A 55,876-nucleotide genomic window follows, 5' to 3' on the forward strand; every position below is an offset into this window, starting at 1 on the left:
CCGTCCCCACGGCCCTGATCCAGGCCGCGCGCCGGGCCGCCGTCCGCGAGACCGCGGAGGAGACCGGGCTGTTGATCGACGAGGCGACCCTCGTCCCGACGTCGTGCTGGGTGCCGCCGCGGCAGCAGGCCCGGCGCATGCGGGCCTGGTACTTCCTCGCGCCGCTCCGGGGCGCAGCGAGCGACGCCGTCGTGCTGAGCCCGGACGAGCACGCCGACTCGGTGTGGATCACGCCGCAGGAGGCGCTCGACCGTCATGAGGCCGGCACGATGGTGCTGGTCCCGCCGCTCTGGCTGACGCTGCACCTGCTCCGGGAGTACGCGACGGTGGACGGCGCGGTCGCCGGGCTGGCCGCCGATCCGCCCGTGCAGTACCGCAGCCAGATGGTCCAGGAGGGCGGCCGGAAGTACGTGGTGTGGGAAGGCGACGCGGCGTGGATCGACGAGCATCCCGCCGAACCCGACGCCGAGGCGGACGCGGCGGCCGGCATGGATCTGGAACTCGTGGAGCCGAATCGCCGCTTCCGGCTCGACGTGACGGAGCCGCCCTGGACGCTCGACCAGCACTGATCTGAGATCGCCCCGGCGTCGGACCGCCCGCCCGCTGGCGCTAACGTCACCGTCCTGAACTAGGATGCACTCGGTGCTCTATTCGTTGGAGGTAGTCCCGCGAGGTGGGGCGCGAATAGCAGTGATTCAGGGGGTACTGGCATGTCCGGTCGGACCGTCGCGATCGTCGGAGGGCTCACGCTGCTGTTCATGCTCCTGGCCTCGGCTCTCTCGGTGTACAACACCCAGCAGGAAGCGATCACGCTGGAGGGCAACAAGCTCTACTCGACAGCGAGCATCCGCGTCACCGGAGACCCCCGAGAGATCGTCCGGAAGGCGCGCACGCTGGGCCCCGAGACGCGAATCTACGTCCAGCTGCCCGGCGAGGCAAGGGTGCGGAATCTGCTGGTCGACGACCCGACCGGGTTGAATCTGCCTCTTCATGAGGGGCGGCCCTTCCGGGCGGGCGAGGAGAAGGCGGCGATCGTCGGGGCGGCAATTCCTGTCGTCGACCGGGACGGACGGGAGTACTTCGAGTACGACGGCGAGATCTACGAAGTCATCGGGCGTCTCGGAGCGGGCCCCGACAGTCTGCTGGCAGCAGATGTACTCCTGAGTGACCCGGCGCGGGCATTCGACGGATCCGGTCCGATCGTCGTCGACCGCGTCGACGCCTACGCGCGGTATGTCGAGAACTTCGGGAGTCAGGGCGTCGCCCGGATGAACGAGGACACGAACCGGCGCACCAACATCGACTTCGTCTCGCCGCTGTTGCTCGGACTGGGGACCGCCATCGTGACCGCCGGGGCAGTGTTCACGGGGATGCTCGCTGCGTCCTTGCTCCAGCGTCGACACCATGTCCTCCACCTGCTCGGCCATCGGCGCCTTCCAGTTCAGGCGCGGTCCGTTGGGCAGCTCGGGTTGGTCGCGGTCATGGCGGGCCTCCCCGCGTTCGCTGCGGCCGTTCTCGCCGGAGACCCGATGGTCTCCGGCGCCAGCGTCCTCGGCGTCGAGGCGCTGGTGGCCTCCGCAGTTGTCGTCAGTTTCCTGACGGCCGCCCACCTCCGGAGGCCGGTGGCGCCGTGGAGCTAGTGTTCGACCTGCGCCGGAACTGGCTCATTCTGACCTGCAAGGCGCTGGCCTGGGCCCTGCTGGCGGTGACGGTCTTCAATATCGCCTCCTTCGCGCAGTCGACCGACACCGCGATCAACCGAAGCTTCTCGGCCGAAGCCGAAACCAACATGTACCAGCTCGTCGATCGACTGGCCGACCCTGAGGACTTCTACGAATTCAGGCAGTCCCGGACCAATCTGGAACAGCTGGGAGCCTTCTACGACGAGCTCAACGAGGCCGACGAGTTCGACCTCCTGTCCGTCTTCGACCAGCCGGTTCCTGTCCGAGATTTTCGGGGGAACGAGACTTTCGACGCCGGATACGGAACAGAAGGGAGCGTCGGCGGGCCCTATACGGACGAGGTCGGGCGCCGGGTGCAGGATGTCAAGGCGGTCCAGCTGAATCAGAAGGCCTTTGACTTCTACAGGCTCGCCGTCTCCGAAGGGACTCCGCCGGACTGGGGCGATGTGGACTACTCCGACGGCGCCGTGCCCGTCCTGCTGGGGAGCAGCTACGCCGGAGTGTACGAGGTGGGCGACGTCATCGACGGCAACTTCTACACGCTGCCGATGCGGATGCAGGTGACCGGAATCCTCGAGGAGGAAGCGTCCCTCTATTACCAGGGGGAGATGAACTTCTATCTCGACCACCATCTGCTGATCCCGTATCCCCCGTCTGCAGAGCAGTTCGCTGCGCAGGACCAGGTCTTCTACGGCATTCTCTATTTCGCCATGGTCAATGCCGACATCGCCGTGCCGCGAGGCCTCAGCACCGACCAGGTGCTGGGGGAACTGGCAGAGGCGTCGGACCACAGTGGCTTCGAGCATTACGCGGTGGCCAACCTCCCCGACTACCTACTCCAGTTCTCCCTGGTGAAATCCATCATCCAGGACAACCTGGCCCTCGTGCAGGGGATCGGAGTCCTCCTGTGCCTCGGCGTGCTGGTGGCCAGCGGCTTCGCGAACGCCCAGCTGCTCCGGCGTCGGCAGGCAAAGGCCCTCGCTTTCTGGCGGCTCGGCTACAGCCGCGGTGCAATCCGGAGGATGCTGCTGCTCACGGCCCTCGTCCAGTACGCAGCGGCTGCGGCGGGCACAGCGGTCGGACTCAGCCTTCTGCCACAGGCCAGTCCGGCCGGCCTCTGGTCCGCGGCCGGCGTGCTGGTTCTCCTGGTTTCTGTCGATGCCGCCCACGAGAGCCACCTCCTTCGACGACTCATCGACCACACCTCCGGAAGGATGGGCACCTGATGCTCCAGCTCGACTCTCTCTCCAAGACCGTCCGCGAACCGAACGGCCAGCAGCGGCGACTCTTCGATGCGCTCCACATGACGATGGCGGATGATGATCGCTCGATCGCCATCCTGGGGCGCAGCGGCTCCGGCAAGAGCACGCTGCTGCGAATCCTGGCCGGGCTGGACGGCGCCTATACGGGGTCCTATTTCCACGCTGGCGAGCTGGTGCCCCAGCGTGAGCAGGCATCGGCGGACTTCAGAATGAGACACATCGGCTACGTGACCCAGAGCTACGATCTGCTCGAGGATCGAAACGTGCTGCACAACGTCCGGCTCGGGGTCGGCCCGGGAGAGGACGCGGAGGAACGCGCCTCGGAGTGCCTGGCGGCCGTGCAGCTGGAAGGCTTCGAGCGAAAGCCGGTCCGGCATCTCTCGGGCGGCGAGGCCCAGCGCGTGGCCATCGCTAGAGCCCTCGCGAAACGTCCCGACGTCGTGCTCGCCGACGAACCGACCGGCGCACTCGACGAGCGCACCGAACGCAGCATTCTGGACCTCTTCGCCGAGCTGCAGCGCCAAGGGAGGCGGTTCATCATCGCGACTCACAGCGAGACGGTCGCCCGCGCCTGCGATCGTCGTCTGGTGCTGGCCGACGGGCGACTGGTGGAGCGCGGCTGACCCGCTCCGGCTAGTGGCTGTGCCCCGGCTCTGAGCCCAGGGTCGGGTGGGGCGGCACCGTCGATGCTCGCCACCCGGAACTGGACGTCGTGCACGTGGAAGTTGTGCGGGAAGGGATTGGTGCTGCGCACCTCCCACACCTCCGTGGAGCTGACCTGGACCACCTTGTCCACGCGCATTGTCCATCTTCCGTCCGTTGATGCGCCGGTCGGTGAGCGTGAAGAACCGCTGCTCGACGGCGTCGTCCTCGCGTGGAGCCATGCGGGCGCGGGTGGTACCAGAGGATGCGAGCGCGCGAGGTCCTCCAGTGCGTCGGCCTCGGCGAGTCGAACGACGAGGTCGGGCGGGCACTGCACAGCTCACTGGAGACCGCGCGGACCTATGTCGGCCCGCTCCTCGCCAAGCTCGGCGCGCGCGACAGGTCGCAGCTCGCGGTGATCGCCTACGAATCGGGGCTGGTGGAGCCTGGGTCCCGCTGATCGCGCAAGCCCTGGATGCGCTGACGCCGTGCGGTTCCCGCCGTGCCGATCCTGGCTAGGCTGATGAACCTGACAGCCACGTCCACGGACAAGGAGGAGCGGTCACGGTGCGCGCAGCTGCCACCGGGCCTCGAATGCCGATGGCGAAATCCCTGACGATCCGCGACCTCGTCGCGAGCCCTGTCCTCGGCACGCGCACGCACAGCGGCGCGGCCGGGCTGGACCGCCCGGTCCTCTGGGCGCACTCGTGCGAGCTGAAGGACCCGGCCCGGTGGCTCCAGCCGCACGAGCTCCTCATGACCGTCGGCATGTGCGTCCCTGCGGGAAGCGACGCCCAGCGCGCGTTCATCGCGGACCTCGACGACGCCGGCCTGGCCGGGATCGCGATCGGCGACCACGGGTTCGCCCCGCCGCTCACCCCGGCGCTCGCCGACGAGTCCAACGCGCGGGGCTTCCCGGTGCTCCTCACGGAGCAGCAGACCGGTCGCCGCTAGAACGCGGGTCGCCGGGCCGCCGCGGGTGGCCCGGCGACTCCGCGCGTTCCCGCGCGGTTCGGCCCGGACCGTGCGGACCGACGGATCAGCCGTCCGCCTGGCGCGCGTCCGCCGTGACCGCCGCGCGCTGGTCCAGCCAGGCCTGCACGTCCGCCGGGCGGATCCGGCGGTGGCTGCCGCGGTAGTGGACCGGGATGGCGCCGGAGTCCGTCAGCTTGCGCATATACGTGTTGGACACGCCCGCGAGCTGTGCGGCCTGGCCGGTGTTCAGCCACTCCTCCGTGGTGCTGACGGTGACGGACTCGCCGGCCGCCAACCGCTGCAGGACATCGACGACGGCGTCCGCCGCCACCGGGGGCAGACGCACCGCGGTGCCGTCCACGAAGACCGTGACGTCGGCCGACTCGGCCAGCGCGTCGGCCAGCCTCCCGGCCTCCGCGGGGTCGAGTGCGGAGTGCGAGGTGGCCTTGATCAGGGCCGTGGTTGGTTCAGCCATAGAACCATGATGGCGCGCGAATCGTCGGGGCGGTAGGGTTCAGCGGCAGAGACGCAGCTCACAAGGCTGGGTGTCACCCGTCACCATCGGAGGCGTGATAGTAGACGCGCGTACGCGCGAAGCTAGTCAGCTAGCCTGAGCGATGACTGCCCGCCGGCGCCATAGCGCCTCCGTGGGCGAGGAAACGAGCTGACTGAAACGTAAGGCAATACTGCATATGACGAATTCCGCCCGCCCGTCCGCCGACTCGAGCGGGGCTCCACCCGCCGGATCCGCGTCACCGCCCTCCAGAGCGGAGCAGCCCCGAGTCAACAAGCCCGTCCTGATCGGATCCTCCGTCGGCATCCTCGCCGTGGCGCTGTGGGCCATCCTCGACCGCGAGAGCGCGGACGCGGTCATCTTCGCCGTCGTCGGCTGGGTCGGCGGCACGTTCGGCTGGTACTACACCCTCCTCGTCGTCGCGGTCCTGGCGTTCGTGGTCTATGTGGCGGTGACCAAGGTGGGCAAGACGCGGCTGGGGCCCGACCACTCGCGGCCGGCCTTCAACCTGTTCACGTGGACGGCCATGCTGTTCGCCGCCGGCATCGGCGTCGATCTGATGTTCTTCTCCGTTGCGGAGCCCATCACCCAGTACATGCAGCCCCCGCGCGGCGAGGGCGAGACCATCGAGGCCGCCCGGCAGGCGATGGTCTGGACGCTGTTCCACTACGGCATCCTCGGCTGGGGGCTCTACGCGCTCATGGGGATGGCCCTGGCCTACTTCGCCTATCGGCACAATCTGCCGCTGAGCATCCGTTCGGCGCTCTACCCGATCATCGGGAAGCGGATCCACGGCGCGGCCGGCCACGCGGTGGACATCGCGGCGATGCTCGGCACGATCTTCGGCATCGCCACCTCGCTGGGCATCGGCGTCGCCCAGCTGAACTACGGCCTCTTCTTCATGTTCGGGCTGCCCGAGGGCACGGCGATGCAGATCGCCCTCATCGCGGTCGCCGTCGTCATGGCCACGGCGTCCGTCGTCTCCGGCGTGGACAAGGGCATCCGCCGTCTCGCCGAGCTCAACGTGCTCCTGGCCGTGGCGCTGATGCTGTTCGTCTTCTTCGCGGGCAAGACCCGGTTCCTCGCCGACGGGATCGTCGGCAACATCGGCGACATGATCGCCCGGTTCCCCGGCATGGCGCTGGACACCTTCGCCTACGACCGGCCGGACGACTGGCTCAACGCGTGGACGCTCTTCTTCTGGGCCTGGTGGATCGCCTGGGCGCCGTTCGTCGGCCTCTTCCTCGCGCGCATCTCGCGCGGGCGCACCATCCGCCAGTTCGTCACCGGCGTCCTGGTGGTCCCGTTCGCCTTCATCGCCCTGTGGATCTCCATCTTCGGCAACAGCGCCCTCGACCTGGTGATGAACGGCAACACCGCCTTCGGCGAGATGGCGATCAGCACTCCGGAGCGGGCGTTCTACGGGCTCCTCGAGCAGTACCCGATGGTCCCGCTCAGCGCCGCCATCGCCACGTTCACGGGACTGCTGTTCTATGTCACGAGCGCCGACTCGGGCGCGCTGGTCATGGCCAACTTCACGTCCAAGCTGCCGGACTCCGAGGCCGACGGGCCGAACTGGCTGCGCGTGTTCTGGGCCGTCGTGACCGGCGTCCTGACCCTGGCGATGCTCCTGGTCGGTGGTGTCCCCACCCTCCAGGCCGCGACCGTCATCATGGGGCTGCCCTTCTCCGTGGTGCTGGTCTTCATCATGATGGGCCTCTTCAAGGCGCTCCGCGTGGAGACCGCCCTGGCGGCGTCCTACCGCAACGGCCTCCCGGGCGCGCTGTCCTCCCGGGCCAACGCGGCCGGCGAGCAGCGGCGCGGCTGGAAGCAGCGCCTGGCGCGCTCCATGGCGTACCCCGGCCCCAAGCAGGCGCAGCGCTTCATGCTGGAGACCGCCTGCCCGGCCCTCGGCGAGGTGAAGGCCGAGCTGGAGAGCCAGGGCGTCGAGGCGTCCCTCAACATCGAGCCGCTCAACGGCTCCGGCATCGACACCGTGGACCTGTTCGTGGACTTCGGTCCCGAGCGCGCCTTCAAGTACCAGGTGTACCCCGTGCGCAAGAACCTCCCCTCCTACGCGCGGGCCAGCTCGGCGACCGACAAGTACTACCGCATGGAGGTGTTCTCCCTCGAGGGCAGCTACGGCTACGACCTCTACGGCTACAGCCAGGAGCAGCTCATCGCCGACGTGCTGGACCACTACGAGATGCACCTCGAGTTCCTGCACCAGACCCGCGAGGCGCTGCACACCACCTCGGTGGCCGAGCACCACAACGTCACCACCGGGTGGGACGATGACTACCAAACGACCGAGAAGAAGGAAGGCTGAATCTTGAGCACCACTGCAACCCTGTTCATCGGCGGGGAATGGGAGGCCGCCGCCTCCGGCGCCACCCGGACCATCGTCTGCCCCGCGGACGGCGCCGAGGTCGCGGTCGTCTCCGAGGCCGGGCGCGAGGACACCGAGCGTGCCATCGCGGCGGCTCGCAAGGCGTTCGACGACCGCGTCTGGGCCGATGTGCCCGCTCCCGAGCGCGGCGCCTTCCTGCTCCGAGTGGCCCAGCGCCTGCGCGAGCGCAAGGACGAGTTCGCCCGCGCCGAGTCGCAGGACACGGGCAAACGCCTGGTGGAGTCCGAGATCGACATGGACGACATCACGGCCTGCTTCGAGTACTTCGGCCGCCTCGCCGGCCAGGACGCCGGCCGGATCGTGGACGCCGGCGACAACGACGTCGTCAGCCGCGTGGTCTACGAGCCCGTCGGCGTCGCCGGGATGATCACGCCGTGGAACTACCCGCTGCTGCAGGCGGCCTGGAAGCTGGCCCCGGCCCTGGCCGCGGGCTGCAGCTTCATCCTCAAGCCGGCCGAGCTGACGCCGTCGACGGCCATCCTCATGATGGACGTGCTCGACGAGCTCGGCCTGCCGGCCGGCGTGGCGAACCTCGTCACGGGCCGCGGCGTCGAGGCGGGCGCCCCGCTGTCCGAGCACCCCGATGTGGACATGGTCTCCTTCACCGGCGGCCTCGCCACGGGCAAGATCATCGCCGCCTCCGCGGCGGCGACGGTGAAGAAGGCCGCCCTCGAGCTCGGCGGCAAGAACCCCAACGTCGTCTTCGCGGACGCGGACTTCGACGCCGCCGTCGACAACGCCCTGAACGCCGCCTTCGTGCACTCCGGCCAGGTCTGCTCCGCCGGAGCGCGGCTGGTGGTCCAGGAGGACATCGCCGAGGAGTTCGTGGACGCGCTGGTCCGCCGCGCCGAGCACATCCGGCTGGGCGGCCCGTACGACGAGAAGGCCGAGACCGGCCCGCTCATCTCCGAGGAGCACCGCGAGAAGGTCCACGCGTACGTCCAGGCCGGCATCGCCGAGGGCGCCCGCGTGCGCACCGGCGGCCGTTACGCCACCGACGAGGACGGCGAGGGCCTCGGCTCGGGCATCTACTACCTGCCCACCGTCATCGACCACGTGAAGCGCGGCATGTCCGTCGTCGTCGAGGAGGCCTTCGGCCCGGTGGTCACCGTGGAGACGTTCAAGGACGAGGAGGAGGCCGTGGCGATCGCCAACGACACCCACTACGGCCTCGCGGGCGCGGTCTGGACCCAGGACGCGGGGCGCGCCCAGCGCGTCGCCGGCCGCCTGCGCCACGGCACCATCTGGATCAACGACTTTCACCCGTACCTGCCGCAGGCCGAGTGGGGCGGCTTCGGCCAGTCCGGTTTCGGCCGCGAGCTCGGTCCCACCGGGCTGGCGGAGTACCAGGAGGCCAAGCACATCTACCAGAACACGGCGCCGGCGGTCACCGGCTGGTTCGCCGACCGCACCGGGAAGTAAGGGAGCAGGAGCAAGCATGAGCGATATCAAGCAGAACGAGTTCGACTACATCGTCATCGGCGGCGGCTCCGCCGGTGCGGCCGTCGCGGCCCGGCTGAGCGAGGACCCCTCCGTGGAGGTCGCCCTCGTCGAGGCCGGCCCCGACGACCGCGACCTGCCGGAGATCCTCCAGCTGGACCGGTGGATGGAGCTCCTCGAGTCCGGCTACGACTGGGACTACCCGATCGAGCCGCAGGAGAACGGGAACTCGTTCATGCGTCACGCCCGGGCGCGCGTGATGGGCGGCTGCTCCAGCCACAACTCGTGCATCGCCTTCTGGGCGCCGCGCGAGGACCTGGACGAGTGGGAGTCGAAGTACGGCGCTTCCGGCTGGAACGCGGAGAACCTCTACCCGCTGTACAAGCGCCTCGAGACCAACGAGGACGCCGGGCCCGACGCCCCGCACCACGGCGACTCCGGCCCCGTGCACCTGATGAACGTCCCGCCGAACGATCCGTCGGGCGTGGCGCTGCTGGACGCCGCCGAGCAGGCCGGCATCCCGCGGGCGAAGTTCAACAACGACGAGACCGTGGTCAACGGCGCCAACTTCTTCCAGATCAACCGGCGGGCCGACGGCACCCGCTCCTCCAGCTCCGTCTCCTACATCCATCCGATCCTGGACCGTCCGAACTTCCACCTCCTGACCGGCCTGCGCGGCAAGGAGCTGCTGTTCGACGGCGAGACCTGCGTCGGGGTCGCCGTCGTCGACAACGCGTTCGCCCGCACGCACGAGCTCAAGGCCCGTCGCGAGGTCGTGGTCTCGGCCGGCGCGATCGACTCGCCGAAGCTGCTCATGCTCTCCGGTATAGGCCCCGCCGAGCACCTGCGCGAGCACGGCATCGAGGTCCGCGTCGACTCGCCCGGCGTCGGCGAGAACCTGCAGGACCACCCCGAGGGCGTGATCCAGTGGGAGGCCAAGAAGCCCATGGTGGAGAAGTCCACCCAGTGGTGGGAGATCGGCGTCTTCACCCCTACCCAGGAGGGCCTCGACCGTCCGGACCTGATGATGCACTACGGGTCCGTGCCGTTCGACATGCACACCCTGCGTCAGGGCTACCCGACCACGGAGAACGGCTTCTGCCTGACCCCGAACGTCACTCACGCGAAGTCGCGCGGCACGGTTCGCCTGCGCTCGCGCGACTTCCGCGACAAGCCCATGGTGGACCCGCGCTACTTCACCGATCCCGAGGGCCACGACATGCGCGTCATGGTCGCCGGCATCCGCAAGGCGCGCGAGATCGTCTCCCAGCCGGCCATGGCCGAGTGGGCGGGGGAGGAGCTGTACCCGGGCCAGGACGCCCAGACGGATGAGCAGCTGCAGGACTACATCCGCCGCACCCACAACACCGTGTACCACCCCGCGGGCACGGTGCGCATGGGCGCCGAGGACGACGCGATGTCGCCGCTGGACCCCGAGCTGCGGGTCAAGGGCGTGAAGGGACTGCGCGTGGCCGACGCCTCGGTCATGCCGGAGCTCGTCACGGTCAACCCGAACATCACCACCATGATGATCGGCGAGCGCTGCGCGGACCTCATCCGCGGCTGACGCACCGACCGCACCGCGCCGGAGGGCGCCGGTCCACCCAGCACCGGGTGAGCCGGCGCCCTCCGTCGTCCCGGCACGTCTCGAAGCTCACAACCCTTCTAATTGAACTGACCGGTCAGTTTGAATAAGCTGGAGGTGTGCTTCTCGCCGACTCCCTCTCCATCGACGGCCACCACGGGCCGCTGCTCCGTCCGACCTCGCTCGCCGCTCCGGCGGCCGAGCTCACGGTCGTCTCCGCGCCCACCCAGGAGGCGCGGACCGCGCTGGCCCTCGGCCTGAGCGCGCGCATGAAATCCGACGGCGGATCCGTCGCCTGGGACTCCGACGCCGGACCTCACGCCGTCCGCCGCGTCTCAGCCCTCGTGGACTCCCCGGAGATCAACGAGCCCGAGCGGCACCTCCGGGTCAAGGACCTGGTCGCCGAGGACCTCGCCCTCCAGCCCGGGCCCTTCTGGGCCACCGTCTCGGCGTCGCGCTGGCTCGAGTCCCACCGGCTCGAACACCTGGCCAAGGACTGGGTGGACGCCATCCCGGCCGAGGACCGATTGCACCTGCTGGCCGCCCTCAGCCTCCAGGACTCGAACGTCAAGGTCCTCGTCTTCGACTCCCCGGACCGCCACGGCCTGCCCGACGCTGACTGGCTGCGGATCCTGGCCGACGTCGCCGGCGGGCGGCGGCACCCGGCCGTGATCGCCGTCGTGCAGCGCATCCCCGACGCGTGGGACGGCCGCACCGCCGTCGCCGAGACGGACAACCTGCCCCACGGCCTCACCGGCCCGGACGAGGCCGACGAGAGCCACGCCGACGAGGAGGACTCAGGCGAGCAGCACGACGGCGAGAACCGGGACGAGAACCGCAGCGGGTCCGAGGCCCGGCCCGCGACGACCGCGCACAGCACCGCGAACCGCGAGAGCGAGGCGACCGCATGACCACGTTCCAACTGGCGCGCTCCGAGCTCAAGCGCATGACCAACGGGCGGCTCGCGAAGATCGCGATCGTCGCCCTCACCCTGGTGCCGCTGCTCTACGGGGCGCTCTACCTCTACGCCAACTGGGACCCGTACGGCCATCTGGACAACGTGAAGGCCGCGCTCGTGAACCTCGACGACGGTGCGGACAAGGGCGACGAGCGCCTCCAGGTCGGCGACGAGGTCACCGACTCGCTCCTCGAGGACGGGACGTTCGGATGGGTGCTCGTCGATTCCCGGGAGGCCGCCGCCGAGGGGGTCGCCGCCGGCGACTACGCGTTCGCGCTGACCATCCCGGAGGACTTCTCCGCCTCCCTGGCGTCCCCGGAGGATTTCGACGCCGCCGAGCAGGCCATCCTGGAGCTGACCACCAACGACGCGAATAATGCGATGGTCGGGACCATCGCCGACAAGCTGGCGGGCGAGGTCCACAACTCCGTGGCCGCGGAGGTCGGCGAGGAGACGGCCAACCAGTTCCTCACCGGATTCGGCCGCATCCACGCCCAGCTCAGCCAGGCCGCCGACGGCGCCGGCGAGCTGCACGGCGGCACCACCCAGGTGGCCGACGGCGCCGACCAGCTCTCCACCGGGGCAGGGAAGCTGGACGACGGCGCGGGTGAGCTGGCCTCCGGCGCCCACACGCTGAAGAGCGGCACCGGGGACCTCGTGGCCGGCCAGGAGAAGCTCGTCGATGGCGCGGACCAGCTCTCCGCGGGGGCCGGGAAGCTCTCCACCGGTGCCGGCGAACTCACCACGGGCCTCGACACGCTGGAGGACAAGACCGCAGAGCTCCCGGCCAAGACCGAGCAGCTGGCCGACGGCGCGGAGCAGGTCGCGGACGGCAACGAGCAGCTCAACGCCAAGGTCCAGGCCGCCGTCGACGCCGTCGAACAGGTGGAGGAGGACAGCAAGGCGCGCGTCGATGCGGCCGCCCAGGACCTGGTGGACCGCGGGGTCATCACCGAGGAGCAGCGGGAGGAGTTCGCCGCTGCGCTCGAAGAACAGGCCGCGGACTCGCCGGCCGTGCAGCGGATCGAGCAGACGCGGGCGCAGTTGCAGGAGGCGGAGGCCAACATCGCGAAGCTCGCGGAGGGCTCCCGACAGGTCGCCGACGGCAGCCGCCAACTGGCCGACTCCATGCCCGCCCTCGCACAGGGCATCGCCTCGGCCGCAGACGGCGGCGCTCAGCTCCAGGACGGGGCCGACCAGCTCGCCACCGGAGCCTCCACCCTGGCCGACGGGCAGCGAACCGCGCTCGACGGCGCGCGGCAGCTGGACGACGGCGCGGCGCAGCTCGCCGCCGGGGCCGACACGCTCTCCGGCGGCACGGGCGACCTCGTCGACGGCGCCGGCACGCTCGCGGACGGTGCGCACCAGACGGACGACGGCGCGGCCGAGCTGGCGCAGAAACTCGGCGAGGGCGCGGGGGAGGTGCCCAATCCGGACGACACCGAGAAGAAGCGCGTCTCCACCGTCATCGGCGACCCCGTCTCCATCAACACCACCAGCCAGACGGAGGCGACCAACTACGGCCACCAGCTGGCCCCGTTCTTCCTGGCCCTGGCCGTCTGGATCGGCGCGTTCATGCTGGTCCAGCTGATGCGCCCCATCACCCGCAGGGCGCTCGCCTCCAACGCGGCGAACTGGAAGATCGCGATCGGGGGCTGGCTGCCGTTCCTGCTCATCTCGCTGCTGCAGGCCACGGTGCTCTACGCGGTGGTGGTCTTCGGGCTCGGGCTGCAGGCCGCTCACCCGTGGATGACGTGGGCGCTGCTGCTCGGCTCGTCGTTCGCCTTCACGGCCCTGATCCAGGGGATCGTGGCCTTCATGGGCACGCCCGGCAAGATGGTGGTCCTCATCCTCCTGGTGCTCCAGCTCGTCTCCGCGGGCGGCACGTTCCCCTGGGAGACCACGCCGGCACCACTCCACGCGGCCCACCAGGTGCTGCCCCTGGGGTTCATCGTGACCGGCATGCGGCACCTGCTCTACGGCGCGGACCTGAGCGTGATGGGGCCGGTCGTGACCGCGCTCGTCGCCTACACGGTGCTGGGCCTCGTGCTGAGCACGCTGGCCGTGCGCCGGCACAAGTTCTGGACGCTCAAGACCTTCCAGCCGGAGCTGTCGGCATGAGCCCGGCGCGGAAGGAGGAGTCCATGGCCCAGGGCGGCGCGCTCGGGGGCGGTGCTCGTAGGGAAGCGGAGCACGACGGCGGTTCGGCGCCCACCCGCGAGGTCGTCCGCCGGCCGGGGCGCACCAACGCCACGCGGCTGAAGATCTTCGAGGCGTCGCTGTCGCTCATCGGGGAACGGGGCCACCACGCGGTCACGGTCGACGAGATCGCGGCGGCGGCCGGCGTCTCCAAGGGCAGCGTCTACTACAACTTCGGATCCAAGTCGGACCTGATCGGGCAGCTGCTGCGCTTCGGCACGGACATCCTGCTTGACCGCCTGCAGTCGGCCGGGACGCCGTCGTCGGACCCCGGTTCCGCCGCGACGCTCTCTGAAGTGTCGCCGACTGAAGCCGAGCCGGCGGGTCCGCCGTCCGGGACCCCGGACGTGGCGCGTGACCGGCTGGCGCACATGGTGCGGGCCGCGTTGCGGTTCGTGGACGAGTACCCGGCGTTCGCGCAGCTGTGGATCAGCGAGATGTGGCACGCCCCCAGCGACTGGCGCGACGTCCTGGTGGAGCTGCGCGGCGAGGTCCTCGGCGTCGTGCGCTCCGCCGTCGGCGACGTCTTCCGCGAGCGCGGTCACGCGGACGGCGACCTGCCCGCCGGGACGGTGGACGTCACGGCCTCGGCGGTCTTCGGCGCGACGCTCATCCTCGCCCAGGACCGGCAGGTCTTCGCGGTCGAGCACGGTGTGGACGTCTGCGTCCGGACGGTGCTCGGCTGCCTCGACGCCGTCCCGCCGGCCGGCTGATGCGCGTGCCGCGACCTTCTCTAGAGTGAGTCCATGAGACGGGATGATCGGACCGTGCCCCAGGATGATCGACTGCTGTTCGAGCCCGTCGCTGCCGAGCACGTGGACGACCTCTTCGAACTGCACTCGGACCCGGCACTCTGGGAGCACTATCCGGAAGGACGCCACGACGACGTCCAGCAGACGGGCGCCCTGGTCGAAGCGGGGATGGCCGACTGGCAGCGGGACGGCCTCGGCTACTGGGTGGTCCGCTCGGCATCGACGCGCGAGGTCCTCGGCATCGGCGGTGTCGCCAAGAAGCTCCCCGGGTTCTGGAACCTCTACTACCGGTTCGGGTCCGCTCATCAGGGGCGCGGCTACGCGACCGAGACGGCTCGTCTCGCCGTAGCGGCAGCCGAAGAGGCCGACGCCGGAGCTCCCGTGGTCGCCTCCCTTCTCCACCACAACGAGGCCTCCCGGCGCGTGGTCGAGAAGCTCGGATTCCACCTGATCCAGACCGGCCCCGACCGTGCGGACCCCTCCGCCACGCGGTGCCGGTACGCGGACCGCAGGCTGGACGTTCCCACGCTCGATCGGCTCCTCGCGGGCGGCCGATAGGGCAGAGCCAGAGCCGGCGGCCACGGTTGTGGGGAGCCCAGTCCGGACCTAGAGTCCGGGGTATGCCGCTGCAACTCGTACAGGTCAACGTCAAGGCGCGGGACGACGACGCCCTGGGCCGCTTCTGGGCGGAGGCGCTCGGCTGGGGCATCTCCAGCGAGGCGCCCGGCGTCACCAACCTCGAGCCGCTGGGCTTCACCTGGCCCGACCCGTCGGCCCTGTGCATCGACCTCGTCAGCGTCCCGGACCCGCGGACGGTGGCGTACCGCGCGCACCTGGACCTCGCGACCCACTCCGACGAGCACCACCGCGACCTCGTCGCGCGCTTGAAGGCGCTGGGCGCCACGCCCGCCGACATCGGACAGGGCCACGTGCCGTGGACCGTGCTCGCCGACCCGGAGGGCAACGTCTTCTGCGTACTGGAGCCCCGGCCGATCTACCGGGACACCGGCCCCCTCGCAGCGGTGGTGGTCGGCTGCGCCGAGCCGCGCACCCTGGCCGGCTTCTGGGCGGAGGCCGCCGGGTGGAGGATCGTGGACGACGACGAGCGGCTCGTGAGGCTCCGCTCGAGCGAGGGCGTGGGGCCGTACCTGGAATTCGTGCACGATCCCGCGCCGGAGGCGCTGCGGCACCGGATCCACCTGGACCTCCTCCCGTACCCCGGCGACGACCAAGCCGCCGAGGCCGCTCGTCTGCGGGGGCTGGGCGCCACCGACGCCGACGTCGGGCAGGGCGACGTGTCCTGGAAATGCCTCGCGGACCCGGAGGGCAACGACTTCTGCATCCTCAGCCAGGGCTGACCCCGGGCCCGCGTTAATGTGAAGCCGTTCACGCTGGAACTCGGCTACCGTTCCCGCGTACGGTGGAAGGGCACGGTCTAAAGAAAGTACTGACCACTGCGACACTGACGTCGCCGATGACCTCGAGACGCAGCGCAGACTCGCCGGCGCGCCCGCGGCATTCGACCGCCCACAGCGCCGATCAGACCTTTCTCGCCAGCTCAGAGGAGCATCCCCGTGTCCATCTCCACTGCCCCCACGTCCGCGGCAACGTCGCCGATCACCCAGGCCGAGATCTTCGATTCCCACCTCGGCGGCAAGCTCAACATCGAGACCACCATGCCGCTCGACTCGAAGCGCGCGCTCTCCATCGCCTACACGCCCGGCGTCGCCCAGGTCTCCCGCGCCATCGCGGAGGACCCGTCCAAGCACGCGACCCACACGTGGGCGTCGCGGCTGGTCGCCGTCGTCTCCGACGGCACCGCCGTCCTCGGCCTCGGTGACATCGGCGCCGCCGCCTCCCTGCCCGTCATGGAGGGCAAGTCCGCGCTCTTCCGCGAGTTCGGCGGCCTGAACTCCATCCCGCTCGTCCTCGACACCACCGACGTGGACGAGATCGTCGAGACCCTCGTCCGCCTGCGGCCCAGCTTCGGGGCCGTCAACCTCGAGGACATCGCGGCGCCGCGCTGCTTCGAGCTCGAGCAGCGCCTCATCGAGGCGCTCGACTGCCCCGTGATGCACGACGACCAGCACGGCACCGCCGTCGTCGTCCTCGCCGCGCTCACCAACGCGGCCAAGGTGACCGGCAAGGCCTTCGGCGACCTGCGGGTCGTGGTCGCCGGCGCCGGAGCGGCCGGCATCGCGATTACCGAGATCCTGCTGGCGCGCGGCATCGGCGACGTGATCCTGACCGACTCGCGGGGCACCATCCACCGCGACCGCGACGACCTCAACCAGATCAAGGCGCACTACGCCGCCCGCACCAACGGTGAGAACGTCATCGGCGGGATGCGCGAGGCGCTCGAGGGCGCCGACGCGGTCATCGGCGTCTCCTCGGCGAAGATCGCGGAGGAGGATCTGGCCCGGATGAACGACGACGCGATCGTCTTCGCGCTGTCCAACCCGGACCCGGAAGTCATGCCGGACGTGGCGGCGCAGTACGCGGCCGTCGTCGCGACCGGACGCTCCGACTTCCCGAACCAGATCAACAATGTGCTGGCCTTCCCGGGGATCTTCCGCGGTGCGCTCGACTCCGGGGCCCGCCGCATCACGCCCGCCATGAAGATCGCGGCGGCCGAGGCGATCGCCGCGCTGGTGGAGGACAAGCTGAGCGCCGGGTTCATCGTCCCGTCGCCGCTGGACCCCCGCGTCGCGGAAGCGGTGGCCTGCGCCGTCGCGGAGGTCGCCGCCAACGACCCCGACGCGTAGGCCGCCGGGGACGGGCCCGGCACCGGCGGCCGATCCGGGGAGGGGCGCGACGACGTCGCGGCGTCGTCGTGCCCCTCTCTCGGTCCGGTGAACGGGCATGTCCGGGCCTCGTCCGGCGGACGCCAGTGCGACGAATGACGAATATGAGCGCAAATGGAGGATGCCGCGCCTCGCCCGATAGGCTGGGTGGCATGTCCCTCCGCAATCGTCGCGCGGCAGCGTTGCCGGCCAAACTGTCCCGTTCGTGGCTTCTCGTCAATGCCGCCAAGCCGGAGCTCTTCGCCCCCGCGCTGGCCTCGGAGGCCGACTCGGTCATCTTCGACATGGAGGCCGCGGTCCCCGACTCCGGCAAGGAGCAGGCGCGCAACAACGTGGTCGAGGCCCTCAACTCCGGCATGACCGCCTGGGTCCGCGTGAACGGGATCGACACGGACCACTGGGCCGAGGACCTCTCCCAGCTGTCCAAGACCAAGGGCCTGCGCGGCGTGATGCTGGCCATGGCCGAGCAGCCCGAGCAGGTGGCCCACACGGCCATGCGCCTGCAGGCCGGCACGCCGGTCCTCGCCCTCATCGAGACCGCGCTGGGCCTCGAGAACGCCACCGAGATCGCCTCCGCGCCGGGCACGTTCCGCCTGGCCTTCGGCACCAATGACTTCCGCAAGGACACCGGCATCTCCGACGAGCCGATGGCGCTCGCGTACGCGCGCAGCCGGCTGGTCATCGCCTCCCGCGTGGGCAAGCTGCCCGGCCCCATCGACGGGCCCTCCCTGGCCACGGCCGGCGAGGAGGAGGTGCACGCGGACTGCCGCGTCACCGCCTCGATGGGCATGACGGGCAAGCTCGCCCTCAATGTCGACCAGGTGGAGGACGTCAACAAGGGCCTCTCGCCGGCCGAGGACGAGCTGGCCTGGGCCAAGGAGCTCCTGGAGGCGCACGCCGCCGGCGGGGCGATCGGCGACGGCTCCTACCTGCCGCGCTTGGCCCGTGCGCAGAAGATCGCGGATCTGGCCGACTCCTACGGACTCTGGAACGCGTAGCGAGCGGGCACGGCAACGGTACGGCAGGCAACGGCGAGGGGACGTCACGAATGAGCAGCTCGGAGACCATCGGCAGCTATCTGGCGCGCCTCGCCGCCGGTAGGCCCACGCCCGGCGGCGGCGCGACCGGCGCGCTGCAGGCCGCCCAGGGCGCGGCACTGCTCGGCATGGCCGCGCGCTTCACCACGGGCGAGGGCTACGAGGACCGGGCCGAGCGGATGGAACGGATCGCCGCCCGCGCCGACGAGATCGTCCAGGCAGCGCTCCAGGTCTCCGACGACGACCAGGCGGCCTTCGGCGCCGTGGCCGACGCCTATGCGTTGCCGGCCGGGAGCGACGAGGAGCAGGCCGAGCGCTCCGAGGCCATCCAGCGCGCGCTGCGCGGCGCCGTCGTACCACCCCGGGAGCTGGCCCGGATCGCCGCCGAGGTGATCGGGCTCTGCTCCGACGTCGTCGACGCCGTGAACCCCAACGTGCTCAGCGACGTCGCGGCCGCCGCCGAAGCGGCCCGCGCCGCCGCGGCCACCGCGCTCGTGACCCTGGAGATCAACCTCCGCTCGGTCGAGGACGAGGACGTCCGCGAGGGTCTCCGGTCCGACATCCACGACGCCGAGACCGCCGTGGAGACGGCCGCCGGCGTCACGCGCCGCGTCCGCGACGCGCTGGGCGGATAGCGCCCGGATGCAGGACCTCCACTTCACCGCGGTCGACGTCGAGACCGCCAACAGCAGCTACGCCTCCATCTGCCAGGTCGCCGCCGTGCAGGTGCGCGCCGGGCGCGTGGTGGACCAGCGGACCTGGTACGTCCGGCCGCACGCGAGCGTCGCCGACTTCAGCCCCCGCAACGTCCAGATCCACGGCATCACCGCCGACATGGTCCACGGCGCGCCGGACTGGCACGCCTCGGTGGGCACCCTGACCGGGCTGGCCGGGGAGCATCCGCTCGTCGCCTTCAACACCGCCTTCGACAAGAGCGCCATCCGGCAGGCGTGCGAGGTCTCGGGCCTGCCGGCGCCGGTCAACGACTTCCACTGCGCGCTGGCGTTGTCGCGGCGCCTGCTCCAGCTGCAGCGGCACCGGCTGCCCGACGTCGCACAGCACCTGGGGCTCGGCGCGTTCCAGCACCACGACGCCGGTGAGGACGCACGCATCGCCGCAGAGATCGTGCTGGAGCTGGCCCGCCGCGAGGGCGCCTCGCACGTGGACCACCTCTGGCCGGCCCGCCCGGCCGCAGCGTCCGGCGGCTCGGCAGCCTCCAAGTACTTCAGCCGCGCCTACACGGCCTCCACGCAGGAGCTGCCCAAGCCCAGTACGACGGCGGATCCCGGGCATCCGTTCCACGGGAAACACGTGGTGCTCACCGGGGATCTGGAGTCGATGGGCCGCTGGGAGGCCATGGAGGCCATCGCCGCGCAGGGCGGGACCAACGGCAAGGGCGTCACCAAGAAGACCGGTGTCCTGGTCATCGGCGACGGCCGCCAGAGCGTGGCCGCGGCCGACCTCGCGACCGGCAGCAGCAAGGAGCGCAAGGCCTACGCCTACATGGCCGCCGGGCAGGAGATCCTGCTGATCACCGAGCCGGAGTTCCTCCGTCTCACGCGCAGGTTCTGAGCCGCGCCCTGACCCCGAGGGCCATTCGCCGGCGACGGGGACCGGAGACCGGGCGGAGGGGGCCGGGGACTCGGGCCGGTGGGGGACCCTGGCCCGAGCGCTCAGTCAGCGCTGGTACAGCCAGTCGGCGATCCGGCTGTTCAGCCGGGTGAAGGCGGTGCGGTCGGCGTCGTAGTGAGCGAGAGCGGCGGCGGCGCCCAACGGGTTGTTCGCCCCGGCGAGGACCTGCTGGCCCGCGAGGTCGACGAGGAGCCGGGCGGCGGCGGATCGTCGGGCGTCCTCGACGATCACCGTGTCGCCCTCGAAGTCGTCGCCGTTCCACCAGGCCTGCGCCCCGTCGACGTCGACCGCGACGACGGCCCGGGCCGGCGCCTGGTCGGCGATGGACTCGAATTCTGCCTCACGCTCCGTGGAGCCAACCATCACGATCTCCTTCGATTGCAGGTGGCGCGGTTGTCCTTCCCTCCAGTGGCTCCAGTGTGCTCCTGTCGCCGTACGACGGGCGCGGTGACACGCGATTCCTGTGGAAAACCTTGAGGGACCGCCGCACCCGCCCGTGGCGTGACGGCCGGGGCGCCGGCCGGCGTCGGTGTGGCCGCCGTTGTGGCCGTCGTCGAGCGCGACGATACTGGGCGCGGGAGGGAGCCATGGGACTCTACGGAGAGCACGTCCTGCCGCGCCTGATGGCGCGCGCGATGGACCTGGAGGAGATCGCGCCGCTGCGGCGCCGGCTCTGCTCGGGCCTGTCCGGCCGCGTGATCGAGCTCGGCTTCGGTTCCGGCGCCAACGTCCCCTACTATCCGGCCGGGGTCACCGACGTCTGCGCCGTCGAGCCCTCCGACACCGCGTGGCGACTCGCGGGCGCGAAGCTCGACGCCGCCGCGGTCCCCATCCGGCGCGGCGGCCTGGACGGGCAGCGGCTCGACGCCGAGGACGCGTCGTTCGACCACGCCGTGTCCAGCCTGACGCTCTGCACCATCCCGGACGCCGCGGCCGCACTCGCCGAACTCCGGCGGGTCCTCGAGCCCGGCGGCCGACTGCACTTCCTGGAGCACGGGCTCGCCCCGGACGATCGCGTGCGCCGGTGGCAGCGCCGGTTGGAACCGCTCCAGCGCACCCTGGCGGGCGGCTGCCATCTGACCCGCGAGGTCCGCCCCCTGCTCGAGTCGGCCGGCTTCCGCCTCCTGTCCGCGGACAGCTTCTACCAGCCGCGCTTCCCCAAGGCCTCCGGCTATCTCACACTCGGTGTCGCCGCGGCGTGAGCCAGCCGGCCCGGGGTCGGATCAGCCGGCCATGACCTCCGCGATGGGAGTCTCGCCGTCGCGGTAGTTGATGGTGCGTCCGATGCTGCCGGCGCTCTCCAGCGCCTCGACGATCGTCAGCGCCACGTTGGCGCGCGACGTGTCGGTGCCCTGCTCCGGGTCGGGATCCGGGTGGATCCGGCCGGTCGGCTCGTCGAGGGTGAGCTTGCCCGGGCCCAGGACCGTCCAGTCCAGGCGGGAGGCCCGCAGGTGGTCGTCGGCCGCGATCTTCGACGCCATGTAGGGGTAGAACGAGTCGTCCTCCGGCACCAGGTACTTCTCGTCGGCCGTCGCGAAGGACACCATCACGTAGCGCTTCGCCCCGGCCTGCTCGGCGGCGTCCATCGACCGGATGGCCGCGTCCCGGTCCACCGCGTAGGTGCGCTCCGGCGAACCGCCGCCGGCGCCGGCGGACCACACCACGGCGTCGTGCCCGCGGAGCGCCTCCGCAATCTCCGCGGTCTCGGCGTGCTCCACGTCCAGCACGACGGCGTCGGCGCCGGTCGCGCGGACGTCCTCCGTGTGCTCGGGGTTGCGGAAGAAGGAGGTCACCTGGTGCCCGCGCTCCACGAGCTCCGGCGCGGCGAGGAGGGCGACCTTGCCGTGGCCTCCGATGAGGGCGATCTTCACGATGTTCTCCTGTCGGTCGATCGGGCGCCGGCAGTCCCGGCGTCCCACTGGGGGCAACGGCGGAGCGGGCCGCGTTGTTCCTGACCCGGTCCGGGCCCTCGGCCGGACTCGCTCACGCGCCGTCCCGCGACCCCGCCTGCACGGCGGCGCCGCGGGCGTCCTCCTGGGCCACCGCCGTCGTCACCCAGGTGGCGACGCCCGCGGTGATCGACCCGAGCAGGGCGATGCCCACCAGCATGAGGCCCACCGCGATGAACCGGCCGGCCGCGGTCACCGGGTAGAAGTCGCCGTAGCCGACCGTCGCGCTGGTGACGATCGCCCACCAGACGGCGTCGCCGAAGTTCGTGATGTTGGCGCCGGCGGCGTCCTGCTCCACGTCGAGGATCGCGATGGCGCCCAGGAGCACGCAGGCGACCGCCGTCGTCGTGACGTACACGCTGACCCGTCCGACGAGGTGCCGGGTGAAGACGCGGTTGAGCAGGCGCGCGGCGGACAGCACGCGGAGGATCCGCAGCGGCCGGAGCATCGGCAGGGCGATCAGGACGGCGTCATACCAGTGCCGCAGCGCGTAGCGACCGCGCTGCTCCGCCAGGACCAGCCGGACGGCGAAGTCGAGGGCGAAGGCGCCCCAGATGGTCCAGGAGACCGTCTCGAGGAACCGCTCCAGCGTGCGCGGGATGGACTCGTCGAGGACGGGCCAGGCATAGGCCGCGAGGAACGCGAGCGCCAGCAGGATCAGGGGGATCTCCGCCCGGCGCTCCCACCGTTCGACCCGCGTGAGGTTCTCAGTCATCGTGCACCACGGTACTGCCCCAAGAAGGGGGTGGCGGCCAGGGCCGGGACGGACGCGGGAGGGCGCGCCCGCCCCGGCCCACTGCTCAGCTGCGGCGGCGCAGCGACAGGGCCGCCAGGGCGACGCCGAGGACACCGACGATCAGGCCGCCGGTCCCGAGGAGCCGCGCCTGGTCGTCCCGGTGCTCCAGGGCCCCCACCTTGCCGGCTCCGTCCGCGTGCTCGGCGTCCTCGTCCGACGCGCCGGCGCCGGTGTGGCCGGCGTGTTCGCCGCCGCCGGTGGCGGCCGTGAGCGTCAGCTGCGGCATCGGGTACTCCGGTTCCGCCCCGTCCTGGGGCGCCTGGTCCCAGACGTTCTGCCCGTCGGTGCAGGTCTGCGTGACCGGGAAGGACAGGACGTCGCCGGCCTGCCCGTCGAGCGGCAGGAGCGCTGCGACCGTCACGGTGTCCCGCAGCTCGTCCGGCAGTGGCTCCTCGGTGGTGTAGGTGACGGAGCGGACGCCGCCGGACTCCGCCGTCTCGACCGCCCAGCCGGCCTTGGCGGTCGGCTTGACGCTGCCGATCGCCTCCGGGAAGTCGATCCGGACGGACTCGGTGGGCGAGCCCTCGCAGCCGTGCCCGATCGCGAAGGTCAGCGTCGCGTACTCGCCGGCGGCCGTGGTCGAGGGCTCCACGCTCACGTGGGCGTTGGCGGCGGCGGGGAACGCCAGGGCGAGGGCGGCCCCGAGGACGACGGCGGCCGTCGTCGTGGTCTTGCGGGTGGAGCGGGGGTGGGTGTTGCGCATGGGGATGTCTCCTGTGAAGTGTGCTGCGGGCGCGCCGCAGGGGACCGGCGGCGGGACCGGCGGACGACGGCGGGGCGCGCGGGCAGTACTCGTGCGCCGGGGGCCGGCCGGCGGGTTCAGGCGGCGGGTCCAGACAAGGAATCAGGCGGGGTGCGGGAGGGGCGCGGGCGGGCCGCGGAGGACGCGCACCGGCGCCAGATACAGGGAGACGAGGTGCCGCACGGTCCGGCCGGCGGAGCCCCGGGGGTCGGGACCGGTGGCGGGGGACCCGTCCGCGAGGGCCAGCTGTGCCGCCCGGGCCGCGGTCAGCGGCGCGAGAGCGCGAGCGCACCAGCCGGCCAGCCGGGTGGCGGTGCGGTGCCGGTGCAGCCAGTGCCGGACGGCCGCGAGGCGCTGGGCCGTCGCGAGCAGGACGGCGTCGGCGAGGCGGCGCTGCGCCTCCGTGCCGGCCGTCAGTGCCGCCAGCGCGGCGAGCCCGGCGAGGAGGTGCATGACGAGCATCGGCCCGCCGCCGGCGGCGACGTCGCCCGTCCCGGCGGGCTCCACTGGACCTACGGCGAGCGCGCCGCGCACGGATTCCTGGAGCGCCGCCGCACTCGCGTGGTGCGCGTGGCCGGCACGGCCGGCGGCCCCGGCGAGGACCGAGTGGTCCAGCGAGGGCGCGACGATCGAGAAGGCGCCGTGCAGAAGGATCTGCGTGGCAGCGACAGAGGCGGCGAGCGAGGCCGCGGTGACGCGGCGCCCGCCGACGAGGAAGCAGAACGGGACGGCCATCAGGAAGACGAGGGTCAGCAGGACCGGGTGCGGGAAGTGCCCGCCGCCCAGATCGTGCGCGGCGGCCGTCGCCAGCGTGGTGACGGAGGCGGACAGCACGGCGCGCAGCATCCGCTCGCGTCGGTTCTGCATGCGCTCCTCGCTCTCCGGCCGTTCCTCGCCCAGAATTCTACGCCTAGTAGAAGAGTGCGCCGTCGCCGGCCGCCCCGTCGTCGTCCGCGGCGCCGCCGCCCTCGGCCACCGGTGCGATGAGCTCGGGGCCGTCGTTGCGGACGTTGCCGACGGCGGGACCCACCCGGTGCGGGAGCAGACTCGGGTCAGGGATGGCGTCGATCAGCTGCTGGATCCGGGACCGGTCCGTCAGGCCCGGGTCCAGCCAGCCGTCGCGGAGCCCGGGCGGCACGATCACCGGCGTCCGGTCGTGGATGTGCCCCAGGGCGTCGGTCGCCGGCCGGGTCAGCACCGTCGTCGTCATCAGCCAGGCGTCCGGCTCGCCCTCGGGGACCTCCGGGTCGCGCCAGAACTCGTACAGGCCCGCGAAGGCCAGGGGTTCCCCGTCCTGCCCGTGCAGGTACGTGGGGATCTTGGCGCCCTTCTCGCCCGACCACTCGTAGTAGCCGTCCGCGGGGACGAGTGCCCGGCGCTTCACCGCGGCCGAGCGGAAGGTCGGCTTCTCCAGCACGGTCTCCGAGCGCGCGTTGATGGCCCGCACGCCGACGCTGCGCGACTTCGCCCAGACGGGCACGAGCCCCCAGCGGGCAGTCTCCAGACCGCGGCCGGGGCCGGCGCCCTCGGGCCCGCGGCCCGTCACGATCCGCACCTTCTGCGTCGGGGCGATGTTCCAGCTCGGCGGCACGTCCTCGCCGGCGACCCGGTCGACGCCGAGCGCGGCGACGAGGTCGCCGGTGCTCCTGGCCATCACGTATCTGCCGCACATCTCGGACCCTCCCGGTCGCCTGCCCTGCTGCTGGTAGTGCTCAGTTGGCGGTGCTCAGTTGCTCTTCTCGGCCGCCGTCTGGTCCTCGTCCGTGCTGCCGTGCCCGTCCGGGCCGGCGCCGGTGAGTTCGGCGTGCAGCTCGGCCACCGACGGGAACGTCAGGTCCGGGCGGAACGGGTACGCGCCCACGTCCTTCCGGCTCGTGATGCCGGTATGGACCAGCAGCGTCAGCAGGCCCGCCTCCATGCCCGCGATGATGTCCGTGTCCATACGGTCGCCGATCATCGCCGTCGTCTCCGAGTGCGCGTCGATCCGGTTCAGGGCCGAGCGGAACATCATCGGGTTCGGCTTGCCCACCACGTACGGCTTCCGGTTGGTCGCCGCGGTGATGAGGGCGGCCACCGCGCCGGTCGCCGGCAGGACGCCCTCGGTGGAGGGGCCCGTGGCGTCCGGGTTCGTCGCGATGAAGCGCGCGCCGTTGTTGATCAGCCGGATGGCGCGGGTGATCGCCTCGAAGGAGTAGGTGCGGGTCTCGCCGAGCACCACGTACTCGGGGTCCCGGTCCGTCATGATCAGGCCGGCGTCGTGCAGCGCCGTCGTCAGTCCGGCCTCGCCGATGACGAAGGCGCGCCCGCCCGGGCGCTGCCGGCGTAGGAATTCGGCGGTCGCCAGGGCCGAGGTCCAGATGCTCTCCTCCGGGATCTCGAGGCCCGAGGCCAGCAGCCGCGCGCGCAGGTCGCGCGGGGTGTAGATGGAGTTGTTCGTCAGGACCAGGAAGCGCTGCCCCTGCTGGGTCCAGTGCTTGAGCAGGTCGGCGGCGCCGGGGATGGCCTGGTTCTCGTGCACCAGCACGCCGTCCATGTCCGTCAGCCAGCATTCGACGTCGGTGAGCTTGCGTTCCGTCCACGATGTTGCGGTCATGTCCGATCCTCTCGACGTTCCGCGGCCCGGCCGGGCCCGTCTACCGCCAGACTAGTCGCGCGGCTCGCCCGCGACGAAGCGCGTGCGCTGGACGCCCAGGCCCTCGATCCCCGTCTCCACCACGTCGCCGGGCCGCAGCCAGGGCCGCTGCCCGGTCTCCGGGTCCTTCCGGCCCAGTGCGACGCCGGCCGGGGTGCCCGTGAGGATCAGGTCGCCGGGGCGCAGGGTCACCAGGGTGGAGCAGTAGGCGACCAGGGCCTCGGGCGAGAAGATCAGGTCGTCGGTGGAGTCCTCCTGGGCCACCGCGCCGTTCACGCGGGTGGTGAGGCGCGCCCCGCGCACGAACTCGTCGGCGGTCACCAGGAAGGGTCCCACCGGGGTGGACGCCTCCCAGCACTTGCCCTGCAGCCACTCCGAGGTGCGGCCCTGCCAGCCGCGCATCGAGACGTCGTTCGCCACGGCGTATCCGGCGATGGCGGCGGCGGCCCCGCTCTCCGGGACCCGGCGGCCGCCGGCGCCGATGACGATCGCCAGCTCGCCTTCCCAGTCGATCCGGTGCTCCTCCGGCGGGATCTCCACGTCGTCGTTCGCCCCGCAGAGCGAGTCGGCGAACTTGGTGAAGAGCGTGGGATGTTCCGGCAGCTCGATGCCGGTCTCCTCCGCGTGGTTGCGGTAGTTCAGGCCCACGCAGAAGACCTTGGACGGGGCGACGACCAGCGGGGCGAAGTCCGCCTCGGCCAGCGGGTAGGCCTCCGCCGAGCCCGCGGCTGCCGCGGTCTGCTCCGCGAGGTCCGACGTCGTGCGGACGGTCGCCTCCCGCTCGGCCTCCGGCGCGGCGAGGAACGCGCCGACGTCGGGATAGGTCCGGCCGTCGGCGGAGCGCAGCTCGAGGGCCTGGGTATCGACCACCAGGGCGGCGAACGTGTCGGCGGGGTTGCCGGGGCGGCGCAGGGTTGCAAGCTTCATGGCCCCATCCCAGCACATCGAGCCGGTGGCCGGAATCACGCCGGGTTGCACTTGTGCAAGTTTGCACCCGTGCAATAAATTGTTAGTTGTGGAAAGCAATCAAATTGACGAGTGCTCCCGGCGGGAGCGCCACCGCCGCGACACGTGGAAGGCCATCCACGACGAGGCCTACGCCATCGCCGCGGAGGCCGGCCCCGCCGCCGTGACGATCGACGTGGTCGCCGAGCGGGCCGGAATCTCCCGCCGCACCTTCTTCAACTACTTCGCGACCAAGGAGGACGCCATCCTGGGCGTCCGCCCGCCCGCGATCGACCCCGGGGACCTCGAGGCGTTCCGGACCGGGGGAGAGGACCTGCTCACCCGAGCGGTCCGTCTCCTGGCCGGGACGCTGGCCCTCGCCTCCCTGGACGGCTCGTTCGTGCGCCGCCGCGAGCTGGTGCGCAAGCACCCAGAGCTGCGCGACCGGTCCGTCCGCCTCGTCGCGGACATCGAGCGCCAGGTCGCCGAGGCGGTCCGCGCCGACGGCGAGTACGACGGCGACGCCGGCCGGGCGCTGCTCGTCCTCGCTGGCGCCATCACTCGGTTCGCGATCTCCCGCTACCAGCACGAGGGGCCGGAGAACCTCGACGGCTACCTGACCGACGCCGTCGCGCTCTTCCGGAGCATCGCCGTCGCGGGCACCGCCGCACCGACCGACCAGACCCCCGAGGAGACCGCATGACCCGGACAGCGACCACCACCGAACGGCCCCGGCCCGAGCGCAGCCGCCAGCAGCACCTCGGCATGATCTTCGGGGCCCTGATCGTCTCGATGCTGCTGTCCTCGCTGAACCAGACGGTCCTCTCGACGGCGCTGCCCACGATGGTGGGCGAGCTCGACGGCGTCGAGCACATGGCGTGGGTCATCACCGCGTTCATCCTGGCCTCGACCGTCATGATGCCGGTCTACGGCAAGCTCGGCGACATGTTCGGGCGCAAGAACCTGCTGCTGGGGGCGATCGCGCTCTTCGTCGGCGGTTCCGTGGTCGGCGCGCTCGCCGGCGACATGGACCTCCTCATCGCGGCCCGCGCCATCCAGGGTGTCGGCGGCGGCGGGCTGATGATCCTGTCCCAGGCGATCATCGCCGACGTGGTCCCCGCCCGCGAGCGCGGCAAGTACATGGGCATCATGGGCGGCGTCTTCGCGCTCTCCTCCGTGGCCGGCCCGCTCCTGGGCGGCTGGCTCACCGAGGGCCCCGGCTGGCGCTGGGCCTTCTGGATGAACGTCCCGCTCGGGATCCTCGCGATCATCGCCGCCGCGCTCCTGATCCACCTGCCCAAGCCGGAGCCCGAGGGCCGCGGCCGGATCGACTACTTCGGCATGGCGCTCCTCGCGGCCGCGACCAGCGCGATCGTCCTCGTGGCCACCTGGGGCGGCGGGACGTACGCGTGGACCGATCCGGTGATCCTCGGCCTGATCGTCGGAGCGGTCGTCGCCGTCGTCCTGTTCGTGTGGGTGGAGACGCGCGTCGCCGAGCCCGTCATGCCCCTCTCGCTCTTCCGGAACCGCAACTTCAACCTCACCACCATCGCCGGCCTCGCCGTCGGGATCATGATGTTCGGCGCCCTCGGCTACATGCCGACCTACCTGCAGATGGTCACCGGGTTCGGCCCCACCGAGGCCGGCCTGCTGATGATCCCGATGATGGGCTGCATGCTCACCACGTCCATCCTCATGGGCCGCCGGGTCTCCACCACCGGGCGCTACAAGACCATCATGGTGATCGGCACGTTGATCATCGGGCTCGGCCTGGCCGGGCTGGCCACCATCCATGCCGACACACCGGTCTACGTGATCTGCATCTTCCTCGGCGTGATGGGCGTCGGGCTCGGCTCCACCATGCAGAACCTCACGCTGGTGGCGCAGAACTCCTTCCCGCTGCGGTTCGTCGGCACGGCCACGGCGTCGTCGAACTACTTCCGGCAGGTCGGCGCCACGCTCGGCTCCGCCGTGGTCGGCTCGCTGTTCGCCACGCGCCTGACCAACGAGCTCGCCACGACGCTGCCGGCCGATGCGCTCTCCGCCGGGGCCTCCGGCAACTCGCTGACGCCGGCGCTCGTGGCCTCGCTGCCGGAGCCGGTGCACACGATGATCATCGAGGCGTACAACCACGCGTTGATCCCGCTCTACCTGTGGATCGCGCCGCTGGCGATCGTGGCCTTCGTGCTGCTGATGTTCGTCCAGGAGAAGGAGCTGGCCACCAAGCTCGAGCGGTAGGACCCGAGCGGTAGGATCGAAGCGGACCGCCGAGGGAGGCCGCATGCGACACAGCCCGCGCCGGCAGCGCCCGCTGCCCGCACTCCTCCTCGTCGCGGTCCTCTCCTCCTTCCTCGTCGCGTGCCTCGGGCACGCCCTTACCGCCGACGGCGGCCCGCGGCACGCGCCGCAGGCCGCCGTCGGCGTGCACGGCCCGCTGTCCTCCGCAGCAGCAGTCGTCGCCGACGTCGACGCGCACCCCGGGTGCGGGCCGGACTGCGCCTCCGGGGCCTCGGCCGCGGCGCTCCTCTGCACGATGGCTGCGGTCGCCGTCGCCGCGGCCGCTGCGCTCGCCCGGCCGCGCCGGCTCTCGCCCGGTCTGGCGCTCCCCGCACCGCCGCGCGCCTGGAGCGCCGTGCCGCGGGTCCCGCGGCCGCCGTCGTTGACCGCGCTCGGGATCAGCAGGACGTAGTCCGGCACCGGGCCGCCCGGCTAGGGGCGGCGCAGACCCACGCCGAGACGACCGCAAGGACCACCATGAAGACCTCACCCACCCCTGCCCGCGCGCTGGCTCCCACCGCCGCGCTCATCGCCCTCCTGCTGACGGCCTGCACACCGGCCGCCGACCCCGCCGACACCCGTGACCCTGCCGGCACCACCGCGCCCGCCGGCTCCGCCGCAGCCTCCGCCCGCCCGGAGGAGGCCCCTGGGCAAGCCGGCCCCGGCGACCCGCAGAGCGAGGGCGGACAGCACGGCGCGGCCGATCTGGGGCACATCCACGGCCTCCACCCGGACGGCGAGGACCTGCTGACCGCCAGCCACCACGGGCTGTTCGTCGGCGGGCTCGACGGCGTCGGAGCCGACGGGCTCATGCCCGACGGCAGCGGTCCGGAGCCGCGCGGACCGCTCATCGACCTCATGGGCTTCACCGCCGGAGCGGACGTGCTCTACGCGTCCGGACACCCCGGGGCCGGGACCGCTCTGCCGAACCCCGTCGGGCTCCTCCGCTCGGACGACGGCGGCGCCACCTGGGAGCCGCTCTCCCGCACCGGGCAGTCCGACTTCCACGCCCTGACCGCCGCCTCCGGCGCGGTCATCGGCTTCGACGGCTCGCTCGTGCGCACCGAGGACGGCCAGAGCTGGACGGAGGTCGAGGGGCCGGACGCCTTCGCGCTCGCCGGGCACCCCGGCGGACCGGCCGTCCTCGCCACCACGCAGACCGGCGTCTGGCGCTCCGACGATGCCGGGCTGACCTGGTCCGAGCCCGCGGGTGGACCCGTCCTGCAGTACGTCGCGTTCGCCGCCCCGGACACGGCGGTCGGGATCGCGCCCGACGGCGTGGTGCACGTCAGCCGGGACGCCGGGCGCACCTGGGAGAAGGCCGGCGACGCGGGCGAGCAGCCGGGTGCCCTGGCCGCCGAGGTCCGCGACGGGGAGCTGCACGTGTGGGCGGCGGTCGGGAACGCCGTCGTGCACTCCGACGACGGCGGGGCGACCTTCACGTCCTGATGTCCCGGCCGCACGGGCCGAAGAGCGTAGGCGGCGACGTGCGTCCGGGTGAGAGTCGCCGGCGCAGGTCGCGATGCCAGGACGGCTCTCAGGGTCCGGACGCCTCGGCGGCCAGGACCGGTCCTCAGTCCTCGGGTGTCGGCAGCGTCTCGCGGGAGAGGTCGACGACGGCGGCGAGCGCGGCGTCCGTGCTGTCCCGGCGCCAGATCATCCGCACCTCCACCGGGTCCGGCTCCGGGGTGAGCGGCCGGAAGACCACGCCCGGCGCCGGCGTGTGCTCCCGGACGCTGGAGAGCGTCAGCGAGACGCCCATGCGCGCGCCGACCAGGACCATGATCGTCCACGAGTCCGGCGCGGTCTGGACCTTCCGCGGCACGAATCCGGCGTTGAGCGCGAGCGTGTGCATCCGGTTGGTCAGCGTGCCCCGCGCTCCGCCCGGCAGGACGATCCACGCCTCCTCGGCCAGGTCGGCGGGCCGGACGGCGTCGTGCTCGGCGAGCCGGTGCCCCTCCGGCAGCGCCACCAGGAGCCGCTCGGTGGCGACCAGCCGGGAGTCGACGGCGGGCGGCAGGTGGTCCCAGCGCCCGAGCACCAGGTCCAGGTCGCCGGAGAGGACCCGCTCGAGCCCGACGTGGGAGAACTGCGCGCTGTGCAGCTCCAGATCGATGCCGGGCCGCCGGGCCCGCACGTCGCGGGCGAGGTCGCCGACCAGATCGTTGACCGAGCCGCCCGCGAACCCCAGGGCGACGCGGCCCGTGGAGCCGTCCAGGCTCTCCCGGACGATCCCGGCCATGGACTCCGAGAGCCGCACCAGCTCCCGGGCCGGTTCGAGCAGCGCCGTCCCCTGCGGGGTGAGCGCGACGTGACGCGTGCTGCGCTCGAACAGGTCGGCCCCCAGCTGCGCCTCGAGCCGGCGGACGAGCCGGCTCAGTGGCGGCTGGGCCATGTGGAGGGAGAGGGCGGCCCGCCCGAAGTGCAGGTGCTCGGCGACCGCCAGGAACGCCCTGGCCTGCTGGACTTCCATGGTGCCGGCCGCCCCTACCGGGTGCCGGGCCGGAAGGCGTTGTGCCCGGTCAGGTACTGGCCCAGGATGAGCGTGTGGATCTCGTCCGTGCCCTCGTAGGTCCGGACCGACTCCAGGTTGTTCGCGTGGCGCAGGGGCGAGTAGTCCAGCGTGACCCCGTTGCCGCCGAGGATCGTGCGGGCCTCGCGGCACACCTCGATCGCGGTCCGGCAGTTGTTGAGCTTGCCCGAGGAGATGAGGGGCGTCGGGAGGGCGCCCGCGTCCTTGAGCCGGCCCAGGTGCACGGCCAGCAGCTGCGCCTTCTGCACCTCCAGGGCCAGGTCCACGAGCTTGCGCTGCGTCAGCTGGTAGGACGCGAGCGGTTGGCCGAACGGGCTGCGCTCCTGCGCGTAGTCGGCCGCCTGCGTCAGGGCGTCGCGGGCCGCGCCGACCGCACCCCAGACGATCCCGTAGCGGGCCTCGTCCAGGCACGCCAGCGGTCCGGCCAGCCCAGCGTTCTCCGGCAGCAGCGCGTCGAGGGGCAGGCGCACGTCCGTCAGTTCGACGTCGCACTGGACCGACGCCCGCATCGACAGCTTCGGCTCGATCGCCCGGGCGACGAAGCCGGGGGTGTCCGTCGGGACGATGAAGCCGCGCACGCGTTCGCGTCCGCCGTCGACCGCGGCCTTCGCCCAGACGATCGCGACGTCGGCGATCGTCGCCAGGCCGATCCACCGCTTGGACCCGTTGAGGACCCACTCGCCGCCGGACTCGACGGCCGTCGTCGTCATGGCGCCGGGGTCCGAGCCGGCGGCCGGTTCCGTCAGGGCGAAGCAGCCGATGGTCTCGCCGCGGGCCATGCCGGGCAGCCACCGCGACTTCTGCTCCTCGGAGCCGTGGTGGTGGATCGCGGTCATCGCCAGCGATCCCTGCACCGAGACGAAGGTGCGCAGGCCCGAGTCGCCGGCCTCCAGCTCCTGCATGGCCAGGCCGTAGTCGACGGCGGTGCGGCCCGCACAGCCGTAACCCTGGAGGTGCATCCCCAGCAGTCCCAGCTCCGCGAACTCGGGGACCAGCTCGACCGGGAAGTGCGCCGACTCGTACCAGGCGGCGATGCCCGGGCGGACCCGGCGGTCCACGAACTCCCGGACCGTGTCCCGGCGGGCCAGCTCCTCGTCGCTGAAGGCCGACGGGCATTCGAGCATCGCGGCCAGCGGCGAGCCGGTGAGGGCGGTCGCGGTCATGGGGGTCCCTTCTCGAGCGTTTCCAGTGGGCTGCATCCTGGGGATGCTCAGTCAGCATCTCCGATGGCGGGCCCCGGGGGAATCAGTACGGCGATAGATGTTGTGCAGGTATCAATCGCGGCTGGATTCGGTATTTCAGCTTAGCCGCCGAACCGGACAGGATGGGCTGCAGCCCCCGACGAAGGAGAACCACGATGCCCCAGGAGCAGCTCGGCCAAGAGGGGCGAGGGCCCGGAGCCGACGCCCCCGGACGGGAGGCCCTCGAACAGGAGTCCCCCGGGCAGGACGGAGCCGGACGCACCGGGCCGCTGGCCGGCGTCGTCGTGGCCGACCTGAGCCGGGTCCTCGCCGGGCCCTACGCCACCATGCTCCTGGCCGACATGGGCGCCACGGTCATCAAGGTGGAGAGCCCCCGCGGCGACGACACACGGGCCTGGTCCCCGCCCGAGCGCGACGGCGAGAGCACCTACTTCCTCGCGGCCAACCGGAACAAGCGCTCGATCGCCCTGGACTTCGCGGACCCGGAGGACCGGCGCGTCCTCGACGCGATCATCGCCCGGGCCGACATCCTCGTCGAGAACTTCCGGCCCGGCACCCTCGCCCGGCACGGGCTCGACTACGCGACGCTCGCGGACCGGCATCCGGGCCTGGTCTACACGTCGATCACCGGGTTCGGGACCGGCGCCGGGGCCGGGCTGCCCGGGTACGACCTGCTCGCCCAGGCCGCGTCCGGATTCATGTCCGTCACGGGTGAGGCGGAGGGCGAGCCGATGCGGGCCGGCGTCGCGCTCTTCGACGTCGTGACCGGCCTGCATGCCGCCGTCGGCACCCTCGCCGCGTACCTCGAGAGCCGGGAGTCGGGCCGTGGCCAGCACGTCGAGTTCGACCTGCTGACCTCCGCGCTGTCCGGACTGGTGAACCAGGCGTCGGCGTTCGTCGCCGGCGGGCACGTGCCGCACCGGATGGGCAACGACCATCCGAGTCTCTTCCCCTACGGCCCCTTCGCGGCCCGGGACGGACGGCTCGTGATCGCGGTCGGCAACGATGCCCAGTTCCGCCGGCTGTGCACGGTGCTGGGGCTCGACGCCGTGGCCGGGGACGAGCGCTTCGCGACGTCCCACGCGCGCAGCGTCCACCGGGAGGAGCTGCGTCCGCTGCTCGCCGAGCGGCTGGCGCGGCGCGGCGCGGAGGAGTGGTTCGGGGCGCTGCGGGCCGCGCAGGTCCCCTGCGCCCCGATCCTCTCGATCGCCGGCGGCGTCGAGCTCGCGGAGAGTCTCGGGCTCGGCCCGGTCGTGGAGACCGGCGGGGCTGTGCCGGACGACGACGGCCGACGGATCCCGACCATCCGGAACCCGGCCACGTTCTCCCGCACGCCGGTCAGCCATGCGGGCGCGCCGCCGCGGCTCGACGCCGACCGGGACGCCGTGCTCCGCTGGCTCGGCGGCGATCCGCTCAGGGCGTGAGGACCCGGACGGGCCGCCCGTCGGTCCAGGCCCGTACGTCCTCGAGGGCGTCCTGGTAGAAGATCCGGTACTGCTCCCGCGTGACGTAGCCGAGGTGTGGCGTCAGGAGGGCGCGCGGCGCCTCGAGGAGCTGATGCCCGGGCTGGAGCGGTTCGTCGTCGTACACGTCCAAGGCGGCGCCGCCGAGGGTGCCCTCCTCGAGCGCGGCGATGAGGGCGTCGGTGTCCACGATGCCGGCGCGGGAGGTGTTGACCAGGAGGCCGTCGGGGCCGAGCGCCTCGAGCTCGGCGCGGCCGACAAGGCCCCGGGTCCGGTCGGAGAGGCGCGTGGTGATGGCGACGATGTCCGACTCGGCGAACAGTCCCGCCTGGTCCACCAGGCGCGCCCCGGCGGCGTCCGCCCGCGCGGCCGTGAGGTTCTCGCTCCAGGCGAGGACGTCCATCTCGAAGACGCGGGCGTAGGCCGCCAGGCGCGTGCCGATCCTCCCGAGCCCGAGGATTCCCAGAGTCTTCCCGGCGAGCTCGGTGCCGACGCCGGTCTGCCAGCCGCCCTCGCGCAGCGCCTCCTGCTGGCCGGGGATGTCCCGGACGGCGGCCATCAGCAGCGCCCACGTCAGCTCCGGGGCGGCCGTGGGGGAGGAGCCGGTGCCGCAGACGGTGATCCCGAGGTCGTTCGCGGCGGCGACGTCGATCGAGGCGTTCCGCGCGCCGGTCGTGACGAGGAGCTCGAGGTCCGGGAGCTCCTCCAGGAGGCTCCGGTCGAAGGCCGTGCGCTCGCGCATCGCGACGACGGCGGCGAACCCCTGCAACTCGGCGACCAGCTCGCGGCCGGTCACGTGGCGGCGGAACGTCTGCACCTCCCAGCCGGCGAGCTCGCCCCAGTCGGCGCAGTCGCGCGCGACGTCCTGATAGTCGTCCAGCAGCGCCAGTCTCCGCATCATAGCCCGATGCTACCGCCGGCGAAGACGCAGGTCACCGGGGCAGGCGGCCGGGCCGCTACGCCATGGTCAGGCCGCCGCTGACCGAGAGCGTCTGGCCGGTCACGTAGCCGGCGTCCGGCGACGCGAAGAAATCGACGGCGGCCGCGAGATCCTCCGGCAGCGCCAGCCGCCGCATCGGGATGGCCCGGATCAGGGCCTCCCGGAGCTTCGGGCTGTCCGCGCTGATCTGCTCGAACAGGGGCGTGTCCGCCGGGCCCGGGCAGACGCAGTTCGCCGTGATGCCGTGCCGGGCGGCCTCCCGGGCGAGCGTCTTCGTGAAGGCGATGACACCGCCCTTCGCCGCCGAGTAGACGGCCTCGCCGCTGGAGCCGACCCGTCCGGCGTCGGACGCGATGTTCACGATCCGCCCGCCGAAGTCCGGATCCTCCCGCCGCTGCTCCGCCATCACCGGGACCACGGCCTGCGCGAAGTGCAGCGTGCCGTAGAGGCTGATGCCGATGATCCGGTCCCAGTCCGCCGGGTCGGAGTCGACGAACGGGCCCACCCGGTCCCAGCCGGCGTTGTTGACGAGCACATCGATCCGGCCGTACCGCTCGCGGACGCGCGCGACGACGTCGTCCACGTCCGCGCGCTGCGTGACGTCGGCGCGGACGCCCCATGCCCGGCCGCCGGCCGCGGTGATCTCCTCGCCCACGCGGGCCGCGGACTCCTCGTCGATGTCGGCGATGACGACGACGTTGCCCGCCGCCGCGAGCCGGTGCGCGATGCCGCGCCCGATGCCGGAACCGGCGCCCGTGACGATGGCGACCCGCTCGGTGCCGGACGAGTCGTTGCCGGAGGCGGCGGTGGCCGAGGGGGCGCGGCCGGAGGGGTGGGTGCTGGTGCTCTCGGTGGTCATGCTGTCTCCCTTCCCGGGACTGGTCTGCGCTGCTGGCCGTCGGGGTCCTGTGCTCACGGGGCGAACTCGCGCCCGACCTTCTGGCGGGCGATCACCATCTTCATGATCTGCGCGGTGCCGTCGCCGATCTGCAGCCCCAGGACGTCGCGCATCCGCTGCTCGAAGGGCAGCGTGGTGGTGTACCCGAGCTGGCCGTGGAGCAGCAGGCACTGGTTGATCACGTCGTAGGCCGTCTTGGGGGCCCACCATTTGCACATGGCCGCCTGGGCGGTGTGCGGCAGGCCCTGGTCCTTCAGCCACAGGGTCTGGTAGCAGAGGAGCCGCGCCGCGGTCAGCAGCGTCTCCGCCTCCGCGAGCGGGAAGGCGACCCCCTGGAAACTGCTCAGCGGGTGGTCGAACGCGGTGCGCTGGCGGGTGTAGTCCCAGGTCTCGTCCACCGAGGCGGCGGCCGGGCCGATGCACTGCAGGCCGATGAGCGCCCGGGAGTAGTCGAAGCCCTGCATGACCTGGACGAATCCCTCGCCCTCCACGCCGATCAGGTGCTCGGCGGGGACGCGCACGTCCGTCAGGTGGGCGAGGCCGCGGGAGACGGCCCGGGTCCCCATGTCCGGGGAGCGCTCGAGCTCGACGCCGGGCGCGTCCAGCTCCACCAGGAACGCGCTGATCCCGTGCCCGCGGCTGGCGTCGGGATCCGTCTTCGCGAACACCACGGTGGCCTCGGCCTGCAGTGCGAAGGACATCGACTTGGTCCCGTTCAGCACCCAGTCGGACCCGTCGCGACGGGCCGCCAGCTTGGGACTGCCGGCGTCGGACCCGGCCTGGGGCTCCGAGAGCCCGATGGCGACGATGCCCTCGCCCGAGGTGATGCGCGGGACCCAGCGTCCGGCGAGCTCCTCCGGGGCGTGGTGGGCGAGGATCTGCCCCACGAGTGAGCCGATGATCTGCAGGTAGGCGACGTTGAAGTCGCCCCGCGCGATCTCCTCGGTGATCATGCCGGAGGTCAGCCGCTCCTCGTCGCGGCCGCCCCAGCGCTCGGGGAGCTCGGGAGCGATGAGGCCCAGCCTGCCGATCTCCTGGCGCAGCTCGGGCTCGATCCGCGCGTCACGCTCGCGCTGGGCATAGTCGGGGGCGATGCGCTCGGCGATCCTGCGAGCCGCCGCGGCCAGTTGCTGCTGGGACTCGGTGGGTGTGAAGTCCATTGATCCTCTTCGCCGTTGAAGCGGGCCGGCCGTCACGGCTCCGCGGGGTGTGCGGGCCGTCGAGCCGACGCATCGGACGACGTTGTCCGATGTGAGGCACGTTACAGAGCGCGCGAGGGGGCGGCAACTCGGTCCTGACCACGGGGGAGAAGTGTCTGCAGTGAGGTCGGGTAGCGTCCCACCCATGGAGATCTGGGAACCGGAGGCGGAGGCCGTTGATGCCAAATTCGAAGCAGCCTGGGCGGTTTTCGCCCATTCCTGTGGTCGGCAGTGGGCGAACGAACCGACGTTCCAAGCATGGTTCGCGCATTACTTGATCGGCCAGTTCGGATTCGACCGGGTCGGCCGCGAGGCCATCTTCAATGAGGACCGTTTCAGGTTGCGCCCCCGTCCGCGCACGGAGGTGAAACCTGACATCGTGGTCATGCGGAAGCCGGGCATCATGTTGCCTCACTATGCGAATAAGCTGGCCAAATCGACAGACTTGTCGGGAATCGGACTCATGCGCCATCTCGCCGTCGTTTCAGAATTGAAGGTTGGCGTCTCGACTGCGAACGGTTTGGACCGTCGGGCGATTCGCACCGACATCGAGAAGTTGTCGCACTTACTGGACGAACACGAATACGTCAACGGGACGCAGGCGCCGTTGGCCTATGCGTGTGTCTTGGACAATCACCCGAAGAGGCGTACTTCGCGTGTGGAGATGGAGGAGCTTCTCGCCGATGCAGGGGTTCGTCCCGACGTCAGGCTGCTCTTCGCATCGCCGGAGCAGCGACCAAGCGGGCCGTCTGACGGCCGACTGCACTGGGGAGTCGGTCGAAGCCCCCAGGGGGCCACCGAGTCCGATCCCGAACGCGGATAGGATTCACGAGGGCCGTTCGGCCCGGCCAGACCGTTGGTCACCCCGTACTCCCAGGAGACACGCCGCCGCATGAAGACCACCAAGATCCCCAATGAGCCGCACAAGGCAGTTCTCTGGACGGCCGTCGGCGCCACGGTCGTCATCGCCGTCGGCGCCTTCATCCTCTCCTTCGCGGCCCTGACCGATCTGGCGCAGCGGTCCGGCATCGAGGCGCACCTCGCCTGGATCTGGCCGATCATCGTCGACGGCATGATCGTCGCCGCCACCGTCGCGATCGTGGCGCTCAACGGCCACGACCGCCGCGCCATGATCTACCCGTGGTCGCTGCTCTTCTTCGGCGCGATCGTCTCCACGGCCGCGAACTCCGTGCACGCGATCCTCACGGTCGAGAGCACGCAGTCCGGCATCCCGCCGGTGGTCTCCGCGCTGGTCGCGGCCATGCCGCCGGTGGTGCTGCTCGCCATCACGCACCTGACCGTGCACATGTACCAGAAGCGGGCCGAGGCCGCCGAGCAGCGGGCGCAGGAGCAAGCGCGCCTGGACGCCGAGCAGGCCGACCTCGACGCCGAGCGCGCAGCGCACCAGGCCGAGGTCGAGTCCGCCGCCGAGGCCAAGTACCGGGCGCTCTACGAGGCGCAGTACCAGCGCTTCACCGCCGAGCAGCGCGACGCCGGCTGGACCCCCGAGGAGGAGATGGACCCGGGGCTGGCCGCCGCCGAGGGGCTGGAGCCAGCAGCCGAGGCCGGGCCCGGGAATGCACCGCTTTACGACGACACGTGGGAGCGCATCGCGCCCGGGACCCCGGCCCCGCGCCCGCGCGACTGAATCCTCGCCTGCGCGGCTGGGCCCCCGCCTGCGCGGCTGAGTCCGCGCCTGGGCGACTGAGTCCGCGCCTGGGCGACTGACCCGCGGTGGCTGCGCCGTCGTCGTACCCGCGCGGCCTGCCCGTCCCACTCGTGTGCCATGCTGAGGTCACTGCGACCGCCGACCGAAGGGCACCGACCATGAGCGAGCCGACCTACCGCACCGCCGATGAGGATGTCCTGCGCGAGCTCGCCGGCGTCGCCGAGGCCGCCGCGTACTTCCACGCGCGCCTGAACGAGCTCCGCGACTCGCAATTCGCCGGCGACTCGCTCCTGCCCGGGTGGACGCGCGCGCACGTCGTCGCGCACGTCGGCTACAACGCCTACGCCCTGGCCCGCCTCATGACCTGGGCGGAGACCGGCGTCGAGACGCCCATGTACGCCTCCGCCGAGGCGCGCGATGCGGACATCGAGGCCGGCGCCGCGCTCGATCCGGGGTCCCTGCACTTCCTCTACGAGGATTCCCACCAGCAGCTCCTCGAGCACTGGCAGCGGATGGACGACGCCGCCTGGAGCGCCCGCGTCCGGACCCGGCAGGGCGCCGGGATCGCCGCCTCCACCACGGTGTGGATGCGCGCCCGCGAGCTCTGGCTGCACGCGATCGACCTCAATAGCGGCGCCGGTTTCGGCGATCTGCCCGAGCCGGTGCTCGCCCGGCTGTTGCGCAACGTCGAGGCCGCGTGGTCCGACCGCGAGGAGGCGCGGGGGCTGAGGCTGCGCCCGGCGGGCTCCCCGGCGACAGTTGCGGGGGCGGACGACGGCGATGCCGAGGCGGGCGCGGGCGTCACCGTGGTGACCGGCGAGCTGCCCGACCTCGCCGCTTGGGCGACAGGGCGGGCGCAGTCGCTGGACCGACTGCAGTTCGCCGGCGAGGGCTGGAACGGCGGCGCCCCGGCGCCTGCACCACGCTGGCTCTAGGGCACACCTCGGGCAACTCGGCGGGAGGCTTTGGTCGCGGCGCCGTCGTGCTCCAAGATGTGGGTCGCCCTCGGTAACTTGATCCTGCAACCATTTCCCGGTTGCATCGTGGTAGAGATCGTCGTTCGCCCAAAGAGCGGACGATGTCCGCTGCGGAGGGTTGCCCCGGTCTTGGGTTGGGGCTTCCCATCTCACAGTCGCCGTGCGGCGAGCTGGCTGAACGCGTGCCATGCCATCAGCCAGTCCGTCCGCCGGCGCCCGGCGGGGAGCGAGAGTCGCTTGGGGGCGTTCCCCGCCGGCCCCTTCCTCTGCCGTGCTCGGGGCATGTTCTGGGCCCGTCCTGCCCGGTGATGCACTTTCTACGGAGTTCACAGGATCTTTCGATTGAAACACCACCGGCTCCACGAGAGTCTGGGTCTACGCCCGGGGGCGGGAATCCCGGACTGACAGCTTCATTTCTACTGACCGCAGCGGCTGGACCGCCTGCCGACGAAGTAAGGGGAGCGCCATGACCCAACCGCATAACTCCACGGAGCCATCGACTCCGGAATTGATGACGCAACTCTCGGAGCAGACGTCGCGCCTCGTCCGGGACGAACTGAAACTGGCCCGCGCCGAACTGACCGCCAAGACCAAGCAGGGAGGGATGGGAGCCGGTTTCCTCGGTGCCGGCGGAATCCTCGCGTGGTTCGGGTTCGCGGCGCTCGTGACCACCGCCATCCTGGCCCTGGCTCTCGTCCTGCCGGCGTGGGCAGCGGCGCTGATCGTCACGGTGGTCCTGTTCGCGGCCGCCGGCATTGCCGCACTGCTGGGCAAGAAGAAGATCGAGAATCTCTCGCCCACCCCGGAGAAGACGAAGGCGAACGTCCAGCGCGACGTCGCAGAGGTAAAGGAGCACAGCCGCCATGAGCACGCCTGATCGAGCGACCTCCGGGATGACCGAGGCAACCACCGCAGACGCAACCACCGCACACGCAACCACCGCGCACGCGGCGCCACCGCACGCGGCCCCGCCCGTCGGGTCGGCCACGTCGTCGAACCCCGGGGCGGGGACCGCCCGCCCGGAGCCGGACAAGGACGCGACGCCCGAGGAGATCGAGGCCGACATCGAGCGGACCCGTCACGAGGTCGGGGAGACGGTGGAAGCCCTCTCCCGCAAGCTCGACGTGAAATCGCGCGCCCGGCACCAGGTGGACGAGACGAAGGAGCGAGTGGCCGAGCGGGTCGAGGAAGCGCAGCACCAGGTCCACGAGTACTCGGAACGGGCCAGGGAACGCCTCACCGACGAGCGGGGCAAGCCGAACCGGGACGGATGGATCGCGCTCGCGGCCGCAGCCGCCGTCGTCGTCCTCCTGATCCGGAGCGCCCGGCGCTGATCGTCGAGGCCCGCTGACGCGTGACCCGGAGCTCCACGAGAAAGGAATTTGAGATGGCCACCAACAAGCATTCCAGCAAGTCAGCGAAGATCCTCTACCGGCCGCTAGGTCTGATCAGCGGGCTGATCAGTGGCGCGGTGGCCACAGCTGCCTTCCGGCAGGTCTGGAAGCGGGTCTCCGGCAGCAGTGCGAACGAGACCCCGACGGCCCTTCAGTCGGAGTACGGGCTCCGCGAGATCCTCCTCGCGTCGGCAATCCAAGGCGCCATTTTCGCCTTCGTGAAGGCTGTCGTCGACCGCGGCGGCGCCCGGGCCTTCGAGAAGGTGACCGGAGAGTGGCCGGGCGACTGACCCTCGCCCCGAACCTGCTCGAGTGAACTCTGGAGAAAGGCACCTGCGATGTCCGACCGACCCCGAGACCACGCCACGACGGACCCTGCGGACGCTCCGCCGCCGGACGACGACCGGAAACCGGATTCTCCCCGGGAGATCACCAAGGCGTCCTGGGGCTTCATCCTCAAATCGACGCTGCGCGAGTTCTCGGCGGACGGATGCATGGACCTCGCCGCCAGCCTGACCTACCGGACCGTCCTGTCGATCTTCCCCGCCCTGATCGCGCTGGTCTCGATCCTGAGTCTGGTCGGGCAGAGCGGGAACACCGTCACGAGGTTCCTGGACGAGGCGGAGGGCGCGGTCCCGTCGAGTTCGTGGACCACGGTGCGCCCGGCCCTCGAGTCGATCCTGACGGCGCCCGCGCCCGGCCTCGGTCTCATCATCGGTCTGCTGGCCGCGCTGTGGACGGCCTCGAGCTACGTGAAGGCGTTCGGCCGGGCGATGAACTCCATCTATGACGTGCCCGAGGGTCGGGGCTTCATCAAAGTCAACGTGCAGCTCTATCTGCTGACCGCTCTCATCCTGGTGCTCGGGGCGGCGGCCCTGACGATCCTCGTGGTCTCCGGCCCGGTGGCCGAGGCGGTGGGCAACGCCATCGGGCTCGGCGCGGTGGCGATCACGGCCTGGAACATCGCTAAGTGGTTCGTGCTCGCGTTCATCATCGTGTTCGTCATCGCGCTCCTCTACTACGCGACGCCGAACGTGAAGCAGCCGAAGTTCCGGTGGATGAGCACCGGTGCGATCGTCGCCATCGTGGTCTCGCTGCTGGCGACCGCGGGCTTCTTCTTCTACGTCGCGAACTTCGGCAACTACAACGCCACGTACGGTGCGCTGGCCGGTGTGATCATCATGCTGCTGTGGATCTGGATCGTGAACGCGATCCTGCTCTTCGGCGCAGAGCTCGACAGCGAGATGGAGCGGGGCCGCGAGCTGCAGGCCGGCCTGCCCGCCGAGGAGGAGCTCCAGCTGCCTGCGCGCGATACCAAGGCGAGTGACAAGAAGGCCAAGAAGTACCGCGAGCACGTGGAACGAGCGCGGAACCTCCGCCGGAGCCACGGCCGGACGCAGAAGGCCCCTGCACCGGAGGATCCAGCTTGGGACAAGGGGTCCCGGGAGAGCCAAAGCCACGGGGGCACCGAGCCGGACGACCGCGACGGTCGGGGCCGCTCCGGGGCGCACCGGGCAGAGTAGTCCGGCCCTGATCAGCCTGCGTACCCGTTCGGGTTGCGCTCCTGCCAGCGCCAGTGGTCGCGGCACATCTCGTCGATGCTGCGCGTGACCGACCATTCGAGGTCGGCCTTGGCGCGCGAGGCGTCCGCCCAGAACGCCGGGAGATCGCCGGGTCGGCGGGGCGCGAACTCGTAGGGCAGCTCGCGGCCCGCGGCCTTCTCGAACGCGTGCAGCATCTCCAGGACCGAGGTGCCCGACCCGCCGCCGAGGTTCCACCGGTGCGTGCCGGCGTGCTCCGCCAGGTACTCGAGCGCTGCCACGTGGCCCCCGGCCAGGTCGACGACGTGGATGTAGTCCCGCAGGCAGGTGCCGTCCGGGGTGTCGTAGTCGTTCCCGAAGATCTGGAGCCGCTCCCGCCGGCCCACGGCCACCTGCGCGATGAAGGGCACCAGGTTGTTCGGGATGCCCTGCGGGTCCTCGCCGATGCGTCCGGACGGATGGGCGCCCACCGGGTTGAAGTAGCGCAGCAAGGCCACGCGCCACTCGGGGTCCGCGGCGGCGACGTCGGACAGGATGTCCTCCACCTGCTCCTTGGTCCGCCCGTAGGGGTTCGTGGCCCCGATCTCCATGTGCTCGATGTACGGGTACGGGTTGTGCTCGCCGTAGACGGTCGCCGAGGAGCTGAAGACGATGCTCCGCACCCCCTGGCGCTGCATCACCCGTAGCAGCGAGATGGTGCCGGCCGTGTTGTTGAAGTAGTAGTCCAGCGGGATCCGGGCGGACTCGCCCACGGCCTTGAGCCCCGCGAAGTGAATGACCGAATCGGGCCGGTGGCGGACGAAGACGTCCTCGAGTCCTGCCTCGTCCGTCAGGTCCACGACCTCCAGCCCGGCCGTCCGCCCGGCCAGCTCGCCGACCCGGCGCAGGGCCTCGGGCGAGGAGTTGTAGAGGTTGTCGACGACGACGACGTCGTGCCCCGCCTCCAGGAGGGCGAGCACGGTGTGCGAGCCGATGTAGCCGGTGCCGCCGGTGACGAGAATGCGCATGGGTACAGCCTTCCAGATGTCTCGAGGATTTCGCCGTGGTGCCCGGCGGGCCGGAGGGTGGTGCCCGGCGGCCGGGGGCGGGCCGACACCGGGTCGGTCCGTACGGAGGACGGGTCAGTTCGTGCGGACGGCGGTTCAGTCCGCCACGATCACGTCGGTCACCGATTCGCGCAGCTGCTCCAGCGCGGTCGCGGGCAGCTGGTCGTCGGTCACGTAGAGGTCGGCGGCGTCGAGCGGCGCGATGACGCCCAGGCCGGTCATGCCCCACTTCGCGTGGTCGGCCAGCACCGCGGTGCGCGCGGCGGAGGCGAGGAACGCATGGCACACCTGCGCCTCGAGCAGATTCGGCGTGCTGAAGCCGCGATCCGCCCGCACCCCGTGGACCCCCATGAAGAACAGGTCCACGTTCAGCTGGGCCAGGGCGCCGAGAGCCAGCGGGCCCACCAGCGCGTCCGACGGCGTGCGCACCCCGCCCGTGAGCAGCACGGTCTGCGTCGGGCCGTCGGCGGTATCGGCCGCGTAGAACACGTCGGCGACGCGCGGCGAGTTGGTCACCACGGTCAGGTTGTCGACGCCGGTCAGGTGCCGGGCGAGCGCGAACGTCGTCGTGCCGGAGTTCAGGCCGACCGTCATCCCGGGGGAGACGAGCCGGGCGGCGCAACGCGCGATCGCCTCCTTCTCGGCGGACTGAAGGCTGAGTTTCCGGGAGAACCCGGGCTCGTCGCTCGCGGCCGAGTGCTGCCGGGTGGCGCCGCCGTGGACCTTGACCAGTTCGCCCGCGGCCTCGAGCGTGCCGAGGTCCCGGCGAACGGTCATCTCGGAGATGCCCAGTTGCGCGGCGAGGTCTGTCACCCGGACCTGGCCGTGACGCTTGAGCTCGTCGAGGATGTGCTGGTGCCGCTGCTGGGGGAGGAGTTCGGCCAATGGTCTGTCCGTTCTGTGCCGGAAGTGTGACAGGCCTCGCATCATGGGAGGCCGTGGTGTAAGTTTACGGTAGAAAATGTGCGGATGTGAGTGATATTGGGCAGTGTTTCCGAGGGGAGACCGGATCCGCACGTCCTCGCAGCCGCCCACTGCCCGTCGGTGCACGTCGTCCGGAGCCCGCACAGCATTCCCGTAGCAGCAGGAGAGCCACGTGAACGAACGCCCCTACTTCCTCTCCACGTCGCCCGGTGAGGGTGTCCTGCCGGCGCGCTCCCATCTGGCGTCCGACCGGCCCGAGGCGACGCTCGACGGCCGCTGGGGCTTCCGCTATGCACCCAGCGTGCTCGCGGCGGCGCCGGACCCGCAGGGCGACTCCTGGCCCGAGCACACCGCCGACTTCCCGGATACGGTCGCCGTTCCCGGCCACTGGGTCCTCGACGAGGGGAACGGACCCCTGGTGCTCGGCCAGCGCAACCGGTGGGGCAGCCCCTGGTACACCAACGTGAACTACCCCTTCCCGCTGGACGCGCCGTTCGTGCCGGACGAGAACGGCACCGGCGACTACCTGCGCGAGTTCGCCCTGGACGAACTCGGCGCCGGGTTCGCGGCGGCGGTCCGCGCCGGCGGCCGGGCAATCCTCCGCTTCGAGGGCGTCGAGTCGATCTTCAAGGTCTGGTTCAACGGGTTCGACCTCGGCCACGCCGCCGGCAGCCGCCTGACCCACGAGTTCGACCTCACCGACCACCTCCGCGAGGAGCGGAATCGGCTCGTCGTCCGCGTGCACCAGTTCTCCGCCGCCAGCTACGTCGAGGACCAGGACCAGTGGTGGCTGCCGGGCATCTTCCGCTCCGTCACGCTCATCGCCCAGTCCGCCGGCGGTCTGTGGGACGTGCGCAGCGTCGCCGAGTACGACGCCGGCACCGGTCGCCTGACGCTCGAGGTCGACGCTGCGCGCGACGCGTTCCCCGTCGCCGTGCGGATCCCCGAGCTCGGCGTCGAGACCTCGGTCGGCCTCGGACCTGGGGGCCGCGCGGCGGCCGTGACGGCGGCTGCCGCTGAGGCGAGGATCACAGCGACGGCGACGATCGACGTCGGGCCCGTCGACGGATGGACCGCGGAGACGCCGCGGCTCTACACCGTGGAGGTAGCGACGGCCAGCGAGACCGTGACGCTGCGCGCCGGATTCCGCACCATCGCCATCGAGGACGGGGTGCTGGAGGTCAACGGCGCCCCCGTCCGCTTCAAGGGGGTGAACCGCCACGAGTTCCACCCCCGCACCGGCCGCACTGTGACCCGCGAGTACACCCGCAGCGAGCTGGCGGTGATGAAGCGGCACGGCATCAACGCGATCCGCACCAGCCACTACCCGCCGGACCACCACCTGTTGGAGCTCGCCGACGAGCTGGGCTTCTGGATCGTCGACGAGTGCGACGTCGAGACCCACGGCTACTGCCTGGTGCTGTGGGAGGGGAACCCGTCCGACGACCCTGCCTGGCGCGAGACGTATCTGGACCGGGTGGAGCGGATGTGGCGACGCGACGCCAACCACGCGAGCGTCGTCATGTTCTCCCTGGGCAACGAGGCGGGCACCGGGCGGAATCTGCAGGCGATGGCCGACTGGCTGCACGAGCACGACGCCACGCGCCCCGTCCACTACGAGGGCGACCACGACGCCCGCTACACCGACGTCTACTCGCGGATGTACGCGACGCCGACCGAGTCGCACGCCATCTGCCGCGGAGAGCCGATCCCCACCGCGAGCCGGGAGGGGAGCGACCGGATCGCCCAGCAGCCCTACCTCCTCTGCGAGTACGCGCATGCCATGGGCACCGGGCCCGGCGGGCTGAGCGACTACGAGGCCGTCTTCGACGCGCACGACCGGGCCGCCGGCGGGTTCGTCTGGGAATGGAAGGACCACGGATTCGAGGCGCGGACGCCGGACGGACGGTTGGTGCGGGCCTACGGCGGCGACTTCGCCGAGCCGATCCACGACGGGAACTTCGTGCTCGACGGGCTGGTCTTCGCCGACCTGACCCCGACGCCGGGGCTCATCGAGTACGCCAAGGTGATCGAGCCCGTGTGCTTCGGACTCGCCGGCTGCACGCTCACGGTGCGCAACCGGCAGGACTTCGCCGACACCTCGGCGTTCGAGGTCCGGGCCGTGTGGACGACGAGCGCCGGGAACGACGTCGTCGCCACCGTGCTGGATGTGCCCGCCGTCCCCGCGCGCACCGAGGTGACGTTCGAGCTGCCCCGCGAGCTGCAGTGCCACCTCCGCGGCGAGGACGAGGGCGATGGGGGAGTGCTCACAATCTCCGCACACCTGAAGGCCGACGCCTGGTGGGCCGAGGCGGGGCACGAGGTCGCGTGGGGCCAGTTCGAGGCCGGGGAGTCCGTCCGGCAGCTGCCCTGCGACGCGGGAGTGCCGAAGCCGGGCGCAGCCGACGCCGAGTTCGACGCGCATGGCCTGCTCCGGGGGCTCGACGGCGTCGGGATCTCGGGCCCGGAGGTCGCGGCGTTTCGCGCCCCGACCGACAATGACCTGCTCTGCAGCGAGCCGACGCGCGACATGCGCCCGGGCACCTACGGTGCCGTCGGCGTCGAGCAGCAGGCACCCGGGGACTTCGACTGGAACGCCTACGCCGGCACGGTCCCCTACGAGCCGGCGCCGATCGCCGACGAGTGGTACGCCCGGGGCCTGGACCGGCTCCAGCGGCGCACCGTGAGCGTCAGCCCTGCCTCCGATGTGGAGCCGGGCGCCCTCCGCGTCCTCCAGCGCTACGCCGCGGCCCAGGAGCGCGCCGGCATCTCCGCAGAGCTCGAGTGGAGCCGCGAGCCCGGGGGCTGGCTGCTCGACGCCGTCCTGACCGCCGACGACTTCGGGGTGCCGCTGCCGCTCCTCGGACTCGGATTCGCGCTCCCCGTCGACGCGCTGACGGACGCCTCCGAGGTCCGCTGGTGCGGTGCCGGACCCGGCGAGTCCTACGCCGACCAGGCGGCCTCGGCCCGGCTCGGCGCCCACCGGCTGACGGTCGGCGAGGTGCGCACCGACTACCCGAAGCCGCAGGCCAACGGTCGCAGGGGCCGGCTGCGTCAGCTCGAGCTCGTGCTCGTCGGAGGCCGACGGCTGCTCGTCGACGTCGTCCGCGGCCCCGAGGACACCGGGTTCACACTGTCGCCGTGGAGCCAGCAGGAGCTCGCCTCAGCGACGCACCACGCGCTGCTGCCCGAGCCCAGCGCCTGGTACCTGACCATCGACGGCGGCCACCAGGGGATCGGCACCCGCTCCTGCGGCGTCGGCGTCACCGAGGGGGCCACCTTCAGCGCGCGGCGCGTCGATCTCACCCTCCGGCTCCGCGTCTCGGGATGAGCCCCCGTCCCGAACCCCGACCCAGGACCCCGACCCAGGACCCGACCCAGGCACTCATAGGAGCGACCATGACCCAGCCGGACACCCGCGCGAACACCGCCCCGGAGCCCGTGGCCGCCACCATGGCCGACGGGCGCGAGCTGTACTACTTCTACGACAGCGGGACCGCGCCGTCGGCGACGCCCATCCCGGACCGGCGCGACCTCCCGGACCGCCCGCCGTCGTCCGAGCTGCGGTACGACCCGCTCCTGGGCGAGTGGATCGCCTTCGCCGCCCACCGCCAGACGCGGACGCACCTGCCGCCGGCGGACCAGTGCCCGCTGTGCCCCAGCACCGCGGCGAACCCGTCGGAGATCCCGGCGGACGACTACCACGTGACGGTGTTCGAGAACCGCTTCCCGTCCTTCGGGCCCGAGCAGCACGCGCAGGTCCTCGGCGCGGGGCTCGGCAGCGTCGACCCGGCGCACGGGCGGTGCGAGGTGGTGGTCTTCGGCGCCGACCACGCGGCCTCGCTCAGCGGGATGGGCGGTGAGCGGGTGCGCACCGTCGTCGAGGCCTGGACGCACCGCACGCGCGCGCTGCTGGCGCTCGACGGCGTCGAGCAGGTGTTCCCGTTCGAGAACCGCGGCGCGGAGATCGGGGTGACGCTGCACCACCCGCACGGGCAGATCTACGCGTACCCGTACGTGCCGGCGAGGGTGCAGGCGCAGCTGCGGCAGGTCCGCGAGCACCGCGAGCGAACCGGCGGCAACCTCTTCGCCGACGTGCTCGCCTTCGAGCTGGAGGAGGGGGCGCGCGTCGTCCACCGCGGCGAGCACTGGACGCTCTTCGTCCCGTTCGCCGCCCGGATGCCGGTGGAGGTCCACCTGATGCCCCACCGGCACGTCGGGGATCTGACGGAGCTGAACGACGCCGAGCGTGACGAGCTGGCCTCCGTCTACCATCGCCTGCTGCGCGGGATCGAAGCCCTCTACGAGACGCCGACCCCCTATATCTCCGCCTGGTACCAGGCGCCCCGGGGGAGGCGGGCCGGCGGGTACGACGACGGGCGGGGCGAGTACCGTCTGCACCTGCAGCTGACGAGCCCCCGCCGGGCCGAGCACAAGCTGAAGTATCTGGCCGGTTCGGAGGCGGCCATGGGCGCGTTCGTCGGCGATGTGATGCCCGAGGCCTCGGCGCAGGCCCTGCGCGAGGCCATCGTCCGCGCCGACGCCTGACGTCCTGGCCCTGGCCGGCTCCGCACCCGACCACCGCCCACCCGACCTCCGCCCACCCGACAGACCTCCGCCCACTCGACAGACCGAGGAAACCCGAGTCCATGACCACCCTCCCCGCCGGAGCCCGTGACGCTGCCGACCTCGCCGACCACTTCCACGCCGTCTTCGGCGGCGCCCCGGAGGGCGTGTGGGCCGCCCCGGGGCGCGCGAACCTGATCGGCGAGCACACCGACTACAACGAGGGCTTCGTGCTGCCCTTCGCCATCGAGCACACGGCCCGCGTCGCCGCGCGCCGCACCCACACTGGCGAACTGCGCATCGCGGGCCGGCAGGACGTCGCCGGAGCCGGCGTCGTCGCCGTCGATCTCCGGGACCTGCTCGGCGCTCCCCCCGCGCAGGACCCGGCGGGCGGACGCCTGCCCGGGTGGGCCCGCTACGTCGCCGGCGTCCTCTGGTCGCTGGGCCGCGAGCCCGGGGCGGCCGAGGTCGGCCCGGGGTACGACGTCGTCCTCGACTCCAGCGTGCCCATCGGCGCCGGACTGTCCTCCTCCGCGGCCATCGAATGCGCTGTCGCGGTGGCCGTGAACGACCTCGCCGGGCTCGGTCTGGCCCCCGCAGAGCTGGTGCTGATCGCCCAACGGGCGGAGAACGAGTTCGTCGGGGCTCCGACGGGGATCCTCGACCAGTCGGCGTCGTTGCTGTCCGAGGACGGACGGGCGCTGTTCCTGGACTGCCGGACGCGGGAAGCGCGGGGGGTGCCGCTGGCGCTCGCCGGGGCCGGATTGGAGATCCTCGCGATCGACACCCGGGTCAGCCATGCGCACGAGTCGGGCGGCTACGGCCAGCTCCGGCAGGCCTGCGAGGACGGTGCGCGGGAGCTGGGGGTCAGAGCCCTGCGCGACGTCGACCTGGAGGACCTCCCCGGAGCGCGGGAACGGCTCGCTCCGCAGATCTTCTCCCGCGTCAAGCACATCGTCACCGAGAACCAACGGGTGCTGGACGCCGTTCGACTGCTGGAGACGGTCGACTTCGGGAACCCCGATGGGCGGGCGCTCGCCGACCTCGGAGACCTCCTCACCGCCAGTCACGCGTCGATGCGGGACGACTTCGGCAACTCCTGCCCGGAGATGGACCTCGCCGTCGACACGGCGCTGGCGGCGGGGGCCTACGGCGCCCGGATGACGGGCGGCGGCTTCGGTGGGACCGCGATCGCGCTCGTGCGCGCCAACGACGCCGAGCATGTCGGGTCGGCCGTGCGGGATGCCTTCGATGCTGCGGGGCACGCGACCCCGGAGATCTTCGGCGTCCGGCCGTCGTCGGGCGCCCGCCGGCTGGCCTGACCCGCGCGGGCGGGTGCAGATCTGGCTGTCGCACTTCGAAACCGACCGCGAGCTCTACGGCCCCCCCGGGACGCAGAGCGCTGGCCCATGGCGGACCGGCTGCATCCCGACGCCGAGGCGCACCGGGTCATGGGCGAGCGATTCGCCGACTCGGCCCTGCAGCGGTACCTGCCCCGGCGGTGAACGCGCGTCAGCGTGCAGCCGTAGGATTCCGCTGTGAGTATCGAACAGGCGCTGCTGTCCTTTGCTGCGATCGCGGCACTCCTGACCATCGTTCCCGGAGTGGACACCGTGTTGGTCCTCCGGTCCGCCATCAGCCAAGGCCGTCGCTACGCATTCGCCACAGCAGTCGGGATCAACACGGGTGCCATGACCTGGGGCGTCGCTGCGGCGGTCGGCGCCTCCGCCCTCCTCGCGGCGTCCGAATTCGCCTACACGGCGCTGCGGATCGCCGGGGCGGCGTACGTGATCTGGCTCGGCGTGACGATGCTCTGGAGATCCTTCCGCCCCGCTGATCCGACGACGACGGCGGGTGCTTCCCAGGGTGCCCACGTCGCCGTGGCGACGGGGCGCCTGCACGGGGGCCTCGTGCTGGCGTGGGCCAAGGGTCTCGGGACGAATCTCCTGAACCCCAAGATCGGCGTCTTCTACATCGCGATGATCCCGCAGTTCATCCCGGAGGGCGTCTCGCCGTGGCTCATGGGCGTCGCGCTCGCAGGGGTGCACAACCTGCTCGGGCTGACCTGGTTCGCCCTGATCATCGCCGGGGTCCATACGGCCCGCGGCCGGCTGCAGCGGCCGCGTTACGTGCGGTTCGTCGATCGCGTCTGCGGGACTGCACTCGTAGGCTTCGGAGCGTCGCTGGCGCTAAAGTCCCGCTAGCGGGGGCCGCCGCGCGGTGGCCCGCAATGCGAGGTCGGGATGATCCGCGACCCTCGGATGGCCCGCCGAGCCGCCGGCGTCGGCGCGCGGCGACCTGTCTGGGAAACTGGGGGCGTGGCACTCTTCGAACGCGACGACCGCGAACTCATGCAGCAGATCGTGCTGCTCGTCGACAAGGACCGGCCCGCGCTGGAATCGGAGGGCGTCGCCGCGGCCGCGATCGCGAGTGTGAATGCCTTCCTCGCCCAACCGGACCGTCCTGAGTGGCGACAGTGGGCCGCCGTGCACTTCGGCAAGTCGGTCCGCCGAGCCGACGCGCGGACCTTCCCGAAGATCGTCGCCGAGTTCGCGGAACCCCTGGGCGCCGTCGAGGGCGAGGCGCGCCTCGAGGGGGGCTCCGATGGGGGGCTCGCCATCGCCTTCGTGCCTGCGCCGAAGGAGGAACTGCCGAAGAAGATCGCCAAGCTCCAGGTTTCCGGCACGGCCCTGCCCCGGACGCTGGGCGAACGCGCGGAACTGCTCGCAGCACGGGAGGACAGCACGACGCCGACGCCGGAGCCGACGGAGAGGTTGCCGTCCGCAGACCTTCCCGACGGCCCCGAGGCGGGACGCAACCCCTCACCCGCCGGGGAGGCCTCTCCAGACGGTGCACGCGCCGAGCGTGAGGCCGGCGGCGCGGCGTCACCCGACGCCGTCGTACTGGTACTGAACGACACGCTGGGGATGTCCACGGGCAAAGCCTGCGCGCAGGCCGCGCACGCCCTGTTCGCCTGGCTGCTCGACGCCATTCGCCGGGATCATCCGCGCGTCGACGCATGGTTGGAGGCCGGGCAGCCCGTGAGCGTCCGCTGGGCCGGCGCGGACGACTTCAAGGACCTCCAGCGGCAGGCCACGGGACCGCTCATCCGCGACGCCGGCCGCACGGAGATCGAAACCGGGTCGGTCACCGCGTTCGTCGTCTGACCGAGCTCGGCGTCTCACGGATTCGTGGTCTGGCCGGGTGGCGATCCGATCGGATTCGACGTCCGATCGCGGGTTTCCCGCCTGCTCGTGGCTCCTGTCGGCGCGGGCTAGGAGCGCTCCGGGCTCAGTCCGAGGTCCTCGAGCCATCGCAGCGTGACTTCCGTGTACAGCTGCGAGCCCATCGGCGAGGCTTCGAACACATGGTCCGCGAAGGGCACCCGCACGAGCGTCGTGTCGACCCCGGCCGCGGCGGCCTCGGCCGCGAAGTCGTCGACGGCATGCGGCCGGACGATGTGGTCATTCGTGCCCTGCAGGATCAGGGTCGGGGGCGCCTGCGGGCTCACGTGCGTGGACGAGTCGACGGCGCGGTAGACCTCGGGCCGCTCCGCCGGGGTGCCGCCCGTGTACCGCTCGGTGAAATCGCGCCCGGGTCGATCCCCGCCGGTGATCGCATCGGCATGCAGGGCGTACGGATCGACGGCGGGGAACAGCGGTGCGACCGCGTCGACGTCGGGCAGAGGTCCCTGCCTCGGGCAGCTCAGTGTGCCGGCATTCCCGCGATACGCAGCATTGATGGCCAGATTTCCGCCGGCGCTGTCGCCGAGTGAGACGAAAGTACCGGGCGAGCCGCCGTAGTCCGGCGCATGGGCGGCGGCCCAGGCCATGGCGCAGCCGAGTTGGGCCTCGGCGATCCCGGCCGTGGGACGTGCCGGGGCGGCCAGGGTGTACTCGGCGCTGATCACCAGCCAGCCGGAGTCCGCCAGTGTGGCCTTCATCCCGGCCGCGTCGTCCGTGGCAGAGCCGGAGATCCAGCCTCCGCCGTGGATGAAGAAGGCGATCGGCGCCGACCCGGCCTGAGGCGTCGTCGGCGTCCATACCGAGACCTCCAGCGGTTCACCCGCCAGGGCACCGAACCGTTCCGGGTCGTCGGGGACGGTGCCGTACTGCTCCATGGCGTCGGGAGCGCGGGGCGCCGTCGGGCCGGCGAGCGGGTTGATCAGGACGCCGTGGTCCAGTCCGGTGGCCACGACACGGACGGTCACGACGATGCATCCCAGGAGCGCGACCGCCCCGAGAGCCGCGAGGACGACGCGCCAGCGGCGGCGTCCGCGCCGGCTGGTCCAGCGAGTCAGGGCGAGGCCCACGGCCAGCACGAGGGCCACTGCCACCCCCACCCGGGCGAACCACCCGGAGAGGAGCGACCCGATCTGGCCCAGCAGCGGCAGCTCTGGGAAGAACGCCCCGAGCACCAGGAGGGCTACCGCCGCCAGAGCCAAGCAGGCGGCCAGGAGAGCGACCCCGACGAGCAGTCGCGTGAGGCCAGACGGATGCGGCGGACGCAACCGTCGACCGGAGGGGACCGGTCGTGAGGGTGTTCGCTGCGACTGTGCGGCCGTACCGGTCATGACGCTGGGACGGGCACCTTCTGCGCGTACCCGCGTTCCTTGTCCACCGGGTTCCTCAGTTCTCGACCCTCGACGAATCGGCGCAGATTGTCGAGGAACTGATCCGCGACAGCGTCCTGCCAGCCCGTGACGTCGCCGCACATGTGGGCCGAGACGTGCACGTTGTCCATCGTCCAGAACGGGTGCTCCTCCGGCAGAGGCTCGGTGGCGAAAACATCCAGCGAGGCCGCGGCAATTCGATGGGTCTGAAGGGCCTGCACGAGGGCTGGCTCGTCCACGAGGGCACCCCTGCCTACGTTGATCAGGTGGGCCGAGGGCTTCATCGCGGCAAGAACCTCGGCGTCAACGATGCTCCGGGTGTCCGGTGTCAGTGGTGCGATCAGCACCAGGTGATCAGCCCAGGCGGCGTGCTCTGCCAGCTCGGAGCTGGACACGACGGTGCCGAAATCCGGATCGTCGTCGCGCTCGGTGCGCCCGGCCCCGCGCACCTCGAGCCCGACGGCAGACAGGAGGCGGGCCGTGGCCCGTCCGATGCCGCCGGTGCCCACGATGAGAACCCGCTTGCCGGCGGTGCGCGTCAGCTCGCGGCGTCGCCATTCCGCGTTTCGCTGGAAACCCTTGCTGACGTGGAGCTGCTTGTCGTGGGCCAGCACGGAGCCGAGCACGAATTCGGCGATCGGCTCGTCGTAGACGCCGTGCGCGTTGGTGACGCTGACCGGTGCGTCCCTGAGTTCGTCGAAGAGCACCGAGTCGACGCCTGCGGCGGCAATGTGAACCCACTGCAGGTGGTGCTTGGCAGGCCAGGACCGTTGCAGCACACCGGCGAAGCGTGTCCACAGGAGCAACGCATCGGCGTCCGGCAGCGCGGTCGCGAGCCCGGCAGGGCCGGTGTACACCACGTCGGCCAAGTCCTCGATGGCGGCCGCGTTGTACGGCTTCGGTGCATCTTCGACCGTCTGGATGACGAGCCGCGGCTTTGCCGTCAGTCCAGCGTGCTGTGAGGTCCGGTTCTCTGTCTCCACGGGTCCAGCCTAGGCGCGTCGGCGAATGTTACGCGTCTGCCGATTCATGGCTATCGGTTCAGAAGGGGATGGGTGTCGGCTCCGGTGGGTCGAGGGGCAGGAGTGCTGTCTGGTCGGTTGTTTCGGGGTGGAAGTAGGGGTTGCGCATCAGGGGCCTCTGCGGGTCGACGGTCGCCGGTGGTCGCCAGAGCGGGATGCCGGTGGTGGTGTCGATGTCCCAGGTGCTGTTGTCGGCCAGGGTGTGGTGGAACAGGCAGCACAGGGCCCCGTTGGACACGTCGGTGGCCCCTCCTTGGTGCCAAGGAACGACGTGGTGGGCCTCGCACCAGGTCGCCGGGACCGTGCAGCCGGGGAACGTGCACCCCCGGTCGCGGATGGTGAGGGCGCGGCGCTGGGCGGCAGTGAAGGTCCGCTGGGCCCGCCCGAGGTCCAGGACCTGGCCCTGGTCGCCGAGCACGGCCGGCAGCACCGCCGCATCGCACGCGAGGCGGCGCAGCTGGGCGGGCGGCATCATCGGGGTGTAGACGCCCCGGCTGACGGGCAGCCGCCACGACGAACCACCCGACGGCTCATCCGGTAGGCCTCCCAGGGCGCCGTCGTCCCGGCCACCCGGCGGGTGTGCCGACCGGCCGGGCCCTCCGGGCCGATCGGAGTGCCCTGGAGGACTGGCCGTCTGGTCGTGCGGGCCGCTGGATG

The 55,876-nt window shown here is 71.6% G+C and carries 56 protein-coding genes (2 of these 56 running past the window's edge); 36 read left to right on the forward strand and 20 right to left on the reverse strand.

Features of this window, described 5'->3' with window-relative positions; all coding sequences use genetic code 11:
- From RIN46_RS08105 to RIN46_RS08120, 4 genes are all read left to right on the forward strand, one after another.
- Nucleotides 1-569, forward strand: the 3' portion of a protein-coding gene (locus RIN46_RS08105; RefSeq protein ID WP_309081619.1) for an NUDIX hydrolase. The gene continues 292 nt to the left of window position 1, outside the view; the window shows 569 of its 861 coding nt (coding positions 293-861); its start codon lies beyond the left edge, outside the window; it ends in the stop codon at nt 567-569.
- Between the two features lie 141 nt (nt 570-710).
- Entirely contained in the window at nt 711-1,640 is a 930-nt protein-coding gene (locus tag RIN46_RS08110; protein WP_309081620.1) for a hypothetical protein, read from the forward strand.
- The gene (locus tag RIN46_RS08115) at nt 1,640-2,908 is read left to right on the forward strand and encodes a hypothetical protein (protein ID WP_309081621.1); all 1,269 of its coding nucleotides are present in this window, start codon (nt 1,640-1,642) and stop codon (nt 2,906-2,908) included. Before RIN46_RS08110 ends, RIN46_RS08115 begins: the two co-directional genes overlap by 1 nt.
- Nucleotides 2,908-3,567, forward strand: coding sequence for an ATP-binding cassette domain-containing protein (locus RIN46_RS08120; RefSeq protein ID WP_309081622.1), 660 nt, complete (start codon nt 2,908-2,910; stop codon nt 3,565-3,567). Before RIN46_RS08115 ends, RIN46_RS08120 begins: the two co-directional genes overlap by 1 nt.
- Here the strand turns inward: RIN46_RS08120 and RIN46_RS14325 are convergent.
- Complete coding sequence (locus RIN46_RS14325; RefSeq protein ID WP_375141880.1) at nt 3,492-3,746, reverse strand: multicopper oxidase domain-containing protein; 255 nt, start codon at nt 3,744-3,746, stop codon at nt 3,492-3,494. The genes RIN46_RS08120 and RIN46_RS14325 overlap by 76 nt on opposite strands.
- A 105-nt stretch (nt 3,747-3,851) precedes the next feature.
- Between RIN46_RS14325 and RIN46_RS08125 the strand changes: the two genes are divergently transcribed.
- Together RIN46_RS08125 and RIN46_RS08130 are read left to right on the forward strand one after the other, a co-directional pair.
- Complete coding sequence (locus RIN46_RS08125) at nt 3,852-4,046, forward strand: LuxR C-terminal-related transcriptional regulator (RefSeq protein WP_309081623.1); 195 nt, start codon at nt 3,852-3,854, stop codon at nt 4,044-4,046.
- Nucleotides 4,047-4,186: 140 nt separating this feature from the next.
- Nucleotides 4,187-4,540 (forward strand): PucR family transcriptional regulator ligand-binding domain-containing protein, encoded by a 354-nt coding sequence (locus RIN46_RS08130; protein WP_309081624.1) that lies wholly within the window; start codon nt 4,187-4,189, stop codon nt 4,538-4,540.
- An 85-nt stretch (nt 4,541-4,625) separates the two neighbouring features.
- On the opposite strand, the gene RIN46_RS08135 is transcribed toward RIN46_RS08130, so the two are convergent.
- Nucleotides 4,626-5,036: a helix-turn-helix domain-containing protein gene (locus RIN46_RS08135; protein ID WP_309081625.1), complete on the reverse strand. Its 411-nt coding sequence runs from the start codon at nt 5,034-5,036 to the stop codon at nt 4,626-4,628.
- A gap of 217 nt (nt 5,037-5,253) precedes the next feature.
- On the opposite strand from RIN46_RS08135, the gene betT reads away from it, so the two are divergent.
- The 12 genes from betT (at nt 5,254) to RIN46_RS08195 (ending at nt 19,832) form a co-directional block, all read left to right on the forward strand.
- Nucleotides 5,254-7,404, forward strand: coding sequence for a choline BCCT transporter BetT (betT, locus tag RIN46_RS08140; RefSeq protein WP_309081626.1), 2,151 nt, complete (start codon nt 5,254-5,256; stop codon nt 7,402-7,404).
- The gene (locus tag RIN46_RS08145) at nt 7,405-8,907 is read left to right on the forward strand and encodes an aldehyde dehydrogenase family protein (protein ID WP_309081681.1); all 1,503 of its coding nucleotides are present in this window, start codon (nt 7,405-7,407) and stop codon (nt 8,905-8,907) included.
- Nucleotides 8,908-8,923: 16 nt separating this feature from the next.
- Complete coding sequence (locus tag RIN46_RS08150) at nt 8,924-10,492, forward strand: GMC family oxidoreductase N-terminal domain-containing protein (protein ID WP_309081627.1); 1,569 nt, start codon at nt 8,924-8,926, stop codon at nt 10,490-10,492.
- A 137-nt stretch (nt 10,493-10,629) separates the two neighbouring features.
- Nucleotides 10,630-11,421, forward strand: coding sequence for an ABC transporter ATP-binding protein (locus tag RIN46_RS08155; RefSeq protein WP_309081628.1), 792 nt, complete (start codon nt 10,630-10,632; stop codon nt 11,419-11,421).
- Nucleotides 11,418-13,589 (forward strand): YhgE/Pip domain-containing protein, encoded by a 2,172-nt coding sequence (locus tag RIN46_RS08160; protein WP_309081629.1) that lies wholly within the window; start codon nt 11,418-11,420, stop codon nt 13,587-13,589. The genes RIN46_RS08155 and RIN46_RS08160 overlap by 4 nt, the downstream gene beginning before the upstream one ends.
- Before the next feature lie 23 nt (nt 13,590-13,612).
- Nucleotides 13,613-14,380, forward strand: coding sequence for a TetR/AcrR family transcriptional regulator (locus RIN46_RS08165; RefSeq protein WP_309081630.1), 768 nt, complete (start codon nt 13,613-13,615; stop codon nt 14,378-14,380).
- A 33-nt stretch (nt 14,381-14,413) separates the two neighbouring features.
- Nucleotides 14,414-14,977: a GNAT family N-acetyltransferase gene (locus RIN46_RS08170; protein WP_309081631.1), complete on the forward strand. Its 564-nt coding sequence runs from the start codon at nt 14,414-14,416 to the stop codon at nt 14,975-14,977.
- A 62-nt stretch (nt 14,978-15,039) separates the two neighbouring features.
- Nucleotides 15,040-15,777: a VOC family protein gene (locus RIN46_RS08175; RefSeq protein WP_309081632.1), complete on the forward strand. Its 738-nt coding sequence runs from the start codon at nt 15,040-15,042 to the stop codon at nt 15,775-15,777.
- 210 nt (nt 15,778-15,987) lie between these two features.
- A complete protein-coding gene (locus RIN46_RS08180) occupies nt 15,988-17,184 on the forward strand; it encodes an NADP-dependent malic enzyme (protein ID WP_375141882.1) in 1,197 nt (398 codons plus the stop codon).
- A gap of 191 nt (nt 17,185-17,375) precedes the next feature.
- Entirely contained in the window at nt 17,376-18,221 is an 846-nt protein-coding gene (locus RIN46_RS08185) for a CoA ester lyase (RefSeq protein WP_309081634.1), read from the forward strand.
- Between the two features lie 50 nt (nt 18,222-18,271).
- A complete protein-coding gene (locus tag RIN46_RS08190; protein ID WP_309081635.1) occupies nt 18,272-18,895 on the forward strand; it encodes a cyclodeaminase/cyclohydrolase family protein in 624 nt (207 codons plus the stop codon).
- 7 nt (nt 18,896-18,902) lie between these two features.
- Nucleotides 18,903-19,832 carry an exonuclease domain-containing protein gene (locus RIN46_RS08195; protein ID WP_309081636.1) on the forward strand — a complete coding sequence of 310 codons (930 nt, stop codon included), beginning with the start codon at nt 18,903-18,905 and terminating at the stop codon, nt 19,830-19,832.
- Nucleotides 19,833-19,937: 105 nt separating this feature from the next.
- On the opposite strand, the gene RIN46_RS08200 is transcribed toward RIN46_RS08195, so the two are convergent.
- Complete coding sequence (locus RIN46_RS08200) at nt 19,938-20,255, reverse strand: hypothetical protein (RefSeq protein ID WP_309081637.1); 318 nt, start codon at nt 20,253-20,255, stop codon at nt 19,938-19,940.
- 224 nt (nt 20,256-20,479) lie between these two features.
- Between RIN46_RS08200 and RIN46_RS08205 the strand changes: the two genes are divergently transcribed.
- Nucleotides 20,480-21,094, forward strand: a complete 615-nt coding sequence (locus tag RIN46_RS08205) for a class I SAM-dependent methyltransferase (RefSeq protein ID WP_309081638.1) — start codon at nt 20,480-20,482, stop codon at nt 21,092-21,094.
- A 21-nt stretch (nt 21,095-21,115) separates the two neighbouring features.
- On the opposite strand, the gene RIN46_RS08210 is transcribed toward RIN46_RS08205, so the two are convergent.
- From RIN46_RS08210 to RIN46_RS08240, 7 genes are all read right to left on the reverse strand, one after another.
- Nucleotides 21,116-21,766 (reverse strand): SDR family oxidoreductase, encoded by a 651-nt coding sequence (locus tag RIN46_RS08210; protein ID WP_309081682.1) that lies wholly within the window; start codon nt 21,764-21,766, stop codon nt 21,116-21,118.
- Between the two features lie 109 nt (nt 21,767-21,875).
- On the reverse strand, nt 21,876-22,556 hold the full coding sequence (locus RIN46_RS08215) for an ion channel (protein WP_309081639.1): 681 nt from the start codon (nt 22,554-22,556) through the stop codon (nt 21,876-21,878).
- A gap of 85 nt (nt 22,557-22,641) precedes the next feature.
- The gene (locus RIN46_RS08220) at nt 22,642-23,340 is read right to left on the reverse strand and encodes a YcnI family protein (RefSeq protein ID WP_309081640.1); all 699 of its coding nucleotides are present in this window, start codon (nt 23,338-23,340) and stop codon (nt 22,642-22,644) included.
- Between the two features lie 141 nt (nt 23,341-23,481).
- Entirely contained in the window at nt 23,482-24,246 is a 765-nt protein-coding gene (locus RIN46_RS08225) for a hypothetical protein (protein WP_309081641.1), read from the reverse strand.
- Nucleotides 24,247-24,289: 43 nt separating this feature from the next.
- On the reverse strand, nt 24,290-25,051 hold the full coding sequence (locus RIN46_RS08230) for an SOS response-associated peptidase (protein ID WP_309081642.1): 762 nt from the start codon (nt 25,049-25,051) through the stop codon (nt 24,290-24,292).
- 54 nt (nt 25,052-25,105) lie between these two features.
- Nucleotides 25,106-25,972, reverse strand: a complete 867-nt coding sequence (locus tag RIN46_RS08235; RefSeq protein ID WP_309081643.1) for an HAD-IIA family hydrolase — start codon at nt 25,970-25,972, stop codon at nt 25,106-25,108.
- A gap of 51 nt (nt 25,973-26,023) precedes the next feature.
- A complete protein-coding gene (locus RIN46_RS08240) occupies nt 26,024-26,938 on the reverse strand; it encodes a fumarylacetoacetate hydrolase family protein (RefSeq protein ID WP_309081644.1) in 915 nt (304 codons plus the stop codon).
- An 88-nt stretch (nt 26,939-27,026) separates the two neighbouring features.
- On the opposite strand from RIN46_RS08240, the gene RIN46_RS08245 reads away from it, so the two are divergent.
- From RIN46_RS08245 to RIN46_RS08260, 4 genes are all read left to right on the forward strand, one after another.
- Complete coding sequence (locus RIN46_RS08245) at nt 27,027-27,659, forward strand: TetR/AcrR family transcriptional regulator (protein ID WP_309081645.1); 633 nt, start codon at nt 27,027-27,029, stop codon at nt 27,657-27,659.
- A complete protein-coding gene (locus tag RIN46_RS08250) occupies nt 27,656-29,194 on the forward strand; it encodes an MDR family MFS transporter (RefSeq protein ID WP_309081646.1) in 1,539 nt (512 codons plus the stop codon). The genes RIN46_RS08245 and RIN46_RS08250 overlap by 4 nt, the downstream gene beginning before the upstream one ends.
- 43 nt (nt 29,195-29,237) lie before the next feature.
- A complete protein-coding gene (locus RIN46_RS08255) occupies nt 29,238-29,645 on the forward strand; it encodes a hypothetical protein (protein WP_309081647.1) in 408 nt (135 codons plus the stop codon).
- A 65-nt stretch (nt 29,646-29,710) separates the two neighbouring features.
- Entirely contained in the window at nt 29,711-30,682 is a 972-nt protein-coding gene (locus RIN46_RS08260; protein ID WP_309081648.1) for a F510_1955 family glycosylhydrolase, read from the forward strand.
- A gap of 124 nt (nt 30,683-30,806) precedes the next feature.
- Here RIN46_RS08260 and RIN46_RS08265 read toward each other — a convergent pair whose 3' ends face one another.
- Together RIN46_RS08265 and RIN46_RS08270 are read right to left on the reverse strand one after the other, a co-directional pair.
- A complete protein-coding gene (locus RIN46_RS08265) occupies nt 30,807-31,706 on the reverse strand; it encodes a LysR family transcriptional regulator (RefSeq protein ID WP_309081649.1) in 900 nt (299 codons plus the stop codon).
- 14 nt (nt 31,707-31,720) lie between these two features.
- Nucleotides 31,721-32,929, reverse strand: a complete 1,209-nt coding sequence (locus RIN46_RS08270; protein WP_309081650.1) for an acyl-CoA dehydrogenase family protein — start codon at nt 32,927-32,929, stop codon at nt 31,721-31,723.
- A 194-nt stretch (nt 32,930-33,123) separates the two neighbouring features.
- On the opposite strand from RIN46_RS08270, the gene RIN46_RS08275 reads away from it, so the two are divergent.
- Complete coding sequence (locus tag RIN46_RS08275; protein ID WP_309081651.1) at nt 33,124-34,392, forward strand: CoA transferase; 1,269 nt, start codon at nt 33,124-33,126, stop codon at nt 34,390-34,392.
- On the opposite strand, the gene RIN46_RS08280 is transcribed toward RIN46_RS08275, so the two are convergent.
- The 3 genes from RIN46_RS08280 to RIN46_RS08290 are packed head-to-tail and all read right to left on the reverse strand — an operon-like array spanning nt 34,382 to nt 37,429.
- On the reverse strand, nt 34,382-35,332 hold the full coding sequence (locus RIN46_RS08280) for a D-2-hydroxyacid dehydrogenase family protein (protein ID WP_309081652.1): 951 nt from the start codon (nt 35,330-35,332) through the stop codon (nt 34,382-34,384). The two genes, RIN46_RS08275 and RIN46_RS08280, sit on opposite strands and share 11 nt — an antisense overlap.
- 55 nt (nt 35,333-35,387) lie before the next feature.
- Nucleotides 35,388-36,230: a 3-oxoacyl-ACP reductase family protein gene (locus tag RIN46_RS08285; protein WP_309081653.1), complete on the reverse strand. Its 843-nt coding sequence runs from the start codon at nt 36,228-36,230 to the stop codon at nt 35,388-35,390.
- 53 nt (nt 36,231-36,283) lie between these two features.
- A complete protein-coding gene (locus RIN46_RS08290; protein WP_309081654.1) occupies nt 36,284-37,429 on the reverse strand; it encodes an acyl-CoA dehydrogenase family protein in 1,146 nt (381 codons plus the stop codon).
- A 184-nt stretch (nt 37,430-37,613) separates the two neighbouring features.
- On the opposite strand from RIN46_RS08290, the gene RIN46_RS08295 reads away from it, so the two are divergent.
- From RIN46_RS08295 to RIN46_RS08325, 7 genes are all read left to right on the forward strand, one after another.
- Nucleotides 37,614-38,291 (forward strand): hypothetical protein, encoded by a 678-nt coding sequence (locus tag RIN46_RS08295; protein ID WP_309081655.1) that lies wholly within the window; start codon nt 37,614-37,616, stop codon nt 38,289-38,291.
- A 69-nt stretch (nt 38,292-38,360) separates the two neighbouring features.
- A complete protein-coding gene (locus tag RIN46_RS08300; protein ID WP_309081656.1) occupies nt 38,361-39,116 on the forward strand; it encodes a DUF2637 domain-containing protein in 756 nt (251 codons plus the stop codon).
- Nucleotides 39,117-39,295: 179 nt separating this feature from the next.
- A complete protein-coding gene (locus RIN46_RS08305; protein ID WP_309081657.1) occupies nt 39,296-40,072 on the forward strand; it encodes a maleylpyruvate isomerase family mycothiol-dependent enzyme in 777 nt (258 codons plus the stop codon).
- 553 nt (nt 40,073-40,625) lie between these two features.
- Entirely contained in the window at nt 40,626-40,991 is a 366-nt protein-coding gene (locus RIN46_RS08310; RefSeq protein WP_309081658.1) for a phage holin family protein, read from the forward strand.
- Nucleotides 40,978-41,448, forward strand: a complete 471-nt coding sequence (locus tag RIN46_RS08315; RefSeq protein ID WP_309081659.1) for a DUF3618 domain-containing protein — start codon at nt 40,978-40,980, stop codon at nt 41,446-41,448. The genes RIN46_RS08310 and RIN46_RS08315 overlap by 14 nt, the downstream gene beginning before the upstream one ends.
- Nucleotides 41,449-41,501: 53 nt before the next feature.
- Nucleotides 41,502-41,798 carry a DUF4235 domain-containing protein gene (locus RIN46_RS08320; protein ID WP_309081660.1) on the forward strand — a complete coding sequence of 99 codons (297 nt, stop codon included), beginning with the start codon at nt 41,502-41,504 and terminating at the stop codon, nt 41,796-41,798.
- A gap of 48 nt (nt 41,799-41,846) precedes the next feature.
- Entirely contained in the window at nt 41,847-43,031 is a 1,185-nt protein-coding gene (locus RIN46_RS08325) for a YihY/virulence factor BrkB family protein (protein ID WP_309081661.1), read from the forward strand.
- 11 nt (nt 43,032-43,042) lie between these two features.
- Here the strand turns inward: RIN46_RS08325 and galE are convergent, their stop codons facing one another.
- Together galE and RIN46_RS08335 are read right to left on the reverse strand one after the other, a co-directional pair.
- Entirely contained in the window at nt 43,043-44,056 is a 1,014-nt protein-coding gene (galE, locus tag RIN46_RS08330) for a UDP-glucose 4-epimerase GalE (RefSeq protein ID WP_309081662.1), read from the reverse strand.
- 135 nt (nt 44,057-44,191) lie between these two features.
- The gene (locus tag RIN46_RS08335) at nt 44,192-44,980 is read right to left on the reverse strand and encodes a DeoR/GlpR family DNA-binding transcription regulator (RefSeq protein WP_309081663.1); all 789 of its coding nucleotides are present in this window, start codon (nt 44,978-44,980) and stop codon (nt 44,192-44,194) included.
- A 211-nt stretch (nt 44,981-45,191) separates the two neighbouring features.
- Here RIN46_RS08335 and RIN46_RS08340 point away from each other — a divergent pair, with 211 nt between their 5' ends.
- The 5 genes from RIN46_RS08340 (at nt 45,192) to RIN46_RS08360 (ending at nt 52,752) form a co-directional block, all read left to right on the forward strand.
- Entirely contained in the window at nt 45,192-48,350 is a 3,159-nt protein-coding gene (locus tag RIN46_RS08340; protein WP_309081664.1) for a glycoside hydrolase family 2 TIM barrel-domain containing protein, read from the forward strand.
- Between the two features lie 68 nt (nt 48,351-48,418).
- Entirely contained in the window at nt 48,419-49,567 is a 1,149-nt protein-coding gene (galT, locus tag RIN46_RS08345; RefSeq protein WP_309081665.1) for a galactose-1-phosphate uridylyltransferase, read from the forward strand.
- Between the two features lie 101 nt (nt 49,568-49,668).
- A complete protein-coding gene (gene galK / locus RIN46_RS08350; RefSeq protein ID WP_309081666.1) occupies nt 49,669-50,907 on the forward strand; it encodes a galactokinase in 1,239 nt (412 codons plus the stop codon).
- A gap of 216 nt (nt 50,908-51,123) precedes the next feature.
- On the forward strand, nt 51,124-51,789 hold the full coding sequence (locus RIN46_RS08355; RefSeq protein ID WP_309081667.1) for a LysE family translocator: 666 nt from the start codon (nt 51,124-51,126) through the stop codon (nt 51,787-51,789).
- A 114-nt stretch (nt 51,790-51,903) separates the two neighbouring features.
- A complete protein-coding gene (locus RIN46_RS08360) occupies nt 51,904-52,752 on the forward strand; it encodes an aminoacyl-tRNA hydrolase (protein ID WP_309081668.1) in 849 nt (282 codons plus the stop codon).
- Between the two features lie 107 nt (nt 52,753-52,859).
- Here the strand turns inward: RIN46_RS08360 and RIN46_RS08365 are convergent, their stop codons facing one another.
- The 3 genes from RIN46_RS08365 to RIN46_RS08375 all read right to left on the reverse strand — a co-directional run.
- Nucleotides 52,860-54,029 (reverse strand): alpha/beta hydrolase, encoded by a 1,170-nt coding sequence (locus tag RIN46_RS08365; protein WP_309109449.1) that lies wholly within the window; start codon nt 54,027-54,029, stop codon nt 52,860-52,862.
- A gap of 125 nt (nt 54,030-54,154) precedes the next feature.
- Nucleotides 54,155-55,180: a D-2-hydroxyacid dehydrogenase gene (locus RIN46_RS08370; RefSeq protein ID WP_309081670.1), complete on the reverse strand. Its 1,026-nt coding sequence runs from the start codon at nt 55,178-55,180 to the stop codon at nt 54,155-54,157.
- 58 nt (nt 55,181-55,238) lie between these two features.
- A protein-coding gene (locus RIN46_RS08375; protein ID WP_309109450.1) for a DUF222 domain-containing protein crosses the window boundary here: on the reverse strand, nt 55,239-55,876 show its end. It continues 1,405 nt past the right edge of the window; the window shows 638 of its 2,043 coding nt (coding positions 1,406-2,043); its start codon lies off the right edge, out of view — the gene reads right to left on this strand; the stop codon is at nt 55,239-55,241.

It is taken from the genome of Zhihengliuella sp., from assembly GCF_031178195.1.
In the GTDB taxonomy this organism is placed as follows: Bacteria; Actinomycetota; Actinomycetes; order Actinomycetales; family Micrococcaceae; genus Zhihengliuella.

Excerpts from the sequence above, each read along its gene's own strand:
- RIN46_RS14325 (WP_375141880.1), bottom strand. The coding sequence starts at position 3,746 with ATGCGCGTGGACAAGGTGGTCCAGGTCAGCTCCACGGAGGTGTGGGAG.
- galE (WP_309081662.1), bottom strand. The coding sequence starts at position 44,056 with ATGCGCATTCTCGTCACCGGCGGCACCGGCTACATCGGCTCGCACACC.
- RIN46_RS08285 (WP_309081653.1), bottom strand. The coding sequence starts at position 36,230 with ATGACCACCGAGAGCACCAGCACCCACCCCTCCGGCCGCGCCCCCTCG.
- RIN46_RS08170 (WP_309081631.1), top strand. The coding sequence starts at position 14,414 with ATGAGACGGGATGATCGGACCGTGCCCCAGGATGATCGACTGCTGTTC.
- galK (WP_309081666.1), top strand. The coding sequence starts at position 49,669 with ATGACCACCCTCCCCGCCGGAGCCCGTGACGCTGCCGACCTCGCCGAC.
- RIN46_RS08265 (WP_309081649.1), bottom strand. The coding sequence starts at position 31,706 with ATGGAAGTCCAGCAGGCCAGGGCGTTCCTGGCGGTCGCCGAGCACCTG.
- RIN46_RS08190 (WP_309081635.1), top strand. The coding sequence starts at position 18,272 with ATGAGCAGCTCGGAGACCATCGGCAGCTATCTGGCGCGCCTCGCCGCC.
- RIN46_RS08195 (WP_309081636.1), top strand. The coding sequence starts at position 18,903 with ATGCAGGACCTCCACTTCACCGCGGTCGACGTCGAGACCGCCAACAGC.
- RIN46_RS08110 (WP_309081620.1), top strand. The coding sequence starts at position 711 with ATGTCCGGTCGGACCGTCGCGATCGTCGGAGGGCTCACGCTGCTGTTC.
- RIN46_RS08125 (WP_309081623.1), top strand. The coding sequence starts at position 3,852 with ATGCGAGCGCGCGAGGTCCTCCAGTGCGTCGGCCTCGGCGAGTCGAAC.
- RIN46_RS08280 (WP_309081652.1), bottom strand. The coding sequence starts at position 35,332 with ATGATGCGGAGACTGGCGCTGCTGGACGACTATCAGGACGTCGCGCGC.
- betT (WP_309081626.1), top strand. The coding sequence starts at position 5,254 with ATGACGAATTCCGCCCGCCCGTCCGCCGACTCGAGCGGGGCTCCACCC.
- RIN46_RS08240 (WP_309081644.1), bottom strand. The coding sequence starts at position 26,938 with ATGAAGCTTGCAACCCTGCGCCGCCCCGGCAACCCCGCCGACACGTTC.
- RIN46_RS08225 (WP_309081641.1), bottom strand. The coding sequence starts at position 24,246 with ATGCAGAACCGACGCGAGCGGATGCTGCGCGCCGTGCTGTCCGCCTCC.
- galT (WP_309081665.1), top strand. The coding sequence starts at position 48,419 with ATGACCCAGCCGGACACCCGCGCGAACACCGCCCCGGAGCCCGTGGCC.
- RIN46_RS08135 (WP_309081625.1), bottom strand. The coding sequence starts at position 5,036 with ATGGCTGAACCAACCACGGCCCTGATCAAGGCCACCTCGCACTCCGCA.
- RIN46_RS08295 (WP_309081655.1), top strand. The coding sequence starts at position 37,614 with ATGGAGATCTGGGAACCGGAGGCGGAGGCCGTTGATGCCAAATTCGAA.
- RIN46_RS08185 (WP_309081634.1), top strand. The coding sequence starts at position 17,376 with ATGTCCCTCCGCAATCGTCGCGCGGCAGCGTTGCCGGCCAAACTGTCC.
- RIN46_RS08120 (WP_309081622.1), top strand. The coding sequence starts at position 2,908 with ATGCTCCAGCTCGACTCTCTCTCCAAGACCGTCCGCGAACCGAACGGC.
- RIN46_RS08320 (WP_309081660.1), top strand. The coding sequence starts at position 41,502 with ATGGCCACCAACAAGCATTCCAGCAAGTCAGCGAAGATCCTCTACCGG.
- RIN46_RS08250 (WP_309081646.1), top strand. The coding sequence starts at position 27,656 with ATGACCCGGACAGCGACCACCACCGAACGGCCCCGGCCCGAGCGCAGC.
- RIN46_RS08275 (WP_309081651.1), top strand. The coding sequence starts at position 33,124 with ATGCCCCAGGAGCAGCTCGGCCAAGAGGGGCGAGGGCCCGGAGCCGAC.
- RIN46_RS08175 (WP_309081632.1), top strand. The coding sequence starts at position 15,040 with ATGCCGCTGCAACTCGTACAGGTCAACGTCAAGGCGCGGGACGACGAC.
- RIN46_RS08150 (WP_309081627.1), top strand. The coding sequence starts at position 8,924 with ATGAGCGATATCAAGCAGAACGAGTTCGACTACATCGTCATCGGCGGC.
- RIN46_RS08325 (WP_309081661.1), top strand. The coding sequence starts at position 41,847 with ATGTCCGACCGACCCCGAGACCACGCCACGACGGACCCTGCGGACGCT.
- RIN46_RS08205 (WP_309081638.1), top strand. The coding sequence starts at position 20,480 with ATGGGACTCTACGGAGAGCACGTCCTGCCGCGCCTGATGGCGCGCGCG.
- RIN46_RS08220 (WP_309081640.1), bottom strand. The coding sequence starts at position 23,340 with ATGCGCAACACCCACCCCCGCTCCACCCGCAAGACCACGACGACGGCC.
- RIN46_RS08200 (WP_309081637.1), bottom strand. The coding sequence starts at position 20,255 with ATGGTTGGCTCCACGGAGCGTGAGGCAGAATTCGAGTCCATCGCCGAC.
- RIN46_RS08290 (WP_309081654.1), bottom strand. The coding sequence starts at position 37,429 with ATGGACTTCACACCCACCGAGTCCCAGCAGCAACTGGCCGCGGCGGCT.
- RIN46_RS08215 (WP_309081639.1), bottom strand. The coding sequence starts at position 22,556 with ATGACTGAGAACCTCACGCGGGTCGAACGGTGGGAGCGCCGGGCGGAG.
- RIN46_RS08165 (WP_309081630.1), top strand. The coding sequence starts at position 13,613 with ATGGCCCAGGGCGGCGCGCTCGGGGGCGGTGCTCGTAGGGAAGCGGAG.
- RIN46_RS08305 (WP_309081657.1), top strand. The coding sequence starts at position 39,296 with ATGAGCGAGCCGACCTACCGCACCGCCGATGAGGATGTCCTGCGCGAG.
- RIN46_RS08270 (WP_309081650.1), bottom strand. The coding sequence starts at position 32,929 with ATGACCGCGACCGCCCTCACCGGCTCGCCGCTGGCCGCGATGCTCGAA.
- RIN46_RS08310 (WP_309081658.1), top strand. The coding sequence starts at position 40,626 with ATGACGCAACTCTCGGAGCAGACGTCGCGCCTCGTCCGGGACGAACTG.
- RIN46_RS08235 (WP_309081643.1), bottom strand. The coding sequence starts at position 25,972 with ATGACCGCAACATCGTGGACGGAACGCAAGCTCACCGACGTCGAATGC.
- RIN46_RS08255 (WP_309081647.1), top strand. The coding sequence starts at position 29,238 with ATGCGACACAGCCCGCGCCGGCAGCGCCCGCTGCCCGCACTCCTCCTC.
- RIN46_RS08315 (WP_309081659.1), top strand. The coding sequence starts at position 40,978 with ATGAGCACGCCTGATCGAGCGACCTCCGGGATGACCGAGGCAACCACC.
- RIN46_RS08260 (WP_309081648.1), top strand. The coding sequence starts at position 29,711 with ATGAAGACCTCACCCACCCCTGCCCGCGCGCTGGCTCCCACCGCCGCG.
- RIN46_RS08130 (WP_309081624.1), top strand. The coding sequence starts at position 4,187 with ATGGCGAAATCCCTGACGATCCGCGACCTCGTCGCGAGCCCTGTCCTC.
- RIN46_RS08300 (WP_309081656.1), top strand. The coding sequence starts at position 38,361 with ATGAAGACCACCAAGATCCCCAATGAGCCGCACAAGGCAGTTCTCTGG.
- RIN46_RS08230 (WP_309081642.1), bottom strand. The coding sequence starts at position 25,051 with ATGTGCGGCAGATACGTGATGGCCAGGAGCACCGGCGACCTCGTCGCC.
- RIN46_RS08160 (WP_309081629.1), top strand. The coding sequence starts at position 11,418 with ATGACCACGTTCCAACTGGCGCGCTCCGAGCTCAAGCGCATGACCAAC.